This is a genomic window from Lactobacillus rodentium (assembly GCF_003423665.1).
Lineage (GTDB): Bacteria > Bacillota > Bacilli > Lactobacillales > Lactobacillaceae > Lactobacillus > Lactobacillus rodentium.
The window spans coordinates 115,344-160,602 of the sequence record NZ_BFBY01000003.1; the positions used below are offsets into that span (position 1 = coordinate 115,344).

The 45,259-nt window shown below is 33.3% G+C and carries 45 protein-coding genes and 1 pseudogene (1 of these 46 running past the window's edge); 39 read left to right on the forward strand and 7 right to left on the reverse strand.

What is annotated here, in order from left to right; genetic code table 11:
- From LrDSM24759_RS03045 to recD2, 6 genes are all read left to right on the forward strand, one after another.
- Window positions 1–535, forward strand: partial view of a cysteine desulfurase family protein gene (locus LrDSM24759_RS03045; protein WP_170133354.1) — the end only. Its footprint begins 620 nt before the window's first position; 535 of the gene's 1,155 nt are visible here — the last part of the coding sequence; its start codon lies off the left edge, out of view; it ends in the stop codon at window positions 533–535.
- Window positions 536–655: 120 nt separating this feature from the next.
- The gene (locus LrDSM24759_RS03050; protein WP_117118026.1) at window positions 656–991 is read left to right on the forward strand and encodes a DUF1831 domain-containing protein; all 336 of its coding nucleotides are present in this window, start codon (window positions 656–658) and stop codon (window positions 989–991) included.
- 21 nt (window positions 992–1,012) lie between these two features.
- Complete coding sequence (gene mnmA / locus LrDSM24759_RS03055; RefSeq protein WP_117118027.1) at window positions 1,013–2,140, forward strand: tRNA 2-thiouridine(34) synthase MnmA; 1,128 nt, start codon at window positions 1,013–1,015, stop codon at window positions 2,138–2,140.
- Between the two features lie 101 nt (window positions 2,141–2,241).
- Window positions 2,242–2,907, forward strand: a complete 666-nt coding sequence (locus LrDSM24759_RS03060; protein WP_117118028.1) for a histidine phosphatase family protein — start codon at window positions 2,242–2,244, stop codon at window positions 2,905–2,907.
- On the forward strand, window positions 2,907–3,551 hold the full coding sequence (locus LrDSM24759_RS03065) for a tetratricopeptide repeat protein (RefSeq protein WP_117118029.1): 645 nt from the start codon (window positions 2,907–2,909) through the stop codon (window positions 3,549–3,551). The genes LrDSM24759_RS03060 and LrDSM24759_RS03065 overlap by 1 nt, the downstream gene beginning before the upstream one ends.
- Window positions 3,538–5,928: an SF1B family DNA helicase RecD2 gene (recD2, locus tag LrDSM24759_RS03070; protein WP_117118030.1), complete on the forward strand. Its 2,391-nt coding sequence runs from the start codon at window positions 3,538–3,540 to the stop codon at window positions 5,926–5,928. The genes LrDSM24759_RS03065 and recD2 overlap by 14 nt, the downstream gene beginning before the upstream one ends.
- Before the next feature lie 35 nt (window positions 5,929–5,963).
- Here the strand turns inward: recD2 and LrDSM24759_RS03075 are convergent, their stop codons facing one another.
- The 4 genes and pseudogenes from LrDSM24759_RS03075 to def form a co-directional block, all read right to left on the reverse strand.
- Entirely contained in the window at window positions 5,964–6,890 is a 927-nt protein-coding gene (locus LrDSM24759_RS03075; RefSeq protein WP_117118031.1) for a diacylglycerol/lipid kinase family protein, read from the reverse strand.
- Window positions 6,891–7,006: 116 nt separating this feature from the next.
- Window positions 7,007–8,686, reverse strand: a pseudogene (rnjA, locus tag LrDSM24759_RS03080) (ribonuclease J1); the annotation flags it as partial.
- On the reverse strand, window positions 8,686–8,910 hold the full coding sequence (locus tag LrDSM24759_RS03085; protein WP_117118033.1) for a DNA-dependent RNA polymerase subunit epsilon: 225 nt from the start codon (window positions 8,908–8,910) through the stop codon (window positions 8,686–8,688). The gene LrDSM24759_RS03085 and the pseudogene rnjA, both read right to left, overlap by 1 nt.
- Window positions 8,911–9,267: 357 nt before the next feature.
- Window positions 9,268–9,822, reverse strand: coding sequence for a peptide deformylase (gene def / locus LrDSM24759_RS03090; protein ID WP_117118034.1), 555 nt, complete (start codon window positions 9,820–9,822; stop codon window positions 9,268–9,270).
- Window positions 9,823–10,081: 259 nt separating this feature from the next.
- Here def and typA point away from each other — a divergent pair, with 259 nt between their 5' ends.
- The 9 genes from typA to holA all read left to right on the forward strand — a co-directional run bounded on the left by typA (window position 10,082) and on the right by holA (window position 19,589).
- A complete protein-coding gene (gene typA / locus LrDSM24759_RS03095) occupies window positions 10,082–11,938 on the forward strand; it encodes a translational GTPase TypA (protein WP_117118035.1) in 1,857 nt (618 codons plus the stop codon).
- A 101-nt stretch (window positions 11,939–12,039) separates the two neighbouring features.
- Window positions 12,040–13,224 carry an FtsW/RodA/SpoVE family cell cycle protein gene (locus LrDSM24759_RS03100; RefSeq protein WP_117118036.1) on the forward strand — a complete coding sequence of 395 codons (1,185 nt, stop codon included), beginning with the start codon at window positions 12,040–12,042 and terminating at the stop codon, window positions 13,222–13,224.
- Window positions 13,224–13,559: a YlbG family protein gene (locus tag LrDSM24759_RS03105; protein ID WP_117118037.1), complete on the forward strand. Its 336-nt coding sequence runs from the start codon at window positions 13,224–13,226 to the stop codon at window positions 13,557–13,559. The genes LrDSM24759_RS03100 and LrDSM24759_RS03105 overlap by 1 nt, the downstream gene beginning before the upstream one ends.
- Window positions 13,556–14,104 carry a 16S rRNA (guanine(966)-N(2))-methyltransferase RsmD gene (gene rsmD, locus LrDSM24759_RS03110; protein ID WP_117118038.1) on the forward strand — a complete coding sequence of 183 codons (549 nt, stop codon included), beginning with the start codon at window positions 13,556–13,558 and terminating at the stop codon, window positions 14,102–14,104. Before LrDSM24759_RS03105 ends, rsmD begins: the two co-directional genes overlap by 4 nt.
- 3 nt (window positions 14,105–14,107) lie before the next feature.
- Window positions 14,108–14,596, forward strand: coding sequence for a pantetheine-phosphate adenylyltransferase (coaD, locus tag LrDSM24759_RS03115; protein WP_117118039.1), 489 nt, complete (start codon window positions 14,108–14,110; stop codon window positions 14,594–14,596).
- Window positions 14,589–15,611, forward strand: a complete 1,023-nt coding sequence (locus LrDSM24759_RS03120; protein WP_117118040.1) for a SepM family pheromone-processing serine protease — start codon at window positions 14,589–14,591, stop codon at window positions 15,609–15,611. The genes coaD and LrDSM24759_RS03120 overlap by 8 nt, the downstream gene beginning before the upstream one ends.
- Window positions 15,612–15,681: 70 nt before the next feature.
- Window positions 15,682–16,362: a ComEA family DNA-binding protein gene (locus tag LrDSM24759_RS03125; protein WP_117118041.1), complete on the forward strand. Its 681-nt coding sequence runs from the start codon at window positions 15,682–15,684 to the stop codon at window positions 16,360–16,362.
- 160 nt (window positions 16,363–16,522) lie between these two features.
- Window positions 16,523–18,616: a DNA internalization-related competence protein ComEC/Rec2 gene (locus LrDSM24759_RS03130; protein ID WP_245953328.1), complete on the forward strand. Its 2,094-nt coding sequence runs from the start codon at window positions 16,523–16,525 to the stop codon at window positions 18,614–18,616.
- The gene (holA, locus tag LrDSM24759_RS03135; protein WP_117118043.1) at window positions 18,603–19,589 is read left to right on the forward strand and encodes a DNA polymerase III subunit delta; all 987 of its coding nucleotides are present in this window, start codon (window positions 18,603–18,605) and stop codon (window positions 19,587–19,589) included. The genes LrDSM24759_RS03130 and holA overlap by 14 nt, the downstream gene beginning before the upstream one ends.
- Window positions 19,590–19,637: 48 nt before the next feature.
- Here the strand turns inward: holA and rpsT are convergent, their stop codons facing one another.
- Window positions 19,638–19,895, reverse strand: coding sequence for a 30S ribosomal protein S20 (gene rpsT / locus LrDSM24759_RS03140; protein WP_117118044.1), 258 nt, complete (start codon window positions 19,893–19,895; stop codon window positions 19,638–19,640).
- A 195-nt stretch (window positions 19,896–20,090) separates the two neighbouring features.
- Here rpsT and rpsO point away from each other — a divergent pair, with 195 nt between their 5' ends.
- The 10 genes from rpsO to LrDSM24759_RS03190 all read left to right on the forward strand — a co-directional run bounded on the left by rpsO (window position 20,091) and on the right by LrDSM24759_RS03190 (window position 30,165).
- Entirely contained in the window at window positions 20,091–20,360 is a 270-nt protein-coding gene (gene rpsO / locus LrDSM24759_RS03145; RefSeq protein WP_117118045.1) for a 30S ribosomal protein S15, read from the forward strand.
- Window positions 20,361–20,528: 168 nt separating this feature from the next.
- Entirely contained in the window at window positions 20,529–22,379 is a 1,851-nt protein-coding gene (locus tag LrDSM24759_RS03150) for a ribonuclease J (protein ID WP_117118046.1), read from the forward strand.
- Window positions 22,380–22,383: 4 nt separating this feature from the next.
- Window positions 22,384–23,241, forward strand: coding sequence for a hypothetical protein (locus tag LrDSM24759_RS03155; protein ID WP_117118047.1), 858 nt, complete (start codon window positions 22,384–22,386; stop codon window positions 23,239–23,241).
- A gap of 195 nt (window positions 23,242–23,436) precedes the next feature.
- On the forward strand, window positions 23,437–24,627 hold the full coding sequence (gene tuf / locus LrDSM24759_RS03160; protein ID WP_117118048.1) for an elongation factor Tu: 1,191 nt from the start codon (window positions 23,437–23,439) through the stop codon (window positions 24,625–24,627).
- 146 nt (window positions 24,628–24,773) lie between these two features.
- Entirely contained in the window at window positions 24,774–26,162 is a 1,389-nt protein-coding gene (gene tig, locus LrDSM24759_RS03165) for a trigger factor (RefSeq protein ID WP_117118049.1), read from the forward strand.
- Window positions 26,163–26,284: 122 nt separating this feature from the next.
- Entirely contained in the window at window positions 26,285–27,559 is a 1,275-nt protein-coding gene (gene clpX, locus LrDSM24759_RS03170; RefSeq protein WP_245953329.1) for an ATP-dependent Clp protease ATP-binding subunit ClpX, read from the forward strand.
- Window positions 27,556–28,140 carry a ribosome biogenesis GTP-binding protein YihA/YsxC gene (gene yihA / locus LrDSM24759_RS03175; RefSeq protein WP_117118051.1) on the forward strand — a complete coding sequence of 195 codons (585 nt, stop codon included), beginning with the start codon at window positions 27,556–27,558 and terminating at the stop codon, window positions 28,138–28,140. The genes clpX and yihA overlap by 4 nt, the downstream gene beginning before the upstream one ends.
- An 82-nt stretch (window positions 28,141–28,222) precedes the next feature.
- Window positions 28,223–28,741 (forward strand): SA1002 family membrane protein, encoded by a 519-nt coding sequence (locus tag LrDSM24759_RS03180; protein WP_117118052.1) that lies wholly within the window; start codon window positions 28,223–28,225, stop codon window positions 28,739–28,741.
- Window positions 28,742–28,758: 17 nt separating this feature from the next.
- A complete protein-coding gene (locus LrDSM24759_RS03185; RefSeq protein WP_117118053.1) occupies window positions 28,759–29,517 on the forward strand; it encodes a hypothetical protein in 759 nt (252 codons plus the stop codon).
- A 174-nt stretch (window positions 29,518–29,691) separates the two neighbouring features.
- Window positions 29,692–30,165, forward strand: a complete 474-nt coding sequence (locus LrDSM24759_RS03190; RefSeq protein WP_117118054.1) for a low molecular weight protein-tyrosine-phosphatase — start codon at window positions 29,692–29,694, stop codon at window positions 30,163–30,165.
- Window positions 30,166–30,220: 55 nt separating this feature from the next.
- On the opposite strand, the gene LrDSM24759_RS03195 is transcribed toward LrDSM24759_RS03190, so the two are convergent.
- Together LrDSM24759_RS03195 and LrDSM24759_RS03200 are read right to left on the reverse strand one after the other, a co-directional pair.
- A complete protein-coding gene (locus tag LrDSM24759_RS03195) occupies window positions 30,221–30,541 on the reverse strand; it encodes a heavy metal-binding domain-containing protein (protein ID WP_117118055.1) in 321 nt (106 codons plus the stop codon).
- A 69-nt stretch (window positions 30,542–30,610) separates the two neighbouring features.
- On the reverse strand, window positions 30,611–32,206 hold the full coding sequence (locus LrDSM24759_RS03200) for an Mbeg1-like protein (protein ID WP_117118072.1): 1,596 nt from the start codon (window positions 32,204–32,206) through the stop codon (window positions 30,611–30,613).
- A 148-nt stretch (window positions 32,207–32,354) separates the two neighbouring features.
- Between LrDSM24759_RS03200 and mazE the strand changes: the two genes are divergently transcribed.
- From mazE to LrDSM24759_RS03270, 14 genes are all read left to right on the forward strand, one after another.
- Entirely contained in the window at window positions 32,355–32,579 is a 225-nt protein-coding gene (gene mazE / locus LrDSM24759_RS03205; protein WP_117118056.1) for a type II toxin-antitoxin system PemI/MazE family antitoxin, read from the forward strand.
- Window positions 32,545–32,931 (forward strand): type II toxin-antitoxin system PemK/MazF family toxin, encoded by a 387-nt coding sequence (locus tag LrDSM24759_RS03210; RefSeq protein WP_157964232.1) that lies wholly within the window; start codon window positions 32,545–32,547, stop codon window positions 32,929–32,931. The genes mazE and LrDSM24759_RS03210 overlap by 35 nt, the downstream gene beginning before the upstream one ends.
- Window positions 32,932–32,969: 38 nt before the next feature.
- Window positions 32,970–33,455, forward strand: coding sequence for a nitroreductase family protein (locus tag LrDSM24759_RS03215; RefSeq protein WP_117118058.1), 486 nt, complete (start codon window positions 32,970–32,972; stop codon window positions 33,453–33,455).
- A 111-nt stretch (window positions 33,456–33,566) separates the two neighbouring features.
- Window positions 33,567–34,163 carry a DUF4767 domain-containing protein gene (locus LrDSM24759_RS03220; protein ID WP_117118059.1) on the forward strand — a complete coding sequence of 199 codons (597 nt, stop codon included), beginning with the start codon at window positions 33,567–33,569 and terminating at the stop codon, window positions 34,161–34,163.
- A 95-nt stretch (window positions 34,164–34,258) separates the two neighbouring features.
- Complete coding sequence (locus LrDSM24759_RS03225) at window positions 34,259–34,924, forward strand: DsbA family protein (protein ID WP_157964233.1); 666 nt, start codon at window positions 34,259–34,261, stop codon at window positions 34,922–34,924.
- 81 nt (window positions 34,925–35,005) lie between these two features.
- Window positions 35,006–35,344: a hypothetical protein gene (locus LrDSM24759_RS03230; protein WP_117118061.1), complete on the forward strand. Its 339-nt coding sequence runs from the start codon at window positions 35,006–35,008 to the stop codon at window positions 35,342–35,344.
- A gap of 163 nt (window positions 35,345–35,507) precedes the next feature.
- The gene (gene recQ / locus LrDSM24759_RS03235; protein WP_117118062.1) at window positions 35,508–37,286 is read left to right on the forward strand and encodes a DNA helicase RecQ; all 1,779 of its coding nucleotides are present in this window, start codon (window positions 35,508–35,510) and stop codon (window positions 37,284–37,286) included.
- 77 nt (window positions 37,287–37,363) lie between these two features.
- Window positions 37,364–37,639 (forward strand): FMN-binding protein, encoded by a 276-nt coding sequence (locus tag LrDSM24759_RS03240; protein WP_245953330.1) that lies wholly within the window; start codon window positions 37,364–37,366, stop codon window positions 37,637–37,639.
- 60 nt (window positions 37,640–37,699) lie between these two features.
- Window positions 37,700–38,212, forward strand: a complete 513-nt coding sequence (locus LrDSM24759_RS03245; RefSeq protein ID WP_245953331.1) for a sunset domain-containing protein — start codon at window positions 37,700–37,702, stop codon at window positions 38,210–38,212.
- Window positions 38,212–39,060: a DNA/RNA non-specific endonuclease gene (locus LrDSM24759_RS03250; protein WP_117118063.1), complete on the forward strand. Its 849-nt coding sequence runs from the start codon at window positions 38,212–38,214 to the stop codon at window positions 39,058–39,060. Before LrDSM24759_RS03245 ends, LrDSM24759_RS03250 begins: the two co-directional genes overlap by 1 nt.
- A gap of 128 nt (window positions 39,061–39,188) precedes the next feature.
- Window positions 39,189–40,052, forward strand: coding sequence for an NAD(P)-dependent oxidoreductase (locus LrDSM24759_RS03255; protein ID WP_117118064.1), 864 nt, complete (start codon window positions 39,189–39,191; stop codon window positions 40,050–40,052).
- Between the two features lie 125 nt (window positions 40,053–40,177).
- On the forward strand, window positions 40,178–43,291 hold the full coding sequence (locus tag LrDSM24759_RS03260; RefSeq protein ID WP_117118065.1) for a type I restriction endonuclease subunit R: 3,114 nt from the start codon (window positions 40,178–40,180) through the stop codon (window positions 43,289–43,291).
- A 15-nt stretch (window positions 43,292–43,306) separates the two neighbouring features.
- On the forward strand, window positions 43,307–44,944 hold the full coding sequence (locus tag LrDSM24759_RS03265) for a type I restriction-modification system subunit M (RefSeq protein ID WP_117118066.1): 1,638 nt from the start codon (window positions 43,307–43,309) through the stop codon (window positions 44,942–44,944).
- Window positions 44,934–45,259, forward strand: a 326-nt coding sequence (locus tag LrDSM24759_RS03270; protein WP_194007993.1) for a restriction endonuclease subunit S, incomplete at its 3' end; no start/stop codon positions are given. The genes LrDSM24759_RS03265 and LrDSM24759_RS03270, both read left to right, overlap by 11 nt.

The following is a 45,259-nucleotide window of genomic DNA, read 5'->3' on the forward strand; positions in this document are numbered from 1 at the left end:
TAAGTTTTTAGGCTTTCTTTATGAACGCGATGGGATTAATGTTTCCAACCTTTTATTAGGGGGAGAACAAGAAAAAAAGCGACGCCCAGGAACTGAAAATGTACCGGCTATTGCAGGTTTCGGAGTAGCAGTTGACGAAGAAAGTAAAATTGATAAGCAGAAATTGCAGGCAAAATATTCTCAATTGCAACAAATTATTTTAAATAATTTAGATGATGCAAAGATAGAATATGAAATTAATGGTGCGATAACTGGAAATGTTTCTCATCATGTATTAAATCTTTGGTTGAAAGGTGTTAATACTTATTCTGCTTTAACCAATTTAGATCTAGCGGGATTTGCTGTTTCGGGTGGCTCTGCCTGCACAGCTGGTTCTCTAACACCATCGCATGTATTGATGGCAATGTATGGTGAAGATTCTCCACGTATTGCGGAATCAATCAGAATATCTTTTGGACGTTTTACTACTGAAGATGATGTAGTAAAGTTTAGTCAAGCATTAGTAAAAATGTGTCAAAGGTTAACTGATAAATAATAATAAGTCTTCTACATTTGATTTCGTAGGAGACTTATTTTTTGTATAATGAGAAAAAGAACTTAATTAGCTTGACACTTATTAAAAGTAAGCTAGAATATAAAGAGAGAAATGATAAAAATGGCAAATACAGTAATAATTAATGGTGATACCCGTAAATATACAATCGATCCTGAAATTAAGCGTTATGCTTTGATTGACGTTGGTTTTCGTCAAACACAACGAGGAAATTATGTATATGATAGACCGTTATATAATGATTCACCATATAACGCTACTTGTAAGTTGAAAATTACTATTAATGAAAAGATGGATCATATTACAATGGTTGTAACTGATCGGAATGGATTACAAAAAGTAAATATTTTTAAAAATGAACAATTAGCAGAAATGGTGAAATTATTAGATTATACTTTAAAGGATATGGAAGATCATCAAATTATTAAATTGGCCTGATTTTAAAGGAGAAGGATTTAAATGGTAGATAACAGCAAAATCAGAGTTGTTGTAGGGATGAGTGGCGGAGTAGATTCGTCAGTTTCAGCTCTTTTGTTAAAACAACAAGGCTATGATGTTGTTGGTGTCTTCATGAAAAACTGGGATGACACTGATGATTCTGGCGTTTGTACGGCAACTGAAGACTATGAAGATGTAAAAAAAGTTGCTGATAAAATTGGTATTCCATATTATGCAATAAACTTTGAAAAGGAATATTGGGAAAGAGTGTTTGAATACTTTTTAGGTGAATATAAAAAGGGAAGAACACCAAATCCAGATATTATGTGTAATAAGGAAATTAAGTTTAAATCTTTCTTAGATTTTGCGATGAGTTTAGATGCGGATTACATTGCTATGGGACACTACGCTAAGACAAGCACCGATCAAAACGGACTTGTTCATATGATGCGTCCAAAGGATGGTAATAAGGATCAAACATACTTCTTGAGTCAATTATCACAAGATCAACTTAAAAAGGTTATGTTCCCATTAGCTGACCTCACTAAGCCACAAGTACGTGAGATTGCTAAAGAAGCTGGTCTAATTACCGCTAATAAGAAGGATTCAACAGGAATTTGTTTTATTGGTGAAAGAAACTTTAAGAAGTTCTTGAGCGAATTTTTACCTGCTAAAGCTGGAGAAATGGTTACTCCGGATGGAAAAGTTGTTGGTGAACATGCAGGTTTAATGTATTACACTATTGGTCAAAGATCAGGTCTTGGTTTGGGCTCTACTAAGGAATCAACTGCCCCATGGTTTGTAGTAGGTAAAGATCTAGAAAATAATCGCTTAATTGTAGAACAAGGTTATGATAGTGATTTACTTTACTCAACTAGTTTAGATGGAAGTGAAGTATCATTCTTTACTGGAATGCCAAGTGAAGATTTGACAGTTAAATGCACCGCTAAGTTCAGATATCGTCAAGCTGATGTTGCTGTTACAATGCATTACAATGCTGCTAAAAATACCGTTCATGTTGATTTTGATGAACCAGCTCGTGCAGTTACTCCTGGACAAGAAATTGTCTTTTATCAAGGGGATGAGTGTTTAGGAAGTGCAACCATTGATAAGGCATATCAAAATGAAAAACAATTGCAATTAGTTTAAGAGATACAAAAAATAGCGCTATTAATAGCGCTTTTTTTGTACTGTAAATATAAGGCTGAAATCATTATAATTAAAGGTATAATGATTGGAGATTTGTATTTATGAAGTTATATTTTGTTAGACATGGAAAAACACAATGGAATTTAGAGGGACGCTATCAAGGAGGTAGTGGTAACTCGCCGTTGCTTCCAAGTAGTTATGAAGATATTAAAAAATTAGCTCATTATCTAAATAAAAAAGGCGTTAAATTTAAGGCCTTTTATGCCAGTCCGCTTGAACGTGCAGTAACTACAGCCAAGACTCTAAAAAAAGATATGGGAATAGATGTACCAGTAATCGAAGATAAGCGTCTTAAAGAGTTTAATCTAGGTGATTTAGAGGGTATGAAATTTGTAGATGCCGAAGCTCAATATCCAGATCAAATTCATGCTTTTCGCTATGAACCTGCCTATTATGACCCTTCAGCTTTTAAAGGGGAAACTTTTGAGCATATGATTGCTCGTGGTAAAGATTTAATTAATGATTTGGTTAAAAAGTATCCTGATAAAGATGATAACATTCTCTTAGTTAGCCATGGTGCGGCTTTATGTGCTTTAACCAGAACGTTAGAAGGCTATAAGATTGCTGATATTCGTAAACGCGGTGGGTTAACAAATACCAGCTTGACAGTACTTGAGACAAATGATGGTGGGAAAAACTTCCAGGAAAAATTATGGAATGAAACCTCATATTTAGATCGTAAGATTACAAGTAGGGATACGATTTAATGGATAAAAAAATAGATAAGCTTTATAATGCAGGCCAAAAGGATAAGGCAATTCATTTACTAATAAACAAAATTGATCAAGATCAAAAAAATATTGAAAACTATCTTCAACTTTCAACGTATTTGATTGAAGAAAATTCAGTTGATCAAGCTCTTGAATTACTAAAAAAAGCGCAAGGGTTAGTTATAGAACCAGAGAAGCTCAGCTATAATATAGCTATTTGTTATTACATGCAAGGCGAATTTGAAAAATCACTAAATATAATTAATACTTTACCTAATGATGATGAAACGTTATATCAAAAGGCTTTAATTTTTATGAAATTAGGGCAATTTCAAAAGGCACTTGCATATGCTCTAACGAAAAAAAAGCAAGATGATCGTACCTATGAATTACTAGGGGATATTTGGCTTAGTCTGGGAGACCTTAAAACAGCAAGGCAAGAATTTGAGCAAATTCCAAGTGCTAAAAGAAATGCAAAGGTGAATTTCTTACTCGGTTTAACTATTCTTGATCATGATCGTGACCAAGCCCAAAATTATTTTGATCGGTCTAAAGAATTAGATTCTGCTTATTTTACACAAGCTCAATCACAGTATGCCGCTATTGCAAAAATGTTAAGAGGAAAAGATGAACCAAATTGAATTAATTGGAAAGATAAATAGTATTGTTTTTGAAAATGATCAAGATCTATTCAAAATTATTGATGTTGAGCTTCTTAATAAGTTACCAGATTATGACCAAGAAAATATTCGTGTAACAGGAAACTTTGGTGAACTTCAACTTGGTAATTCTTATAAATTTAAAGGTGAATTAGTGGTTCATCCAAAATTTGGACCTCAATTTAAAGCAACAAGTTATGAGCAATTAATGCCGCATGAAGAAGATAGTCTAACAAAATATTTAAGTTCTGAGCAATTTCCTGGAATTGGTAAAAAAACGGCAGAAAAAATTGTTACTGAATTAGGGACTGATGTTTTAGACTTATTAAAAGAAAATCCTCGAAAAATTGATAGATTGGATTTAACAGCAAAGCAAAAGGATAGTCTCTTAGGTGGAATCAATAAGATGGATTCCTTATCAGAAGTAGTTTTAAAATTATCAAAATTTGGAATTAAAAAAAAGGTAGCCACTGCAATCTATAAAAGTTTTCATGGTGAGGCTTTAGACAAAATAAAATCTGATCCATATAGTTTGATTAGTGAAATCAGTGGTTATTCCTTTAAAACTGCTGATGAGATTGGCGCAGATTTGGGAATTGAGCCTTATGATGCTCGAAGAATAAAAGGAGCTATCTTTCAAATTTTACAAAATGCTTTAGGTCAAGATGGAGATACTTTCAGAACCCTTACTGACCTATTAACACAAGCTGAAGAGTTACTTTCTATTAATGAATATGATCCAATTGCAACTGCTCTTAATGAATTACAAAAAGAGGGGAAAGTAGTAGTAAATGGAGAAACGGCTGCTCTTCAAAATATTTATCAAGTAGAACAAGATATTGCGCAAGAATTAAAAAGGATTGTTAATACTCGACCAAAAACAGAACAATTTACTGATAAAGAAATTAATACAGCTATTAAAAAAGCTGAAAAATCTTTAGAAATTAGCTATGATGATACTCAAAAATTGGCCATCAAGAATGCTATTAATAATCCTGTTTCAATTTTGACTGGAGGGCCCGGAACAGGAAAAACTACTATTATTAATGGAATTATTTTATGCTTACAAGAATTAGCACAAATTCCTAGTGCTTCTATTTATAGTGAGGATCCTCCGATTTTACTTGCTGCACCCACTGGCAGAGCAGCTAAACGAATGAGCGAAATTACCGGTATTACGGCTAAAACAGTTCACCGGTTACTAGGTTTAGGAATTGGTGAAAATGATGATAGTGAACTAAATGAGCTTAATGGTGATATTTTAATTGTTGATGAAATGTCAATGGTAGATATGTTCTTATTCCGGTTATTAGTCAAAAGTATTGATTCCACTAGACACATCGTTTTTGTTGGTGATCAAAATCAATTACCTTCAGTAGGAGCTGGAAATATTTTTCACGATTTAATAGCTTCCAAAGCTTTTCCCACAACGCAATTAAATACTATTCATCGCCAAGGTGAAGATTCTTCGATTATCAAATTAGCTCATGCTATTAATGAGGATCAAGATTTAGCTGAAAAAATTATTTTTGAAAAAACAAATAACTATTCATTTATTTCTTGTAAACCAAATTTAGTGGGACCGGCAATTGAGCAAATTGTTAATTATGCCCTTAAACGTGGTTTTAAAAAGGATGATATCCAAGTTTTGGGGGCCATGTATAATGGAACAGGAGGAATTAATCATCTCAATGAACTTATTCAAGAGATAATTAATCCAGCTCCAGCCAGTGACCAACGGAGAAAAGAATTAAAAGCACATAATGAAGTTTTTCATATTGGTGACCGAATTTTACAGTTACAAAATAATCCCGAAAAAGATATTTATAATGGTCAAATTGGAAGAGTAATTGGAATTGATGAAGAAAGTAATAAAGAATGTTTAATTGCTAATTTTGATGGGCGTGAAATAAAATTCGGTAGTAAGGATTTGCTTGATATTACACGTGCATATGCAATTACTGTTCATAAATCACAAGGCTCTGAATTTCCTTTAGTAATTTTAAATCTTACTATGCAAAATTACATGATGCTACGAAGAAATTTTTTGTACACTGCAATTACTCGAGCATCAAAAAATTTAGTGATGGTTGGAGAAAAACGTGCTTATGAAATGGCTCTCAAAACTCCAGGAAATAATCGGCATACTGGACTCACTCAAAAAATCCAAGAAATTCTTGAAATTAGTGAAGTTTCATCTAAAGAATTATCTGACTCAGAAACAACGGCTGAAAATACAGATTTAAGTAAAGAAAAAGAAGAAGTCTTGAATAGTAAAGAAAAAATTTTAACACCTGAATTAATTTATTCAGGTAAAATCGATCCGATGATAGGTATGGAAAATATTAAGCTTAAATAAAAAAGAGGTGTGAACATTTATGTTCACACCTCTTTTTAGAGTAATAGGTTAAATTTATCTACATGAAATAATAAATCAAAATTTTTACTACCTAATTCTTCACCATCTAATTGGCCATACTCAAGATCTTTTGTAATAACTTCCATTTCTTTGGCACCGTAATAATGAAAATGTGGATCTTTAATTTGTTTTTTTGTAATAATCATTTTACTAAAAAGGTAGACAAACTTAAAAAATGAAGGTTTTTCAACCACAATTGTATCAAGTAAATGGTTAGTTGGCTTAGCTTTTGGTAAAATTGGAACACCGCCACCAAAATAGGGATGATTGGTAGTGGTAACAAGATAAGCATTATTAAAAGAATGAATTTTATCGTTTACCTTGACTGTAACTGAAAAGGCAGGTTGATTTAAGATCGCCTTAAAAACATTAATTCCGTAAGAAAAATGTCCCCATCTTTTTTTCATATTTGAATTATTGGTTTCCGCTACCACATAGGCATCAAATCCAATACCTAAATTATTTACAAAATATCCCTCTTGATTGGTATTAACATTAAAATAATAGCCACAATCAAATTCTTTTACTTCAGGATGATTATTTAATTTGGCTATTAATTCTTGAGGCGTATATTGAAGATTTAAAGCACGGGCAAAATCGTCCCCAGTTCCAGAAGGAAGATAAGCAATTGGTGTTTGAGGATAGGCTGATCGTTTGATTCCATTTAAAACTTGATTTAAAGAACCATCACCACCAATTACAATAATAATAGCATTAGGGTTTAACTTTAAATCATTAGCAAGTTGTTGAGCCGCCTGTGTTAAATAACCAGGATACTTTGAAAAAATTGTCTCATAAGCTAAATTATTATTTTCCAAAATTTGGGTAGTGTTGCGATAAGAAAAGGTACCACGATCTGCACCTGATTTTAAATTTACTAGTAGATAAAATTTTTTACTCATGTGTATATTTTTCTAAAAAGAAAAACCCACGATGGGTTTTAACTTTAATCATTTTTTATTTGATTTGGATCTTGTTCATTTTTCTTATTCTTTTTGATAGGTTTACTATCTTTATTTTTGTCAATAATCATGGGTAAGATCATTGGACGACGTTCGGTACGAGAATAAAGAAAATCTTGCAAGTTTTCAATAATTGCCTTTTTCATTTCACGTTCATCAGGTTTTGGTTTTTGAGCCATTTGTTCTCTGAGAATATGATAGACATGCTTTTGGGCAGCACTGATTAAGTCAGTAGATTCACGCATGTAAACAAATCCACGACTAAGGATATCGGGACCAGCCAATACTCGTTGATGTTCATAATCAACAGTTGCTACTACAACTACTAATCCTTCTTCAGCAAGAATTTGACGATCGCGTACTACTACGTTACCAACATCATCTGAACCAGAAGTATCTACATAAACATCAGGAATATTAATATGACCCGCTAATCTTGATGAATCTTTAGTTAATGCTAAGACATCACCATTCTTTAAAACAAAAGTATGATCAGCTGGAATTCCAGTTTCTTGAGCAGTTTCAGTATGAACTACTTGCATTCTGTATTCACCATGAACGGGAACAAAAAATCTAGGTTTCATTAATTCAACCAGCATCTTTTGTTCTTCTTGGCCTGCATGTCCAGAAGTATGTACATTATGAATTTTCCCATGCACAACCTTAGCACCAGCTTCAGTTAATTTATTAATTAAGTGGTTAACACTTGTTGTATTGCCGGGAATAGGATTTGATGAAAAAATGACTGTATCATTTGGCTTTAAAGATATTTGACGGTGTGTACCATTTGCAATTCTAGAAAGGGCAGCTAATGGTTCACCTTGAGATCCAGTACAGAGAATCATCACTTGTTCTGGTGGCAGTTTATTAATTTCACTTGCATCAACGATGGTTCCTTCTGGGATGTCTAAATATCCTAGATCAATACCATTTTGTACACCATTTTCCATCGAACGGCCAAAAATAGCCACTTTTCTTCCTGTATCAATGGCTGCTTGAATTGCAGTTGATACACGGTATAGATTAGATGCAAAAGTGGCAAAAATAATTCGGCCATCAATACCAGTAATGATATTGTGGAGAGATTGAGCTACAAATCTTTCTGATTTAGTAAAAGTTGGAACTTCTGCATTAGTAGAATCAGAAAGTAGAGCTAGAACTCCTTCTTCACCAATTTTAGCCATTTTTTGGAAATTTGGTGCTGGTTGATTCATTACTGGAGTTAGATCAAATTTCCAATCTCCTGTGAACACCACTGCACCCTCCGGAGTTTGAACAGTAATTCCTAAAGTATCAGGGATAGAGTGGGTAGTTCTGAAGAAAGAAACAGAAAGTTTTGGAAACTTTAAAACTGTATCTTCGAGTTCTTCATGAAGTTCAGTTGTTTTTAGTAGACCATGTTCTTCTAGTTTGCCTCTAATTAAGGCTAAGGCAAAAGGTGGGGCATAGACTGGAATTTCAGGGATTTTCTTTAATAAGAAAGGAATCCCACCAATATGATCTTCATGTCCATGGCTTACGACTAAAGCCTTAATCTTTTTACGGTTTTTGACTAGATAGGAATAATCTGAGATGACATAGTTAATTCCCATTTCATCATCTTCAGGGAATTTAATTCCACAGTCCATGATGATAATTTCATCTTGGAATTCAACACAGTACATATTGCGGCCAATTTCGCCTAACCCCCCAATGGCGTAAATGCCGACTTCATTATTTTTTAAATTAACAGCCATTAATCCTTAGGTTGAATAGTTGTAAGCTTAAATTCTGGATTTTGTTTTTCATAAGCTAATGAATTACCAGTTAGTTCTTGGATGAGTTCAATGTTATAGGGGGTATTATCCTCAACCAATTTTCTTGCTTCAACTAAATTATTTGCTTCAAGATAAAGAGTTTGGGTTGTTTCTCTTCTTGGATTAACGATCTGGTCTTTTTGGTATAAAACTTTATAGATCATTTGTTAAATCTCCTTAATATAAAACGTTCAAATTATGAATCAAAAATGTGTTATTTGACTCAATAGCTAATAAAATTTTACCATAAATTACAGGGTAAGTATATAAGTAAGAAATCCATTATTTTATACAAAATATAATTGACAAATTATCATACTATAAGTATTATTATTAGTGTAGATGAGTGGTTATCATCTACATTAGAAGTATCTTCATTCTTCTTAAGTAACATGGGAGTGCTAGCAGGGTGCTAGCACTTTTTTATTGAACATATTTAAAGTGCTAAATTATAAGCACGTTAAAAAAGGGATTAGAGTTATAACTCTAATCCCTTTTTTAACAATAATTTTTTGTTATCGTTAGGAAATTACTACTGTATCTTCAGCAAGGTTGAAAGGATTTTCTTTATTGATGCGATCATAGAATAAATGACCATTCAGATGATCGATTTCGTGTGAAGCAACAATTGCTGGGTAATCTTTTAAACGAATAGTTTTTTCTTCACCATCAACAGTATAATAATGAATCTTTAACTTATCTGGTCGAGGAACATAACCTTCAATATCTTGATCAACACTTAAACAACCTTCACCTTCAGCAATGCAAGCTTGTCTGACAGATTCTGAAATAATTTTAGGGTTCACAAAAACCTCTTTAAAAATTATTTCACCTTCATTATTTGGTACAAGTAAAGCAGCCATTTGAATACTACGACCCACTTGTGGAGCAGCCAAACCTACTCCAGCTCGTAATTGATGTTTTTCAGCAATTTTTGGGTCTTGTGAGTTAACCAAGTATTCCATCATCTCTTCAGCAAATTTTTTATCTTCATCAGAAAGTGGGAAAGATAAAGGTTTTGCTACTTTTCTTAAAACTGGATCGCCATCGCGAACAATATCATGCATTAAGATCAAAATAAAACTCTCCTTAAATTAAGACTAAAAATACATATTTTTATCTAAAATTGTCAAATAGAAATATAAAATAACTTATTTAAGTTTATAACACTTTAAAAAAATATTGAAGTAATATCTATTGATAGAAACTAATCGTATTGACCAAAGGTTATTATTTTGATAAAATCATCAACTGAAACTATACAGATATAAAGCTTCAACAAACTGCAATTTTATTTTTGCATAGAAGAGCTGTGACTGAAGTCACAGTTTTTTTATGAAATTCAGGGAGGAATTTCTTTTGGCAACAAGAGACGATGTAAGAAATATTGCGATTATTGCGCACGTTGACCACGGTAAAACTACTTTGGTTAACCAATTATTAAAACAATCTGATACTTTACCAGAGCATATGAATCTTGAAGATCGTGCAATGGATTCAAATGATATCGAACGTGAACGTGGTATCACCATTTTATCTAAAAATACTGCTGTTAAATATGGTGATACTACTATTAACATTTTGGATACCCCAGGACACGCTGACTTCGGTGGAGAAGTAGAGCGTATCATGCACATGGTGGATGGAGCACTTTTATTAGTTGACGCTTATGAAGGTACTATGCCTCAAACACGTTTTGTATTAAAAAAGGCATTAGAAGCTGGAGTTAAACCAGTAGTAGTAATTAATAAGATTGACCGTCCAGGTGCTCGTCCTCAAGAAGTTCTAGATGAAGTTCTTGAATTATTTATCGAATTAGGTGCTACTGATGAACAATTAGATTTCCCTGTTGTTTATGCTAGTGCGTTAAACGGTACTTCTTCTTATGATTCTGACCCAAGTAAGCAAGAAGAAACTATGGATCCAATTTTTGATACTATTATTAAGAGTATTCCAGCACCTGAAGATAATGCTGATCAACCATTACAATTCCAAATTACTATGCTTGATTGGGATGACTATGTTGGTCGTATCGGTGTTGGTCGTATCTTCCGTGGAACTGTTAAAGTTGGTGATAACGTTACAGTTATGAAACGTGACGGTTCAACTCAAAACTTTAGAGTAACTAAGTTATTTGGTTACTTTGGTTTGAAGCGTAATGAAATTAAAGAAGCTAAGGCTGGCGATATCATTGCTATTTCAGGTATTAATGATATTTATGTTGGTGAAACTATTGCATCAGCAGATAAACCAGAAGCTTTACCACTTCTTAATATTGATCCACCTACTTTACAAATGGACTTCGTTGCTAACGATTCACCATTTGCTGGTCGTGAAGGTGATCAAGTTACACCTAAGAAGCTTGAAGATCGCTTAATTCGTGAAACTCGTACTGATGTTTCCCTCAAGGTTGAACCTACTGATAGAACTAATGCGTGGACTGTTTCTGGTCGTGGTGAACTTCACCTTTCAATTTTAGTTGAAGAATTACGTCGTGAAGGATTTGAATTACAACTTTCACGTCCTAAAGTAATTTATCGTGAAATTGATGGTGTAATGAGTGAACCATATGAAGCTGTTCAAGTTGATACACCTGATGAATATGTTGGTTCTGTTATTGATTCTCTTTCACAAAGAAAAGGTGAAATGAAGAATATGGAATCAACTGGTAATGGTCAAACTAGATTAGAATTCTTAGTTCCATCTCGTGGTTTGATTGGTTACAACAACGAATTTATGTCTCAAACAGCTGGTTATGGTATTATGAACCACACTTTTGAAAAGTATGCACCAGTAATTAAGAATTGGGAACCAGGTCGTCGTAATGGTGCCTTAGTTTCTATTAACCAAGGTCAATCAACAACTTACTCACTTCAATCAGTTGAACAACGTGGTGAATTATTCATTGGTGCAGGTGTTGAAGTTTATGAAGGTATGATTGTTGGTCAATCATCTCGTGAACGTGATATTGCCGTAAACGTTACTAAAGGTAAGAACTTAACTAACACTCGTGCTTCTGGTAAGGACCACTCAGCTTCAATCAAGACTCCTAAGAAGTTAACTTTGGAAGAATCACTTGAATTCTTAAATGAAGATGAATATTGTGAAGTTACTCCACAAAGTGTTCGTTTACGTAAGAAGATCTTAAATACAAACGAAAGAAAGAAAGCCGACAAGAAACGCGGTAAATAAGCTTAAAAGACAAGGAAATAACTCCTTGTCTTTTTTTATGGCTTTTTTAAAAATAGGGCATGATATAATAAAAGCAATTAACTAAAAGGGAGTTAGCAAACGTGCGAAAAAAAGTTAAATATTTAGATTATTCTATTTTAATTCCTTATCTAATTCTTTGTTTATTAGGAATTATAATGGTTTATTCAGCTAGTTCTGATATTTTATTAGTAAATGGCTTTAAATCAACGGTTTATATGTCTCGCCAGATAATTTATTTTGTGGCTGCTTTTGTTTTGTTTGGAATTCCAACTTTTGGAATGAAATTGAAGATCTTCAAAAGTAAAAAATTTGTATTATCATATTTAGGAATTTCTTTTATATTGCTTTTATTTTTAGTAGCCTTAAAGATTATTAGTCATGGACAAGCTGCTGTTAATGGGGCAGTTGGTTGGATTAACTTAGGGTTTATTAATATTCAGCCAGTTGAGTTAGCAAAATTATCTCTTGTTTTATATTTGGCTTATGTCCTCGACCGAAGAGATGGCAAAATTATTCCAGGACAAATTAGAGAAAACCTTTCCGGCCCAACAATTATTTCTTTTTTGATGATTGCACTTGTTATTGTTGAACCAGATTTTGGGGGTTCAGCCATTCTATTCATGATTGTCTTCGTCATGTACTCAGTATCGGGAATACCAACAAAAATGGCTTTACAATGGCTTGGAATTCTAGTAGCAGCGATTATTATCTTGTTATTTGTACTACTTGTTTGGGAACCGGGCTTTATTAAAAGTTCTTACCAATTTCAGCGATTACTTGCTTTTGCTCATCCGTTTCAATTAGAAAAAACTGGTGGTGCGCAATTAGTTAACTCCTATTATGCAATTCATAATGGAGGATTATTTGGAGTAGGTTTAGGTAATTCAATGCAAAAACGTGGCTATTTACCTGAACCTTACACTGACTTTATTCTTTCCATTAGTGCAGAAGAATTGGGTGTAATTGGTGCGATTGCAATTGTGACATTACTCTTCTTTTTAATGTGGCGAATTATGGAAGTTGGTATTCATGCCCATACACAATTTAATGCCTTGGTATGTTTCGGGGTAACAACAATGATCTTTACCGAAACTCTCTTTAATGTTGGTGCCGTTTTGGGATTATTACCTATTACAGGGGTTACATTACCTTTTATTTCGTATGGTGGATCTTCAATGATTGTTTTAACAGCCGGTTTAGGAATTGTTTTAAATATAGCTGCAAGTGAACGTAAATATGTGATTGAAAGTGAGCGTATCCACTAATGGGACTAGTTTTTAAAGATACTAATTCAGAAAAAAAACTGGACAAACGTAAAAGTCTGATTGTTTGGCTTTATAATTCTAAAGATCAATTTAAGTTAAGACATTTTGGTGATATTGTTTATTTTTCACGCAAGAAGAACTACGTGATTATTTATGTGGATCAGGAGCAAGTAGAAAAGATTATAGCTACACTAAAAAAAGAAAAGTTTGTTAAAAGAGTTGAAAAATCACAACACGATAACTTAAATTTTTCTGCTGAGTATGAAGAAAAGTTTATGAATGATCTTCGTCATGAAGCAGAACAAATGTTAGAAAAGGGTGAATCATATAATTGAGAATTATTTCAGGAAAATATGCTAAAAGAAATTTATTTACTTTAAAAAGTAATGCTACACGTCCAACCAGTGATAAAGTAAAGGAATCTCTTTTTAATTCTTTAGGACAATTTTTTTCGGGTGGAAAAGTTTTAGACCTTTATGCTGGTAGTGGTGCATTAGGGATTGAAGCTGTGTCACGAGGATATGATCAAGCCTTTTTAGTTGATGTTAGTGGTCAAGCATGTAAAATAATTAAGAAAAATGTTGATCTTACTAAAGAACCAGAGCGTTTTAAAGTTATTAAGACAAGTGATTTTAGAGCTTTGAAACAATTTGCAGAAGAAGGAGAAATCTTTGATCTTGTATTTTTAGATCCACCCTATGCTAAAGAAAAAATTATTAAAGTTATGAATACATTACTAGAAAATAACTTATTAGCACCCCATGCTCTTGTAATAGCGGAAACGGATGAACATACGGATTTACCTGAGGTTGAAGGATTTGAACTAAAAAAAGATCATCATTTAGGCAGAACAAAAGTCAAAGTCTATGAAAGGACGTAAGTGATGGTAAAGGCAATTTTTCCTGGAAGTTTTGATCCCCTAACTAATGGACACTTAGAAACAATTCAAACTGCGGCTAAAATGTTTGATAAACTTTATGTAGTAATCATGACTAATACGCAGAAAAAGTATCTTTTTAATGAACAAGAGCGGGTTGAATTAGCTCGTACTATCTTTGAAGCAGATGAAAAAATTGAAGTGATTGGGCGACCACAGGAATTAACTATTGAAGTAGCACGAGAATTGGGAGCTTCTACCATAGTGAGAGGGTTAAGAAATGATGCGGATTTTAACTATGAACGTGAAATTGCACAAATAAATAAAACGTTAGCTCCAGAATTAGATACAATTTTTCTTCTGACTGGACCAGAAAATAGCTTTATTTCATCTTCCATGATTAAGGAAACAGCGCTATTTGGTGGGGATGTTTCAAAATTGGTGCCTCCAGAAGTTGCAATTGCTTTAAAAAAGAAAGTAAGATCAGATGAATAAATCAAAAATAAAAAAATGGCTGCTTGTATTAGCAGCATTTTTTGTCATAATTATCTTTTGCGTATGGCCAACAAATTATGTTATTGATGCTCCTGGACAAGCAAGTCCAGTAAGTAACTTAATAAAATCCAACTCAAAATATAATTATTCTAATTTTTATTTTGTTACTGTTTCTGAACGGCCTGCAGTAATGATTGATTATTTGACTTCATATTTAAGACCATATGATAGTCGATATACTCAAAAACAAGTACGAGGCAATGCAAGTAGTAGTGAATATAATGAAATGCAAAAATACTATATGAGCACAAGTGAGAATAATGCAATTGCTTATGCTGCTAAAAAAGCTCAAGTTCCATATCAACAAAAATATTTAGGTGTATATGTGATGAGTATTTTGCCTCATTCAAATTTTAAAAATAAACTTCAAGTTGGAGATACGATTGTGGCCGTCAATAACACTAAGGTTAGTTCGATAGCACAATTACAAGATTATATAAAAACTCTGCCTAATAAGACCAAAATTAACCTTAAAGTATTGCGTAATGGAAAAGTAAAAAATTTAACCGGTAAAGTTAGCCCATTAACTGGTACAAATCACTCAGGTATTGGAATCCAATTGGTTGATCACACGCAAGTAACGTCTAAACCTTCAATTAGAATTGATGCTGGCAATATTGGAGGTCCCTCTGCCGGATTAATGTTTAGCTTGGCTTGCTATCAGATTTTTACTCATGAAAAATTATCTACCAATAAAATTGCTGGAACTGGAACAATAGATGAAAATGGTCATGTGGGGATGATTGGAGGAATTGATAAAAAAGTTGTTGCTGCTGATAAAAAGGGGATAAAAGTATTTTTTGCTCCAACGGATCAACCGGCCGGTATTAAAAAAAGCGAGACTAATTACAGTGAAGCAGTTAAGACAACTAAAAAAATTCATTCAAAAATGAAAATTATTCCTGTTAATAATTTTGATGATGCACTTTCTTACATAAAAAGCCATAAAAATTAAAGGCTTTCGTAAGAAAGTTTTTTTATTTAAAAATAAAAAAATTTGCGTAATTATCTTTGAGGTGAAAAAAATGAATTTTCAATTAATCAAAGATTTTATTAAAGAACATAAGAAATATTGTTTTATTGGAGTTTTATTAATTATCGGTATTTTATATTATTGTACTAATCAAAAGTCCGAAGTTGATAATACAAATTTATTAACGCAAACCAGTCAAAGTTCGGCAAAAACGGAAAGTGAGACGGACAAAATAAGCTCATCTTCTTCATCTGCGCCAAATGTTACTAATTCTACGACATCAACTAAAGTAACTTGTGATATTTCAGGTGCTGTCAAGCATGGAGGGGTTTATACCTTAAAAAACGGTGCCCGATTATTAGATTTAATTGAAGCAGCAGGTGGGTTAACAGAAAAAGCTCAGGTTAAGGCAATTAATCGCGCTCAATTATTAAAAGACCAAGATCAAATATATATTCCACATGAAGGTGAAAAAATTGAACCAAGAGGTGATACAACCGTAAATAAGGGTGCATCAAGTGATTCAACAGATGCTTCTAAGGAACAAATTCATTTGAATAGTGCTACGGTATCTGATTTGCAAAAATTAAATGGTGTTGGCCAAAAGAGGGCTGAGCAAATTATTCAATTTCGGGATGCGAATGGTGGTTTTAAACAAATCCAAGATATAACAAAGGTCTCTGGTATTGGAGAAAAAACTTTTGAAAAATTTAAGGATCAATTGGCTCTATAACTGTGTAAATCCGGGTTATTTATTTCTTCTGGGCTTCCTTTTATCCATATTTTCATTATGTATATTTGCGGCACACCAAAAAATTCAGCATAGTATTGGATTTCTAATTATTGTCTATTTATTTTCATTAATCATCATTAAATATGAAAAGAAATTAGTCGTGACAACATTGACCGTAGTAATTATTTTTTTAGGTTTAAGTGTAAAAGCAAAATCTTACTCTACTTGTGATTTACACAATGATATTTTAATTTATCCTGATCAAATAAATATCAAAGACGGGTTTGCCAGTGGAGAAGGTAAAATTGGTAAAAATAAAATATTAATTAGTATGCCTGCAAATAAAGAATTAGAACTAGCTCTAAAGAGAAATCAAATACTCTATTTATCAAATATTAGTGCTGAAGTAAAGCCACTTGATCCTCCAACTAATTTTGGACAATTTGATTATCGCAATTATTATCGCAGCAAAAATATTTATGAACGCTTAAGTCTAAAAAATTATCAACTAAGAATAAAGCAAGCGAATTTTTTTGATTATCTACATGTTTTTCGTAATCAGTTAAAAAATTATTTTGCTAAATTACCAAGAATAGTTAGTTTTATGATTAGTGAAATGATTCTAGCTGAAAATCCAGATAGTAAAAATAAAATAATCTTAGATAATTATCGAAATTTAGGTGTAATTCATCTTTTAAGTATTTCCGGGTTACATGTTGGATTATATACAGTCTTTATTTCCACAATTTGTACACTCTTAAAGCGAGATGAATATGAAACCTTATTTATTTGTACAACATTTTTAATTGCTGAAATCTTCTTAGCAGATTTTCAAGCTGGGTTTGTTAGAGCAAGTTTGGGGTATTTTTTAGGTAAAGTTTTTGCTTTAGGAAACATTCCTTTGGCTAAAGGTGATCGTTTGGGCTTAGTTACTATAATTCATTTAGGAATAAAACCCACCTTGTTTCTTAATTGTGGTGCGATTCTATCTTATTTATTAGTACTAGGTTTAGAAATTATTGGTGAAAAGAATCCTCTTAAACAAGGATTTTTTTTGAATTTACTTACTACTCCAATTTTATTGAATAATTTTTATCAATTTAATATTTTTACAATTATATTTAATCTTATGATTGTACCAGTATTTAATTTTTGTTTGTTACCATTAACATTTTTAGGGGCAATCTCATATAAATTCTTACCAGCTGTGACTTATTTTATTGAAAAAATTTTTACATTAATAATGAATGGCATCAATATGGTCGCCCAAACTAAATTTGGCATGATTATTTTTGGTAAAATTACTTGGTGGCAAACAATCTTTTTATTAATAATTTCGAGTAGTTTGATTATTTTTTATCATAATAAAAAGATAAGAAATCGTCTCTGTCTAGCCTTAGGAATAGGATACTGTAGTATCTTTTTTTCGATTCATTTTCCCTTGCAAGGTCAAGTATCAATTATTGATGTTGGACAAGGAGATAGTATTCTAATTACTACGCCTTTGAGGAGAAAGGCTTATTTAATTGATACAGGTGGAAAAGTAAATTTCGGCAAAAAGAAAAGTGAACCACAATTTAATCGTATTACCTTGCCTTATCTGAATGCACAAGGAATAGATCATTTAGATGGGGTTTTCTTGTCTCATCAAGATGCAGATCATATTGGTGATTTAGGTCCCTTATTGGAGCAGGTAGCAGTTAAAAAATTATATTTTGCTCAAGGATTAAATGAAAATCCATCTTTTATAAAAAGAATTAAAGGAAAAGTTAATCATACAAAATTAATTCCGCTTATTGCAGGCAATGTTGTTAAGGAAGAGGGCATTGACTTGCATACGGTTCATCCCTTTAAGCCAGGAACAGGCAAAAATGAAGATTCTCTATCGTTATGGTTTAGATTGGGTGGGAAAAGTTGGCTTTTTACTGGGGATTTAGATCAAGCCGGAGAACAAAGACTGTGGCAACATTTTCCTCTTCAGGTGGACTATTTTAAGTTAGGTCATCACGGAAGTAAAACTTCTTCAAATCCAGAATTTTTACATAATATCAATCCTAAACTTGTCTTTATTTCAGCTGGACGAAATAACCGCTTCGGTCATCCTCATCAAGAGACGCTAGAGACCTTACAGACGTTAAAAATTCCATATTATACTACGCAAGATAGTGGTACAATTACATGGACTTATTCTCCTTTTACACAAAAAAATAAATTTTCAACTTTTAATCAAGGACCTTTACATGGCACTAATTAATCTTTTTACACCATCAAATATAAAAATTCCTCATACCTTAATTTTTGGACCGGATGCTTATTTAAATGAGTATGTGAGCAAGGATTTTGTTAAACAGGAAAAATTTAAAGATTTAGAACAAACGATAATTGATTGTAGTGAAGATGGATTAGATGAACTAATGGCCAGTTTAACTGAGTCGTCACTGTTTTCACAGCAAAAAATTATTATTGTTAAAAATCCTTTCTTTTTAACAGCGAAAGTTGCTACAAAATTTAGAAAACAAGTTGATAAGTTACAAGTAATCTTAGATCATTTACAAGAGTTAGATAATATAGTTATTTTTATTGCTAGTTATGAAAAAATAGATAAACGTAAAAAAATAGTCAAAACTTTGTTACAGCAAGTAAATTTAGTTGAAACAAGATTTCGACCATATGAAATAAGTGGTTTGATTAAAGGTATTAGTAAAAGTGAAGGCTATACTCTTACTAATCAGGCCTTACAATTATTAATTCAACGAAGTGATCAAGTATTGGATACAGCTTTAAGTAATTACGTTAAGTTAAAAAATATTAGTGATAATCAAACAATCAAAGAATCTTTAGTAGAACAAAATATTGATCGTTCTTTATCAGAAAATGTATTTGAAATCTTAACGGTTGCGCTTAAAGGAGATTATACTCAGGCAATAACACGACTTAATGAACATTTGCGTGAAGGAAATAGTGCTATTCAACTTTTGGCCATTTTTGAATCTCAATTAGAATTTTTAATGGTCGTCAAAACTTTACAAAATAGACGTTGGACAAAAGACCAAATTATAAATGAATTAAAAGCAAATCCATATCGAATTCAATTTGCGATGCAAAATAAAGTTTCTCTGGAAAAGTTAAAGCTTTTAGTACAAAAGAGTATTGAATTAGATTATGGCTATAAAAGTGGACGTTATCAAGGAAATAACTATTTAGAAATGTTTATTTTATCTATATAAAGCAAAAAAGACAGGAGATTTAACTCCTGTCTTTTTATGATTATAAAATTATTTTGCAGCAACTTTTTTAGCCATACGTGACTTGTCACGGTTTGCCTTATTCTTAGAAATAAGACCTTTTGAAACAGCCTTATCAAGAGCACGAGCAGCTTTAATTTGTAATTCGAGGACATCTTTTGATTTAGCTTCAACAGCTTCGTTGAACTTTCTAATTTCAGTTCTCAACTTACTCATTTCAGAAGCGTTACGCTTGTTAGCAGTAGCAGTAGTTTTAACACGCTTGATTGCAGATTTAATTTGTGGCATGAATTTCACCTCGATAAAATATAGATTTACCTGTTAATTGTACTAAATGAGACATAAGCTTGCAAGGTAAATTGTACTTGCTTTTTTAAAAAAATCCGGGTAATATATATCTCTGTTGGAACCATTAGCGCTGTCTACACGTCGCCAACGGTAAACGATGTTAATGGCAATTATGATTTAGAGAGGTATATATTAATGGCAATTTCAAAAGAACAAAAAGATGAATTAATTAAGAAGTATGCTCGCCACGATGGTGATACTGGTTCACCAGAAGTTCAAATCGCATTACTTACTGATGAAATTAACAACTTAAACGCACACTTAAAAGAAAACAAGCAAGATCACCACTCATACCGTGGTTTGCTTAAAAAGATTGGTCACCGTCGTAACTTACTTCGTTACTTAAAGAATAAGGATATTCAACGTTACCGTGACTTAATCCAACAATTAGGTTTACGTCGTTAATCATTGTTATTTTGCATTGCACACAAAAGACAGACTCAATTTGGAGTCTGTCTTTTTTTGTAAACTTTTAAAATGTTGTCTTAATATGCTAAAATTAATTAGACAAATTTCGTTTTGATCTTAGTGATCCACAAGAAAATTGAATAATTATTTAGAAAGAAGAAAATTATGACACAAAACATTAAGATAATGATGTTGGGTGGAGTACGTGAAAATGGAAAGAACATGTACGCTGTCCAAGTTGATGATGAAATTTTTATTATGGATGCAGGGTTAAAGTATCCTGATAGTTCAATGCTTGGAATTGATGTAGTCATTCCTGATTTAGATTTCTTTAGAGAATATGGCGATCGCATTGCAGGAATTTTCTTAACTCATGGTCATGATGATGCTATCGGAGCACTACCATATATTTTGCGTGATCATGATATTCCAGTTTTTGGCTCGAAATTAACCGTAGAATTAGCAAAAATAGCCGTTCAACGTGAAAATAAACGTCGAAAAAATAATTTATTTCATGTAATTGATGCTGATACTGAAATTGATTTTAAGAATGCTAGTGTATCTTTCTTCAAGACAACGCATTCACTTCCTGATTCTTTAGGAATTGATATTTCTACTAAAGAAGGAGAAATTGTTTATACTGGGGACTTTAAGTTCGATCCATCTGCTAAGGAAGGTTATAGAACTGATTTTGTGAGATTATCTGAGATTTCACAAAAAGGAGTTTTGGCATTATTAAGCGACTCAACAAATGCTGAAGCAGTATTTCCAAATGATCGTCAGTCATCAATTGAAAATTACATCCTCAATACCTTTAATAATCAAGAAGGTAGAATTATTGTTGCTTCAAAGGCTTCAAATATTGTTAGAATTCAAGAAATCTTCCACGCAGCAGCGAAAACTGGTCGTCATGTTTATTTAACTGGACGAGATATTGGTAAAATTGTTTATACGGCAATGAAGTTGGGCTATCTTGATGTACCAAAAGACTTACTTGTTCATAGTAAAGATTTAAAGAAGATTCCCGATAATGAATTAGTAATTCTAGAAACTGGTCGTATGGGAGAACCACTTAAATCATTACAAAAAATGGCTACTAATCGCCATCGTTTAATTAAAATTAAAAAGGGTGATTTAGTCTTTATTGCTACTACACCATCTCATTCAGTAGAAACTATGGTGGCACAAACAAGCGATATGATTTATCGTGCTGGCGGTACAGTAAAACAATTAGGGCGCGAACGTCATACTAGTGGACATGCTACTGGACGAGATTTACAAATCTTAATTGATACCATGAAGCCTAAATTTTTAATTCCAGCAATTGGTGAATATCGTTTATTAGAACTCCATAAAAACCTAGCAGTAGAAGTAGGAATGGATCCTAAAGATATCTACCTAACTAAAAATGGTGATGTATTAAAACTTGAAAAAGACAGATTTTATCTTAGTGATCCTGTTCCTGGCGAAGATACAATGATCGATGGATCTGGGGTAGGGGATGTAGGAAATATTGTCTTAAGAGATCGTGAAGTTTTATCAGATGATGGTGTCTTTATTGCTGCCGTAACGATCGATCGAAAGAAGAAAAAAATTGTTTCAGAACCTTTAGTTTCTACTCGTGGATTTGTTTATATTAAAACCAATCATGAATTGATGAATGGTGCAGTTGATGCTATTAAAGAAGCAATTGCTAATAATTTTGAACATAAACGTTTTGATTGGACTGAATTAAAGCAAGATGTAAGAAATAGTGTCGAAAAGTTTTTATATAAACAAACAGGACGTCGTCCAGTTGTTTTGCCAGTCGTAATGGAAGTTAACCAAAACAGACATCGTGCAATGGTAAAACGTAATGAACAAAATAAAGCTAAGGAAGAAATAAGAGAAAAAAATTCTCGTCCTAGTCGTACACGTGTTTCTAATTCGACTCATTCCAAAAATAGACGTCCACGTAAAAAAATAAATAATAATCAACAAAATAGTAAAAATAACTTAGCACAAAAGAAGGCTTAAAAAGATGAAAAGTTCAAGTCAAGAAAATCTCATAACTTTAGCTCACGAAGCTAAAGAAAATAATGATTTACCTCAGGCTAAGCAATATTTGCTTGAGGCGTTAAGACTGGGACATGAGTCAGCCATTGTGTGTGAACTAAGTGAAATTTACTTGAGTGAGAATAAAGCAGATCAGGCATATTCATTAATCAAAGAAGAGCCTGATCTTTTTTCAGATCAAAAAGTATTTGAAACATATTTAGCAATATTAAAAGCAAGACATTTTAATATTGAAAAATTACAACTTAATCATTTACTACACAAAGAAATTCACCCAACCGTGAGTCCAGTTTCGGAAGCTGACCAACAAAAATTAATGAAAAATTTTCGGTATTTAAAAAATATTACTGAAGCAGATTATTTAAAGTTATTTCAGTTGAGTAAAGAAAATTTTATTCTATTGGCACAAAGTCTTTTGCTTGATCCGAGTCAAAATTTTGCTTTACGCTTATCACTTTGTGAAGATCTCATTAAATTAGGAGTAGAGCAAAAAATGCAAGTAATAGTACTGGGCGAAATAAAAAGTTTTATTCCTAACCAAACAATGTTACTGGAGAAGGATCCAATTTATCGAGAAGTATGCATAAGTATTGCGGATTATTTACGTCGTGATCCAAGCAAGTTAACCCTGATGGTAGGGGAATTGAATATTGTAATGGGGATGTTATATCCTAAGTTACGTGATTATATTTCTCATCCAGATCAGTTTGCACATGATTTTAGAAAGTATCTAGAGGAAAAAAAGGGTGGAGTAAATCAGAAGTTATTGGATAAAATTTATAATTATTTAGCCAATGAAAAATTAAATGATAATTTCAATTAGAAATATTTAATAATTTTACTAATTAAAAAGGTTTACTTTTTTTCTAGATCTAGTATAATCAACTAAGGATATTTTCAAAGGGGCAGAAAGCAATTTTGACTATGCTTTTACCTTTGAAAGTAGTATAATAATCAACAGAGAATTATCCGTTATTACTCAACGGACTTCTTGCAAATTTACAGGAGGGTCATTTTAATGGCAGAAAAAGAACATTACGAAAGAACCAAGCCGCACGTTAACATTGGTACTATCGGCCACGTTGACCATGGTAAGACCACTTTAACTGCAGCTATTACTACTGTTTTAGCTAAAGAAGGTTTAGCACAAGCAGAAGATTACTCACAAATCGACGCAGCTCCAGAAGAAAAAGAACGTGGTATCACTATTAACACTGCCCACGTTGAATACGAAACTGCTAAGCGTCACTACGCTCACATGGATGCTCCAGGACACGCCGACTACATCAAGAACATGATTACCGGTGCTGCACAAATGGATGGTGCCATCTTAGTTGTTGCTGCAACTGATGGTCCTATGCCACAAACTCGTGAACACATCTTACTTGCTCGTCAAGTTGGTGTTGAATACATCGTTGTATTCTTAAACAAGGTTGACTTAGTTGATGATCCAGAATTAATCGACTTAGTTGAAATGGAAGTTCGTGACTTATTAACTGAATACGATTACCCTGGTGATGATGTACCAGTTATCCGTGGCTCAGCATTGAAGGCACTTGAAGGCGATCCAGAACAAGAAAAAGTTATCATGAAGTTAATGGACACTGTTGATGAATACATCCCAACTCCAGAACGTGATACTGATAAGCCATTCTTAATGCCAGTTGAAGACGTATTTACTATCACTGGTCGTGGTACTGTTGCTTCAGGTCGTATCGACCGTGGTACTGTTAAAGTCGGCGATGAAGTTGAAATCGTTGGTTTAAAGGATGACATTGAAAAATCAACTGTTACTGGTTTGGAAATGTTCCACAAGACTCTTGACCTTGGTGAAGCCGGCGATAACGTTGGTGTATTACTTCGTGGTATTGACCGTGATCAAATTGAACGTGGACAAGTTTTAGCTGCTCCTGGTTCAATTAAGACTCATAAGAAGTTTAAGGGCCAAGTTTATATCTTGAACAAGGATGAAGGTGGTCGTCACACTCCATTCTTCTCAGATTACCGTCCACAATTCTACTTCCACACTACTGATGTTACTGGTAAGATTGAATTACCAGAAGGTACTGAAATGGTTATGCCTGGTGATAATGTTGAATTCACTGTTGAATTAATTAAGCCAGTTGCCATTGAAAAGGGTACTAAGTTCACTATCCGTGAAGGTGGTAAGACTGTTGGTGCTGGTCAAGTTACTGAAATTCTTGACTAATTCCAATAATTTAAAAGATGCGCTTTGCGCATCTTTTTTTTATGCAAAATAAAATTAGCTGCTACATTTGTGTTTAAGGCCGGTTTGGGGTAATATAATTAAGTGTGCAATAGCAAACCCAAATTTGACATCGGAGGTATTAATTAATGTCTGTAAAATGGGAAAAGACCGGTAAAACCACCGGTGAATTAACTTTTGAAATTTCACAAGAACAAGTAAAAAAAGCTTTAGATCAAGCATTTAACCGTGTAAAGAAGAATTTACGTGTTCCTGGATTCCGTAAGGGTCACGTATCTCGTGTGATTTTTGACCAATTTTATGGTGAAGAAGCACTTTACGAAGATGCATTAAATATTGCTTTACCAGAAGCTTATACAGAAGCTGTTAAGGAAGCTGGTATTGATCCTGTAGGTCAACCACAAATCACTCCAGTTTCAATGGATAAAGATAAGCCTTGGGTAATGAAAGCAACTGTTTCTGTACAACCTGAAGTTAAATTAGGTGATTACAAGGGTATCGAAGTACCTAAGCAAAGTAAACGCGTTTTAGTAAAAGATGTTGACGCTGAACTTAAGAAGCGTCAAGAACAAAATGCGGAATTAGTTTTAAAGGATGGTAAATCTAAGAAGGGTGATACCGTTACTATTGATTACGAAGGTACTATCGATGGTAAGAAGTTTGATGGCGGTAGCGCACAAAACTACTCTCTTGAACTTGGTTCAAACACCTTTATTCCTGGCTTTGAAGATCAATTAGAAGGTCACAAGGCTGGCGATGATGTTGATGTTAAGGTTACTTTCCCAGAAGATTATGGTGCAAAGGATTTAGCTGGTAAAGAAGCTCACTTTGCTACTAAGATTCATGAAGTTAAATCTAAAGAATTACCTAAATTAGATGATGAGTTTGCTAAAGATATTGATGATTCAGTAGAATCTCTTGATGAATTAAAAGACAAGATTAAGGCTGATTTGAAGAAGCAAAAGGAAGATGCAGCTAAGGCAGCAATTCAAGATGCCGCAATTACTGGTGCTGTTAAGAATGCTACTATCGATGAAATTCCTCAAGCAATGATCGATGAAGATGTTCAAAATCAAATGAACCAATACTTAGGCAATATGCAACGTCAAGGTATCGATCCACAAACTTACTTCAAGTTAACTGGTACTACTGAAGCACAACTTCGTGAACAAATTGCTAAGGATGCAGAAGAACGTGTTAAGACTAACCTTGTTTTAGAAGCAATTGTTAAAGCAGAAAAACTTGATGCAACTGCCAAAGAAATTGATCAAGAAATCAAGGACTTAGCAAAAGAATACAACATGGATGAAAAGGTTGTACGTAACACTTTATCTGATGATATGCTTAAGCATGACATTGCTGTAAGAAAGGCTATCGATTTAATTACTGATAAGGCAAAAGAAGTAGCTAAAAAGTCATCTACCAAGAAATCAACTGCTAAGAAGTCAACTACTAAGAAGTCAACTGAAAAGAAGACTACTAAGAAATCTTCAACTAAAAAATCTGACAAAGACTAATTAGAATAAGAAGAGAAAAGGAGCGGCTCGAAGCCGCTTCTTTTTTTGAAACAAAATTCTTTACGTAATTTCGCGTACATGATAAAGTTACTATGCTTACTATTTATAAGGAGGTTTTTAATTTGCCTACTGATACTCAAGATACAGAAGAAATTAAATGTTCTTTTTGTGGTAAATCACAATCTCAAGTTAAAAAAATTGTTGCAGGTAATGGAGTTTATATCTGTAATGAATGTATTGAACTTTCCAAACGCATAGTTGATGATGAATTAAAGGCTGATTCTTTGAAAGAAAGCAAGGAATTACCTAAGCCTATGGAGATTAAGAAGCAACTTGATGAATATGTTATTGGGCAAGACCGCGCCAAAAAGGTATTATCTGTTGCAGTTTATAATCACTATAAACGTATTAATCAAATGGAAGTTGAGCAAGAAGGAACTGAATTACAAAAGTCCAATATTGCTTTAATTGGACCTACTGGATCCGGTAAAACATATCTTGCTCAAACACTTGCAAAAATCTTGAATGTACCTTTTGCAATCGCTGATGCAACTACTTTAACAGAAGCTGGTTACGTTGGTGATGATGTTGAAAACATTTTGTTAAAGTTAATTCAAAATGCTGATTATGACATTGAACGAGCACAAAAGGGAATTATCTATATTGATGAAATAGATAAAATCTCTAAAAAGGCTGAAAATATGTCTATTACACGAGACGTTTCAGGAGAAGGTGTGCAACAATCTCTCTTGAAAATTCTTGAAGGTACAATGGCATCAGTTCCACCTCAAGGTGGACGTAAACATCCTCAACAACAAATGCTTCATATTGATACCAGCAATATATTATTCATTGTTGGTGGTGCTTTTGATGGTATTCAAAATATTGTTAAAAACCGTTTAGGTGAAAAAACTATCGGTTTTGGCGCAGAGAATGATGTTAATACTAAAGACGCTGATAATTGGCAAAAATACTTAACTACAGGAGATTTAGTCAAATTTGGCTTAATTCCTGAATTTATTGGTCGTATTCCGATTATTAGTACTTTGGATGGATTAGAAGATAAAGATTTAATTCGTATTTTAACTGAGCCTAAGAATGCTTTAGTTAAACAATATCAAAAGCTATTCTCACTTGATGATGTTGAATTAACATTTACTGATGGTGCTTTACAAGCAATTGCTGAATTGGCTATCAATCGTCATATGGGGGCCAGAGGTTTGCGTTCGATTATTGAAAATGCGCTAATGGATGTTATGTATCGCACGCCAAGTGAAGATGATATTGAAAGTGTTCAAGTGACTAAAGATGTCATTACCAAACATGCACAACCTCGTATTACTTATAAAAAGCAGGATAAAACTGAAGATGAAGTAGCAGAGAAGGTTAAAAAATGAAAATAAAATCAAGTGATTTTATTATTAGTGCTGTTGGTGAAAAGCAATATCCTAAAGATGATTTGCCAGAATTTGCTTTAGCTGGACGTTCTAATGTGGGAAAGTCGAGTTTGATTAATACGATAGTTAATCGTAAGAAATTAGCAAGAACATCTCAACAACCGGGAAAAACTCAGACTTTGAATTTTTATTTAATTAATGAAGATTTATATTTAGTAGATGTCCCCGGCTATGGTTATGCAAAAGTTTCCAAAAAACAAAGAGCTAAATTTGGAGAAATGATTCAAGACTACTTAGAAACTAGGGCTGATTTAAAAGGATTAGTCCTCTTAGTTGATGCACGTCATGATCCAACAAATGATGATATTAATATGTATAATTATGCTCTGATGTTAGATATTCCAATTTTAGTAGTAGCTACAAAGATGGACAAACTCAAGAAAATGGAAGCAAGTCAAATTGAGCAAAAAATTGGAAAAAGTTTAGATTTGAATCATGAACAAGTTTCATTTTTGCCTTTTTCAAGTGTAACTAAACTAAATGTTGATAAATTTTGGGATTGGATTGAAGCAAATATGTAATGAAAGAGAATAGTTTATACTATTCTCTTTTATTTTCGCCTGAAAGACTTATATAATATAAAGAGTTAAAAAGGAGATAAACATGACACAAATTTGGCCAATTTTTCTTGGTATACTGATAATTCCGCTAATATTTATTATTTTTAAAGAAAAAGGACATTTTGAATTTATTAAAGCTCTAGTTTTATTTGCCTTAATGCTAATTATGTCATTATTAATATTTATTGCCCTATTGTATATTGCGTTTCTATCGATGCATATTGATAAGGGGCTAAAGCTAGGTAATTTATTTATTTTAGTGGCAATAATGATTGTAATTGCTGGTGAATTTCTTTATTTGGGATTAAGAGTTTGGAATAAAGTTTTTCCTTTTGAGGTCACCATCTTAACAATTATTGAATATTATATTCAATGGACATTGATTTATTTTACCGTTTATCAAGCAGTCTTTGCGAATATCGATAAGGTAAGCCACTGGGTTAAATACATTAAAGTAGGAAATATTTTAGATCCAAATTTATTAGCGGTGATTATTTTACCTTCGTTTATGTCAGCTTGGATTGGTGTAGTTTTGTTTAAAAAGCATATTCATGCAATTTAGAAAGAAAGGATAAGAAAATGAATAAAATTATTTCATGGCTGGTAAGAATTGCAGTAATAATTGGTATGATTTTTACAATGAGTTTAACCCTTTCTTCCACAATTTCAATGCAGGTCTCTACAAAAGGTTTGGTAAAAGAAGCGATTAATAAAACCGCCAGTAATTATGGTGTTGGTGGGTTAGCTAAAAATAGTTGGAGTATTTTAAATGCGTTAGGTATTGAAGATCAAATTTTTGATCAATTGCCCAAAAAATTGCAGGTAAAAACATCATATTTAGAGCTTTATGATCTGACAAGTTCTTATCAAAAAGAAGGGAAGATATCAGCTTCTGAATTAAATATGCCCAATGCGACCGATAGTCAAAAAACAGTCAGTGATTTAGTCACAAAATACATTAATTCTGCTTTAGAACAGAATCAGGATGATATTAACCAAGCAATTTCTTACTATAAAATGATTTTTTATGTAATTATTGCTCTCTATGTTATTGGGATGATTTTGGTCTTATTTGGTAAAAGATTTGGCATCTATCCATTTTTGCTTGCTTCTCTTGGTGGTTATGCTCTAATAGCTTTTGTTACAGGACAACTTCAAACACAGTTACAAAGTGAAATTTATCAAGGAATTACTGTTACAATGGCAAATGGGTTTAATACTAGTATTGTTATTGCAATTATTATTACTATCGTTTGGTTTTGGGCAGCCACTCTCAAAAAGCATGCTCAAAATAAAAAGAGCCAAAAGACTTATTCCGGTAAACATGCCGCTAATTAATGAGTTTAAAAAGACACTGTTGATGCAGTGCCTTTTTTAGATTTTTTTAAAATAAACTTTTAAATTAGTAACATTTAGTAAAAACATGTTATATTGGTAAATGCCTTATTTAATGTAAGTAGTATAATTTTAAAATTAATAAATAATAGAATTTAGAAAAGTGTAGAGGATAACATGAAAAAAATCTTATTTGTATGTCATGGCAACATATGCCGTTCACCAATGGCTCAATTTATCATGCAAGATATTGTTAATAAAAATAATCTGAGTGATCAATATGAAATTGATTCTGCAGCAACAACTAGGGATGAGATTAGTGGGAATGGACAAGGACATCCAATTGATAGTCGGGCTCAAAGAATTTTAAATAAACATCAGATTCCTTTCAATACTCATTTTGCCCGTCAAATGACGAAGGCAGACTACCAAAAGTATGATTACCTTGTGGGGATGGATCAGGAAAATTTATATGATATGAATCGAATCTCTGGTGGAGATCCTGAATTAAAGGAAAAGAAACTTTTGTTTTATGCAGATTCGATGTTTGATGTAGATGACCCTTGGTACACTGGAGATTTTGAAACGGCCTTTCAAGATATAAAAAGAGGGTGTGAAGCACTCTTTAATAAAATTGAAAATAAAGAATAACCAAATAAAAAAATCACTTCAATTTGAAGTGATTTTTATTTTTATTAGATTAGTTTTAAATAAATTTAACTGCTGTACCATATGCTACAACAGATTGCATATCTCTCGCAATGGATCCAGAATCAAAGCGCATCATTACAATCGCGTCTGCACCAACATCAAGAGCGGCTTGACGTAAGCGCTCAATTGCATCAATACGTGAAGTGGTCAACATTTTTGTATATCCTTTTATTTCACCACCGACGATACTTTTTAAACCAGCGCCAAAGTCAGAAACAGCATTTCGTGATTGGGTTGTAACGCCGAAAACTTCACCAATAATTTCATATTTTTTACCTGGAATGTTTTCAGTAGTAGTAACTAAAATTTTTTCCATGAAAAAACCTCCTAAAATTAGTTGCTGTAATTATACCTTAATTACAAGTCTAATTAAAAGAGGTAATAATTATTTATGGGCTTTAGGAAAACGAATTTTTCTTTGCTTGAAGAGATCCATAATTAATTTGAAGAGGCCATAAACAATAAGAAAAATTCCTAATGCAATAATAGCCTGCTTACTTAAACTTTTTGGTCTAATCATGATTAAAATTCCCACCACAAAAGCTAAAATTGCTTCAATTATATCGATTAAATTGCGTAATACACCATCAATACGTCTAAAAATTACGGCTCGCAGTCGAACATAGGCAAAGCCAATTAAAAAGATTCCAACCACAAAGTGTGCTAAGAAGGCTAACCAGGTGCTGTTAGAGATAATTCCCATACAACAAGCGAACACAATTAAATAAGTAATAATGAAAAATCGTTTAGACCGATGATTAAGTTTTTGATTTGCAGTTTTAATAATTTTAAAACTACTCCATCCAAGTCCAGTTATTGCAGCTAAAAATCCAAAGGCTCTAAAGGCATAGTGGGGGACCAAAAGAGCAATAATTCCGATTAACATACAAGACCAGCCAATAATGGAGTCTCGTGTGATAAAAAGCCTTTCAAGGTGGAGACTTCTGATTCTTTCCCAAATAGTTTGAAAAAGACTACCTAAAACAAATCGTGTGCGACGTGAAGAAGTAGTTAAAGATAATAGAATTGCGCCAAAACTGCCAAAGCCATTTTTACCAAGTTCCGTAATTTTATCGGAGCCACTGGCCGCAAACGCATCAAAAAGATCATTAGTTAATGATTCTCTTTCTTCAGGTGAAGCTTCTTCAATCCATTGATTGATCATATCATTGTATAATTTTGATTCCCCATTACGGTGAGTTTTGGTAACGAATTTTGATCCCTCTACTTGCCAACTTAAAGGATCGTGTTGGGCGAATTTTTTACGATCAGATTCAACAATTATGGCATCACTGCCTTCATCAGGCTCAAAAAGACGACCAACAATACTAAATTCAGGGACAAAACGATGAATTTTAGGATTATTTTTCTCTACGCGCTTGATTAAACCGGGACTATCAAAAGTATAAACTGCACTAATTCGATTGCGTTCATTGTTTGGTAAAGAATAAAGAGCATATTCGGCTAAATTCCCACCTTTAGAGTGACCACATAAACTATAAACAGCTTGATTATCTTTCAGTAATTCTTTGAGATAAGTGGAAGCTGCCTCCTGAGCTGGCGTTGTTTTGAAGGATATTTCAAAGTCTTCCCGCCAACCAACAATCGTATCATCTGTTCCCCGAAAAGAAATAAAATTGGTACCATCATCTAATTGAATTTTAAGAGCACAGAACTGTGTTTGATCAGTTAAGGCGAAGACATAATTAGATAATTTAGCCGCACTAAAACGTGATGATTTGGCCATCAATTTAAGTAAAGGTTCATAACGTGAACCGTTATAAGGGGGATGGGGTACACTAAAATATTTTTTTGCTGCTTCTTTAACAGTAATTGTTTCATTACCAGCAGAAACAACATTTTCTAAATCAAGGTATGAAAAACATGCTAATACTAGTGCATCTACTGCAGATAAACTACGAGCTGAGAAGTCTAGATCACCACGCCAAGTTATGTAAGAAAGAATATTGTTATTGTCCATAATTACACGACTTTCCATTTTTCTATCATCTTTATTCTACCGCTTGTAAGCCTTGAGCACACGAATTTAGCTAAAATGTGAGTAATATTTATACAATTTTTAGTTTTACATGTATAATTATAAATAAAAGATAGGAAGGGGAACGTTAATGATAGAAATTAGAAGTAGAAAAGTGGGTAATTCTGTTTCAATTATTTTGCCTAAGAGTTTAAACGTAGAAGTCGATCAAGCTTTTTTAATTACTAAAACTCATAATGGTGCTTTGATCTTAACGCCAAAACTTGAAAACCCTTATACACATGGAAAAGTAAATATGAGTGATCCAGAAGGTGATTATTTTGAACAAAGGGCAACTCAAGAGTGGGAAGACTAAAATAGAAAAAAGAGAAAATAATTACCACCAGGGAGATTTTGTCTGGTTGAATTTTTCTCCTTCAGAAGGAAATGAGATGCGTGGTAAACATCCCGCGGTAATTGTTTCAACAGATGCTTATAATTCAGCAGGCAATTATGTGATTGTTTGCCCTATTACTTCTCATGGATCGGACGCTCCGATTTACTTTAAACTAGTCGATTATGATACTGTTCATGGTCGTGTAAATTGCTCACAAATCCATAGTTTTGACCAAAAACGAATCATTGATAAAACTGGCGAAAGAATGTCGGCTTCCGATTTTACGTTTGTGCACCAATTGCTTTCATTGGCATTAATGATTGATTACTAATAAAATGTAATTGAAAGTGAATAAAAGGAGAGGTAATTATGTCAGATCCAGTATTAAAACGTGTTTCAGTCAGAAAATTTAGTCATGAAGCAGTAAGTGAAGCAGACATTGAAAAACTAATTAAGGCGTTTCATGCTTCACCTGCAGCAATGGGAAAATTTGAAAACATGCAAGCGGTAGTTGTTCAAAAACCAAAATATCTTGATGAAGTTGAAAATGCAATTCATGGACATGGTCATAATGCTCCAGTACTTTTTGTTATTGCAACGAAGAAAGATGATCCGATGGGTGAAAGAAATGCATCTGTCGCTGCCCAAAATGTAATGATTGAAGCTGCTTCACTAGATTTAGGATCTACTTATACAATTTCTTCAATGGAATTAAACAAAAATCCTGAAGTGATGTCTCATATTGGAATTGATCATGGATTTGAAGCGAGCGTAATTATAGCTATTGGTCATCCTGAAGAAGAATTAAAAGCGGAAACTGATCGTAGTGGTCGTTATAAGGTTACGAGAAGATAATATCGAACGATAATTGAGTAAGAAAGTAAGGATTACTTACTTTCTTTTTTTCTACAAAAATTTAAAAATAATGGTAGGATAAAGAGGAAAGATTAATATTAGGTGTTTAAAATGAAAAAAATTTATTTAATTGGTGCATTAACTTTATCTTTAGCCGGAATTACTAGTGGTTGCAGCTTGCATGTTTCTCAAGATGGCAAGAGCTTAGAAATTAACAAAAGTTCTAGTTCACAAGTAAAGCACTCAACTAGTAAAAAATCGAGTTCACAATCTGCCAGTGAGCAACAGCCACAAACGACCAAATGGGATAAAAAGCGGGATACCAGCTTAAATCAAGCCATGCAAAAATATGCCCAGGAAAAAAAGATCAAATTAACTAAGTATGATGGTCAACATGACCTTAAATTAGCTAATGCACGTCTGTATCCTGAAACCTTTAAAAAAGATAATTTTTATTTTGAAGGTAAGAAAATTTCTATTGGCTGGAGTCCACAAGGTGAACATAAATATGATTATGATGTAATGTCAATTTATAATCATGATGGCACTAATGGCAGCCATGAAACTTATTTATTTTGCTTACATGACAATAAACCAATTATTTTGATGGATACGACTAAGGTAGGAAAGACTATTAATTTAGTTAGAAGTAATGATAAAGAATTAAATAATAACTTTACACAAATTATGGCTACACCTCAAGTTTAAAAGATAATCAGTTTGATTATCTTTTTTATTTTGCAAGTCTAATTTATTGCAAGAAATCTCTGGGAAAACTAGACTTAAAGTGAGAGGTGATAAATGTGAATATTATTGTTTGGTCAGACTTTACCTCACCAGCATCATATGTGGCACAAGTAAGGTTGCAGCATGTAATTAAAGCATTAAAGTTAAATGATAAAGTGAATTATCAAGTAAGAGCTTTTCAGATCAATCCCAATGCATCAACTGAGGCAGTAGAAACAAATGCAGCAAAACTTGCTCTTGCTAAAGATATTACTCTAGCAAAAGCACAACAATATTTTGAAAGATGGAAAAAGCAAGGACAAGCAGAGGGAATTTCCGTCGAAGCAGGTTATGCTTATGCTACTAATACCTTAGCAGCACATCGATTAGTTGCTTGGATCCAAAGTGTGGAGCATGATAATGCTAAAACCGAAGCTTTGGTTGATGGTATTTTTAAGGCAGAATTTGCGGAAAATAAGAATATAAGTGATCACCAAGTTTTGCTAGATATTGTAAAGAAACTTGGTTTTGATGTTGCAGCAGCTCAAGAAGTCTTAACAACTTCAGCTTATCGAGAAGATGTTTTAAACCAAGAAGCTAGTTTTAGGGACTTGGGCAGTTACCATGTACCAGTAATTATTATTAATCAAAAAGTACTTGAAGGCTTACAACCACGTCAGGCTTATGCCCGTGCCTTAGATCCTAAAGCAGGAGAATTTGTAGATGATTATCTTATAAAATAAGAGAGCGTTTTATTAGTAATTTTTCCCTATGGGACCTACAATATAAGTGTAAAGTTAATATATGAAATCGAGGTAATAATTATGAGTAAAAGAGTATTAGGTAGAGTTGGATTAATTGCTGGTTTAGGTGGAATTGCTGCAGCTGCAACTGCATATTACTTGAAGCAAAAGCACTTAAATGAAGCTGAAAATGGTGACGCTTCAGATACTGATGCAAGTGATACTACTTTAGCAGAAGTTGATGAAGATGGTAATATTAAGGTTTCTGATGATTTAAAGGAACAAATCATTGCTGATGCTCGTGAAATGATTCACCGTAACAAGGACAATGGTTACATTCTTGAATCATTAGAAAATAAATACGGTAAGGATTGCACTTACAGTACTTTGAAAGAATTAATCGAAGAAGCTGAACAATAAAAGTCGGCTTGTTAAACCAATTTTAATTTTAACAATTTAATATTTTAAACAAAGCACACTTAAATTAACTATTTAAAACCATCTCAAAAGAGGTGGTTTTTTGTTGGCTTAAAAAAGAGTAGAATAAGCAGGTATGTATTTAGATTAGAACAGGAGGAAAAAAGTGCGTAACCCGAAAACTGTATTAAAAGATACTTTTGGCTATGATTCTTTTCGTCCTGGACAAGAAAAAATAATTAATTTGGCTCTCTCTGGTAAAAATGCTTTGGCCATTATGCCAACTGGAGGGGGAAAATCACTATGTTATCAGATTCCTGCCTTAGTCATGGACGGAGTAACATTAGTAATTTCACCACTTATCTCTTTAATGAAAGATCAAATTGATACTTTACGTCAAAATGGAATAGCTGCAGCTGCTCTTAATTCCACAACTCCTCAAAGTGAAGTTAATCCAATTTTACGTCAGGCTTACGAAGGTAAAATTAAACTACTTTATATTACTCCTGAACGTTTGGCCATGGATTATTTTCGCTATCAATTAAATTTTCTTAATATTAAATTAGTAGCAGTTGATGAGGCCCATTGTATTTCTCAATGGGGACATGACTTTCGGCCGGCCTATCGACAAATTCTTGCGGGAATTAAATCTTTAAAAAGTAAACCCAATATTTTAGCTTTAACTGCTACAGCAACACCAGCTGTTCAAAATGATATTGGCGACCAGTTGGAAATTCCTAGCAGTAATTATGTCATTACTTCTTTTGCACGACCGAATTTAGCCTTTACGGTTGAAAATGGTGTGCGTGATAGCAATCGTTATATTTTACGTTATATCGAACAACATCCAGACCAAGCCGGAATTGTTTATACCAATACACGTAAGCATGTGGAAGAAATTAATGAATATTTGGCAGATCATGGTATTAACGTTGCTGGCTATCATGGAGGAATGACTAGTGAAAAAAGAAGTCAGGTTCAAGATGATTTTCTTTTTGATCGGTTGCAAGTAATTGTGGCCACTAATGCATTTGGGATGGGAATTGATAAAAGTAATGTTCGTTTTGTCATTCATGCTAATTCGGCTAAAAATATTGAGGCTTACTATCAAGAAGCTGGGAGAGCCGGAAGAGATGGGGATGAATGTGAAGCAATCTTTCTTTATCATCCAGGTGATATGCGCCAGTACCGTTGGTTCATTGATGAGTCGGATGCTGATAAGGAATATAAAAAAAGACAATATAAAAAGTTAAATATTATATCTGCTTATGCCCATACTGATCAATGTTTACAACAATATATTGTCCGTTATTTTGGTCAAACTTGTGATCCATGTGGCAAATGTTCTAATTGTAAGTTACGTGGAAAATTAATTGATGTTACTGCGGATGCCCAAAAGATTATCCAAATGATTTATGAATTAGATGGTCGTTTTGGCAAAAGCGTCATTGTCCAAGCAGTGACCGGTTCGACGATGGAACGGATGCGTGAAATAGGTGCAAACGAATTAGCTCATTTTGGTAGTTTAAAAACTTCCCAAAAGTATGCCAGTGATTTGATTAATTATTTGATAGCCAATGAATTCCTAGAATCTGTTGGAAATCCATATCCGATTTTGCACGTAACCAATAAGGGATGGGATGTTCTTGATGATAAAAGAAAAGTTCAACGTCGTGAACTAAAGCAACGTGCTTATAGTGCTAAAAACTCTTCCAGAACGCAAAGTATCGAAAATCTCGATTTGTTTGCGGCCTTACGTTCGAAACGATGGGAATTGGCGCGTAAAGAGGGAGTGCCTGCCTTTATGATTTTTTCTGATGCTACTTTAAAAACAATGGCACAATTAAAACCTAAAAATGAGGCTGAGATGTTGACTATTAATGGAATTGGAAAAACAAAAATGCGCCGCTTTGGCAAAGAAATGTTAGCGGTGATTAACAAATAATTAAATTTGTCCTTTTTCATTATTAAAATTAGTGATACACTCAATATATACTTATTTATAGAAAGTGAAGAGAAAAATTGATTAAGTACAACCCAGGTTCATACTCTGCTACTGCAAAAGGTATGTCAGGAGAAATTAAAGTAGATCTTACTGTTGATGAGACAGCTATTAAAGATATGAATGTTGATGTTTCTGGTGAGAGCATCATGTTTGGTAAAATGGCTGGTCCACATTTAAAAGATGAAATTTTAGCTAAGCAATCTCCAGATGTTGACGCCATTACTGGTGCCACTACTACTTCTAAGGCTGTGATTGAAGCAACAAAAGAAGCATTGAATCAAGCTAAAAAGTAAGACAAAAGCGAAACTAGATATCTAGTTTCGCTTTTAATTTGTAAAACGAGGAGAAGATGAGTGAAAAGTAAGAAAATAAAACATATTTTACCAAGTTTGTTGATGCTTGTAGGATTGCCCATTGCTTTAACTGCATGTGGTTCTGAAACAACAACTACTCAACAGCAAAATGTAAAAATTAAAAAAGTAGGTGTTAAAAGATTAGCCCAGGCTCAATCAAAAAGGGATACATTGGATCGAGAAAAGAAAGATAAAGAAAAAGAATATCAAAAACTTCAAGATCAATTGACTGAGCAAAAAGATCAAGAAAAGAAAGAAAAAGAGCAACAAAAACAAGAAGAAAATAAGCAACAGAAACAGCAATCAGTTGCGCAAGAACAAAGTAATACTGCTCCTTCATCTAATAAAGGGGATTTGAATACAGCAGCTACTGGTCAAATTGTGGGAAATTCACGTTCTCATATTTATCACGTACCTGGCCAAGCTGGTTATAATATGAGTTCAAAAAATGCTGTCTATTTTGATAGTGAACAAGAAGCAATTGCAGCTGGTTATAGAAAGGCATTAAGATAATGAATAAAAAGATTCGAATTTTTCTTACTAGTTGTTTATTACTATTAGGCAGTGCTGGTGTTACTCTGAATTCTTCTATGCAGACTGAAGTAGTTGCTAAAGTTAAGCAAATAGTAAAGTATGACTACCGCCCCGAACACAAGGCTAAAAAGTTAGAACAGAAAAATAAAGATACTGAAGAGGATATTCAAGATTTAGATCAGAAGATTGCTCAGGTTCGACAAGAGTTAAAAAAATATTCTGGTGCTCATTCAGTTGAATCTGTTGCAGCTAATAAATTGGCCCAACTAAATTATTCTGGGCAAGATGTGATTACCGTCAATAATAATGATCCATCGTTTTCCAATAGTGATTTATCAACTAATCAGGGTGCTTGGCAAGAATATGGGAATCTAGATAACTTAAACCGTGTTAGTGCAGCTAATGCCTTATTAAATCAATCCTTGATGCCGAAAAGTAAAAGACAAGCCTTAAATATTAATCCTACTGGTTGGCACAATAAGAGAATTGCTGGTGGCTGGTTGTACAATCGCTCTCACTTAATTGGTTATCAATTAACCGGACAAAATAATAATTGGAAAAATTTAATGACGGGAACACGTCAGTTGAATGACCCCGATATGGTTCGTTACGAAGATCAAGTAGCAGATTATTTAAAAGCTAGTTCTAGTCACTATGTAAGATATCGAGTAACGCCAATTTTTCGAGGAAACGAACTTCTGGCACGTGGGGTAGAAATGGAAGGACAATCTATCAATTCAAACGCCGTGCACTTTAATGTTTATATTTTCAATGTCGAAAAAGGTGTCACATTAAATTATAATGATGGTACAAGTAAAGTTGGTTAAAGAAAACAAGATTTCCGTAATAAGAAATCTTGTTTTTTGATAGGTAACTTGAATTTAAGAGATAGACCAAATTATATTACGCAAACTTTTGAAATTATTGTTTTATTTTTTAAAAAAGGGGAAATTTTATGAAAATTGGATTTATCGGTACTGGTGTTATGGGAACTGGTATCATCAAGAATTTGTTGAAGAATGGTAATGAAGTGACAGTTTATAATCGTACTAAAGCACATGCGCAAGAAGTTATTGATGCTGGAGCTATTTGGGCTGATTCTCCAGCCGTTGCAACTAAGAATAATGATGTAGTAATGACAATGGTAGGATTTCCCCAGGATGTAGAGCAAGTTTATTATGGTAAAGATGGTATTTTAAATGCAGCGATGTCTGGTCAACTTTTGATTGATATGACAACTAGTAAGCCATCGTTAGCGCAAAGATTAGCGAGCGATGCAGCACAAAAGAATGTGCATGTTTTAGATGCACCAGTTTCAGGTGGAGATATTGGTGCAAAGAATGGAACTTTGACGATGATGATTGGTGGAGTAAAGACGGACTTTGAAAAAGTTAGGCCATTATTAGAACAGTTTAGTAGTCAACAACATTATTTTGGCCCAGCTGGCAGTGGACAACATGCGAAAATGGCTAACCAAATTATGGTTGCTGGAACCATGACAGGCATGAGTGAAATGCTTGTTTATGGTAAAGCTGCAGGTTTAGATTTAAATGAAGTTATAGAAACAGTGTCTAGTGGTGCGGGTGAAAACTGGAGTTTGAGCAATTATGGACCAAGAATTTTAAAGCAAGATTATACACCGGGATTTTTTGCTAAGCATTTCTTGAAAGATCTGCGAATTGCGTTAGAAGAAGCCAAAAAGATGAATTTAGATTTACCAGTAACAAAAGAAGCCAAACAATTGTATGAAATTTTGGTAGATCAAAAAGGCTTAGGAAATGATGGAACCCAAGCTTTGGTTAAGTTATGGTGGAAATAGAGGTATGAAAATAGTTAGTTTAATACTAGCTATTTTTTATTGTCTTGATAACTTACGTTCCAATCAAGTGATAGTTTTTTTATTGTATAATTGAACTATTAGAAAATAATAGAGGAGTAAATGTTTTGGCCATTCAAACTAGTGAACTGAAATTTGAAGATGAGTTAATTAACAAGCTATCCACTTTGGGTGGAGTAAAGCAATGGGAATATCATCCTGATATTAAAACTACCGCTGACTTGTGGGATAATTTCAAAAGTATCTTAGAAAATAATAATCAAGATAAGCTTGATCGTCCTTTATCCAAGACCGAATTTAATCAAGTAAAACAAATTATTGAAAATTTAAAGACCCCATATGAGGCAGGACAATTCCTTTATGGGTTAAATGGTGTTTCTCAAATTGAAGTTGATTTAGATTCTGGAGAACATGTTTATTTAACTGTTTTTGATCAAGCTCAAGTAGGAGCAGGTAATACTAAATATCAAGTGGTAAATCAGATTCAAAGACCAGCTGTTATTCCTGGTTTTCAAGATCGCCGTTTTGATACTACTTTACTTATTAATGGTTTGCCAATTATTCAAATTGAAGAAAAAGCTTCTAATCATGATGCTGATGAAGCTTTAAATCAGATGCAACAATATATTTATGAAAAACAATATACTGGTATTTTTTCTACTTTACAGATTCTTGTGGGGATGACGCCTGAAGATGCTAAGTATATGGCTAATACCACACATGAAAAGTTTAATAAAACTTTTGCTTTCAGATGGCAAAGAAAAGATGATAATTCTCCAGTGATGGATTGGAATGAATTTACTTCTAATGTCTTATCTATTCCAATGGCACACCAAATGGCAACCAATTACATGATTCTGGATGGTACTCCTAAGAATCAGGCCATTAAGGTTATGCGTCCGTATCAAGTTTATGCTGCTAGTTCAATTATTGAAAAAGTTGGACAGCATAATTTTGATATCCATGATCAAGGTATTGGATATGTTTGGCATGCCACCGGATCAGGAAAAACAATCTCTTCTTTTAAGACTGCTTGGCTGGCTTCTCATTTACCAAATGTAGATAAAGTTGTCTTTCTAGTTGATAGAGTTGCTCTTACTAATCAAACAGTAGAAGAGTATAGTGCTTATGATCCCGAAAAAGATGAAAATGGTATTGGCGGAGTAGTGACTGACGCAGCTAACAGATGGGTTTTGGCTAATAAACTCAAATCTAAGCGTAATGGCATCATTGTTACATCGCTACAGAAAATGTCAGCGTTAGTAAAAGATAAAAAGGATATTAGTTCCTTAACTGATAAGAATATTTTATTTATTGTTGATGAGGCTCACCGTTCAACTGCTGGTGATATGTTGAATAATATTAAGAAGGCTTTACCAAGATCAGCTTGGGTTGGTTACACCGGAACGCCTAATTTTGATAATAGTCCAACTACGAAAGATATTTTTGGCAATAATATTCATAGCTATACTATTTCTGATGCTATTAGGGATGGTAATACTTTAGGTTTTAAGGTTGATTTTGAAACAACGTTAAGTGAGGAAGTATTAAAAGAGCAATATTTGCCAGCATATTTTAAAGCTCGTTATCCTTACTATACCGATGATGACATCAAAAATCGAATTAACAACCTCCAACCGGAAGATACGGACGATATGATTGAACCAAGTGTCTATGACAATAATGAAAAGCATGTCGAAAAAGTTGTTAAGGATATTTTAGCCAATTGGGATAAGCGTTCACGTAATGGCGAATTTAATGCTCTCTTTACCACTCATGTAGGTGGTAATCGTGCTTCTACACCGATGGCAATGATGTACTATCGAGAATTTAAGAAACAAAATTCTTTACGGGATAAACCATTAAGAATTGGAATTACTTTTAGTCAAGATAAGAGTAATGATGACAAGCAATTAGAGAATAATAAATCACTCTATGAAGCAATAGAAGATTATAATGCAGAGTTTGGCACTAACTTTGGACCAAAAGATGTTAAAGAATATACTAATCAAGTTGTTGCTCGTCTTAATCATTCAATTGATGATGGCAAATATTTTGATATTGTGATTGTCGTTGATCAATTATTGACTGGATTTGATGCTCCGCAGTTAAACACTTTATATGTCGATCGAACCTTAAAGGGAGCTTCATTAATTCAGGCCTATTCAAGAACAAATCGTGTCTTTAATATGCAAACAAAACCTTTTGGTAGAATCGTAAATTATCGTTGGCCGATGCAAAACGAGAAATATATGAAGCAAGCTTTAGCAAAATATGCGGATCGTAATTCAGCGAATGAACAAACAGATACTGGAGAAAATAAAAAGAATGATGATGAGGGAGGAGTAATTGCACCAACTTTTAGCGATATTAAAAAAGATTTGACTAAAGTAGTAAATTCTTTAAATGATTTAACTGATGAGTTTACAACAGTTCCGCAACCTCTTGAAAAGGAACGTCAAGATCAAATGCTAAAGGATTTACGTGAATATAATCATCTAATAGCTATGGCAAAACAAGACGATGAATATAATTCTAAAGATCCTAATACTCTTTTGAAAGAAATTGGAATTTCAGAAAAGCAAGAAGAGGTTTTAACTACTACTCTTGCCATTGATCTTAAAAAGACAATTGCAAAACGTAGGAATATTGATTTTTCTGCAATTGATCTAGAAATGGAACATGTAAAAGAAGTACGTGTTTCATATTCATACTTGAAGCAATTGATTGCCAAATTAATGAACCAAAAGCATGAAAAAGATGAAGAAGGGGCCAAAGAGACGGCTCAGAAGATCAAGGAACTTTCTGCTCGGATGGATGATCGTAAGCAAGCTGATAAGATCAACGATTTTGCAGATCAAGTGTTGGCTAATGAAGTTACAGGTGAAGAATATCCAGTTCAGCAAGAAGATGTTGATGAGTTATTACAAAAATATTCTAATAAATCTGAGCGTGAGGATATTTTAGCCTTCAAACGTAAATGGGGCTTAGTTGATATTGCCTCAAGTCAAGAAGTTAACAATGTAATCTATAATCACATAGAAGGTGCAGATGATTTGAACCTCTCTGGAGAAATGGATGATATTGTCCGTGAAGCTTCAGCAGTATATCAGACAGACGCGGAAGATAAAGAAGTACAGGCATTGAACAAGATTAAATATCGGCGTCAACTAAGAGATCATTTGCAAGAATTTGCCGATGATATTGTCAAAAAATATTAGGAGAACTTTAGGATTATGAGTAAAGCAAAAGATGTAACTAGTCAAATTTGGGAAATGGCTAATCGTTTACGAGGTAACATGGATGCTTCTGAATATAGAAATTATATTTTAGGATTCATGTTTTATCGTTACTTGTCCGAACGCCAAGAAAATTGGTTACTAAAAGAAATACAATTGGCTGATAATATTGACGATATTAATGAAACCTATAAGAAAGAAGCAAGCGGAGAGTATCGTTCAGATTATTTAGCAGATATTGCAGGGTCTTTAGGATATGCAATTGCGCCTGAATATACTTGGAAAACTGTTGTGGAAGAAGTTAATAATAGCACTATCTCTCCTGATACTTTCCAAAGTATGTTTAGTAGCTTTGATAATAATTTGAAGTTAAACGTTAATGCTTTACAAGATTTTACTGGAGTATTTGGTGATATGAATTTGTCTAATTCACGTCTTGGAAATACAACAGCTGCTAGAGCAAAAGCTTTGACTGATATAGTTAGTTTAGTTGATCAAGTTGAGTATAAAGATGAAAATGGTCATGATATTTTAGGTGATATTTACGAATTTTTGATTGCTGAATTTGCTGGAAATTCTGGTAAAAAAGCTGGAGAATTCTATACTCCGCATGAGGTATCACAAGTCTTGGCAAAACTAGCTACAGCTAACTTAGATCGAGATCTTAAGAAGCCTTCAGTTTATGATTTTGCTTGTGGTAGTGGATCTTTATTGTTAACTCTTAAAGATGAATTTGACAATAAACCTTTATATTTTGGAGAAGAGTTAAATACTACTACATATAACTTAGCTCGTATGAATCTGATGATGCACGGAGTTAAGTATGATGGAATGACACTTAAGAATGCGGACACCTTAGAACAAGATTGGCCTGATGGTTTAGATGCTCAAGGAGTCGATCGTCCAAGATCATTTGATGTAGTAGTTGCTAACCCTCCCTATTCAGCACGCTGGGATAACAGTGATCGTAAGTTAAAGGATCCACGTTTTAAGGACTATGGTTTAGCTCCAAAAACTAAAGCAGATTATGCCTTCTTACTACATGGCTTGTATCACTTAAAAGATGACGGAGCAATGGCGATTGTTTTACCACACGGTGTACTTTTTAGAGGAGCAAAGGAAGGTAAAATTCGTGAAACTTTGCTTAAGAAAAATCAAATTGATGCCGTAATTGGATTACCTGCAGGTTTGTTCTATTCTACTGGGATCCCAACCGTTGTTTTAGTCTTACGTAAGAACAAAACAAACAAAGATGTTCTATTTATTGATGCTTCTAAAGGATTTGAAAAAGGAAAGAATCAAAATAAATTAAGAGAAGAAGATATTAATAAGATTCTTGAGACTTATAAAAAGCGTGAAGATGTTAAACGTTATGCCCATGTAGCAACAATGGATGAAATTAAAGAAAATGATTTTAATCTAAATATTCCACGTTATGTTGATACATTTGTTCCAGAACCACCGGTTGATCTTAAAAAGGTTGCTATTGAATTAAAAGAAACCGATGCAGAAATTGAGAAGAATCAGAAAGAATTAGTTGGGATGCTCAAGGAATTAACCTCCGAAGATGATGAAATTATGGATGGCTTAAATGAGATAATAAAAGTACTTGAGGGAGAATTACATGAAGAATAAAGAAGAGCAAACAGCGCCAAAACTGAGATTTAAGGGATACACTGATGCATGGCAGCAAGGTAAGTTAGGTGATCTTGGGTCAGTTGCAATGAATAAAAGAATTTTTAAGCATCAAACTACACCAATTGGAGAAATTCCCTTTTATAAAATTGGAACTTTTGGTAAACAAGCAGATTCTTATATTTCTCACGAACTCTTTGAAGAATATAAGAAAAATTATCCTTTTCCTAAGAAAGGTGATCTTCTTATTGCTGCTTCTGGAAGTATTGGAAAAATAGTTGAATATCGGGGAGAGAAGGCGTATTTTCAAGATTC

What these genes read in the sequence shown, in the direction of transcription:
- LrDSM24759_RS03050 (WP_117118026.1), top strand. Translation starts at nt 656, where the DNA reads ATGGCAAATACAGTAATAATTAATGGTGATACCCGTAAATATACAATC.
- mnmA (WP_117118027.1), top strand. Translation starts at nt 1,013, where the DNA reads ATGGTAGATAACAGCAAAATCAGAGTTGTTGTAGGGATGAGTGGCGGA.
- LrDSM24759_RS03060 (WP_117118028.1), top strand. Translation starts at nt 2,242, where the DNA reads ATGAAGTTATATTTTGTTAGACATGGAAAAACACAATGGAATTTAGAG.
- LrDSM24759_RS03065 (WP_117118029.1), top strand. Translation starts at nt 2,907, where the DNA reads ATGGATAAAAAAATAGATAAGCTTTATAATGCAGGCCAAAAGGATAAG.
- recD2 (WP_117118030.1), top strand. Translation starts at nt 3,538, where the DNA reads ATGAACCAAATTGAATTAATTGGAAAGATAAATAGTATTGTTTTTGAA.
- LrDSM24759_RS03075 (WP_117118031.1), bottom strand. Translation starts at nt 6,890, where the DNA reads ATGAGTAAAAAATTTTATCTACTAGTAAATTTAAAATCAGGTGCAGAT.
- LrDSM24759_RS03085 (WP_117118033.1), bottom strand. Translation starts at nt 8,910, where the DNA reads ATGATCTATAAAGTTTTATACCAAAAAGACCAGATCGTTAATCCAAGA.
- typA (WP_117118035.1), top strand. Translation starts at nt 10,082, where the DNA reads ATGAAATTCAGGGAGGAATTTCTTTTGGCAACAAGAGACGATGTAAGA.
- LrDSM24759_RS03105 (WP_117118037.1), top strand. Translation starts at nt 13,224, where the DNA reads ATGGGACTAGTTTTTAAAGATACTAATTCAGAAAAAAAACTGGACAAA.
- coaD (WP_117118039.1), top strand. Translation starts at nt 14,108, where the DNA reads ATGGTAAAGGCAATTTTTCCTGGAAGTTTTGATCCCCTAACTAATGGA.
- LrDSM24759_RS03120 (WP_117118040.1), top strand. Translation starts at nt 14,589, where the DNA reads ATGAATAAATCAAAAATAAAAAAATGGCTGCTTGTATTAGCAGCATTT.
- LrDSM24759_RS03125 (WP_117118041.1), top strand. Translation starts at nt 15,682, where the DNA reads ATGAATTTTCAATTAATCAAAGATTTTATTAAAGAACATAAGAAATAT.
- holA (WP_117118043.1), top strand. Translation starts at nt 18,603, where the DNA reads ATGGCACTAATTAATCTTTTTACACCATCAAATATAAAAATTCCTCAT.
- rpsT (WP_117118044.1), bottom strand. Translation starts at nt 19,895, where the DNA reads ATGCCACAAATTAAATCTGCAATCAAGCGTGTTAAAACTACTGCTACT.
- rpsO (WP_117118045.1), top strand. Translation starts at nt 20,091, where the DNA reads ATGGCAATTTCAAAAGAACAAAAAGATGAATTAATTAAGAAGTATGCT.
- LrDSM24759_RS03150 (WP_117118046.1), top strand. Translation starts at nt 20,529, where the DNA reads ATGACACAAAACATTAAGATAATGATGTTGGGTGGAGTACGTGAAAAT.
- LrDSM24759_RS03155 (WP_117118047.1), top strand. Translation starts at nt 22,384, where the DNA reads ATGAAAAGTTCAAGTCAAGAAAATCTCATAACTTTAGCTCACGAAGCT.
- tuf (WP_117118048.1), top strand. Translation starts at nt 23,437, where the DNA reads ATGGCAGAAAAAGAACATTACGAAAGAACCAAGCCGCACGTTAACATT.
- tig (WP_117118049.1), top strand. Translation starts at nt 24,774, where the DNA reads ATGTCTGTAAAATGGGAAAAGACCGGTAAAACCACCGGTGAATTAACT.
- yihA (WP_117118051.1), top strand. Translation starts at nt 27,556, where the DNA reads ATGAAAATAAAATCAAGTGATTTTATTATTAGTGCTGTTGGTGAAAAG.
- LrDSM24759_RS03180 (WP_117118052.1), top strand. Translation starts at nt 28,223, where the DNA reads ATGACACAAATTTGGCCAATTTTTCTTGGTATACTGATAATTCCGCTA.
- LrDSM24759_RS03185 (WP_117118053.1), top strand. Translation starts at nt 28,759, where the DNA reads ATGAATAAAATTATTTCATGGCTGGTAAGAATTGCAGTAATAATTGGT.
- LrDSM24759_RS03190 (WP_117118054.1), top strand. Translation starts at nt 29,692, where the DNA reads ATGAAAAAAATCTTATTTGTATGTCATGGCAACATATGCCGTTCACCA.
- LrDSM24759_RS03195 (WP_117118055.1), bottom strand. Translation starts at nt 30,541, where the DNA reads ATGGAAAAAATTTTAGTTACTACTACTGAAAACATTCCAGGTAAAAAA.
- LrDSM24759_RS03200 (WP_117118072.1), bottom strand. Translation starts at nt 32,206, where the DNA reads ATGGACAATAACAATATTCTTTCTTACATAACTTGGCGTGGTGATCTA.
- mazE (WP_117118056.1), top strand. Translation starts at nt 32,355, where the DNA reads ATGATAGAAATTAGAAGTAGAAAAGTGGGTAATTCTGTTTCAATTATT.
- LrDSM24759_RS03215 (WP_117118058.1), top strand. Translation starts at nt 32,970, where the DNA reads ATGTCAGATCCAGTATTAAAACGTGTTTCAGTCAGAAAATTTAGTCAT.
- LrDSM24759_RS03220 (WP_117118059.1), top strand. Translation starts at nt 33,567, where the DNA reads ATGAAAAAAATTTATTTAATTGGTGCATTAACTTTATCTTTAGCCGGA.
- LrDSM24759_RS03230 (WP_117118061.1), top strand. Translation starts at nt 35,006, where the DNA reads ATGAGTAAAAGAGTATTAGGTAGAGTTGGATTAATTGCTGGTTTAGGT.
- LrDSM24759_RS03250 (WP_117118063.1), top strand. Translation starts at nt 38,212, where the DNA reads ATGAATAAAAAGATTCGAATTTTTCTTACTAGTTGTTTATTACTATTA.
- LrDSM24759_RS03255 (WP_117118064.1), top strand. Translation starts at nt 39,189, where the DNA reads ATGAAAATTGGATTTATCGGTACTGGTGTTATGGGAACTGGTATCATC.
- LrDSM24759_RS03265 (WP_117118066.1), top strand. Translation starts at nt 43,307, where the DNA reads ATGAGTAAAGCAAAAGATGTAACTAGTCAAATTTGGGAAATGGCTAAT.